This is a genomic window from Estrella lausannensis, from assembly GCF_900000175.1.
Classification (GTDB): Bacteria; Chlamydiota; Chlamydiia; order Chlamydiales; family Criblamydiaceae; genus Estrella; species Estrella lausannensis.
The window spans coordinates 1-55686 of sequence record NZ_CWGJ01000015.1 but is presented as its reverse complement, the minus strand read 5'-3'; the positions used below and the strand labels follow the sequence as shown (position 1 = coordinate 55686).

Here is a 55686-nt window from a genome sequence, read left to right as displayed (position 1 = left end):
TTCTAAAGGCTATCAAAGAGTTATAGAAGACATCGGTTTTGATATTTCAAATAAAAGAAATAGGGTTGGATTATGATTGGTTTTACATTTCTTCTTTTTTTAAATTTTTTTTCTCAAGAACCTGTTTATGAAACAATGTCAAAGGAGATAATAAAAAAATACTCTAAGGAAGTTTTGAAACCTAATGACTTGCCAATTTATGTGATGGGGGGAAGTTCTGATAAAGGAATTAATTCTATTACGCTTGGGGTTAACAAAAAAGGTCCCGGCACAATCAAAGAGGGGAGACGTCTGATAGTAAATTTGGTTAGTGAATTGATCGCGAGGTATAATAACAGCGAACAAATTCGTCCCTATCTTTTGAACTATCCTTTTGATGAAAATAATTTTGTATTTAAGGTCTCATACATCAATCCTCAAGGAGGGTTTTGGATCAAACAAGTGGACCGTAAGAATGATGAGCAGATCGCTTTAATTGGATTATATTATGGGACAATTCAATACTGCATCCACACAGGTGATGAGATTGCGCCTCTTCAAAAAGTACACCAAGAAACATTTGAAAATGCCGTTAGGATTGTCAAAGAGGATGACGAGCGAATCAAAAACAATTAACGGTTGCTTGGTTGTGTAATATAATCTATTAATTTTGAACTGGATACGGTGAAAATCTCGTTTTTGCGAAATGCCCTAGAAGGATTCTGCGACAAAACCTCGTAGGGCTATTCGATTGCAATTACCCTGTTTCTGCTCGGAGGAACGATGTGAAAATTTATCGTGTTATTAGCAGTGCAATTTATTGACCGATAGGCTGGTTAATGGTGAATTGCTTATCTCAAGTTTCCTGTTGTTCAAAGAGGAGGGAGGAGAGCGTTTATAAAGGATGTACGAGACAAAGATGGATTCGCCCGGGCCGAGGGGGCGCAAGCCCCTGTTAGTGAGAGCTAAACCAAGAGGAGGATAGGTCTTTATTTTGCGTCCTGTATTTTTCAGTTGAAAAAATGAAGTGTTATTGGCTAATATGTCACTTCATTTAACCAAAACGGGATATTAGCTCAGTTGGTTAGAGCGCCACGTTGACATCGTGGAGGTCAGCTGTTCGAGTCAGCTATATCCCAATTCAAATTAAGCCTTAGCGCTTTGCAGGTAATGCAAACCAACACCCCCGCAACCATCGCCTCCTTCCTTCTTGCTAAAGCAGTAAAAGATCTATTTCCCAAAATTCAAATGTCGGGGAGTTTTGCAGAAAATAACTGTTTTTCCCGCGATTTTTTAACTGAATTTGAGCTGGACGCTTCTGCTGTGCAGTTTGTCAACGATCGTATCCGCGACCTCATATCGGCCAATATCCCCCTGATTCATCACGAAATGCTTAGAGATGTAGCGGTTTCGATGTTCAAGTCCCATGGCGAATGGGAGATCATGCATGACCTGAAGCGGCTTGAGAAAAATGCTTTGGCGTCGCTGGTGCGGATCGACAATCTGGTGGTGCCCGGCGATCTTCGCGGTGAAGCGCGTTCCAAGGAGGCGGGCGCCGTCAAAATCCTGGCGGTTCATCAGGAAAAAACACTCATCGGGGGTAAGCCCTCATACCGCTGCCGCCTCTCAGGTGTGGCGGCCGAAGATCAGGCTTCTTTGAAATCTAAAGTAAAATCCCTCAAGAGCGCGGACGAAAAATCACATGAAAAGCTTGGGAAGGACCTGCAACTGTTTGAGTTCATCGGGAGTAGGCCAGTTTTTTTGACAAAAGGAGTCGCAGCTCTTCGGAAGTTAGAGGATTTAACAGCCAAAGCCTATGAAAGCGAGGGGATTAGCGTCATTCGAACTCCTGCAAACCCCTCTTCAGATCTTGAAAGTGAGAGGTTGTCTTGGCATGCCGAGTATTACCTTCAGTGTCAAAAGAGGGGAAGAGAGTATCGCGGTTCGGCGGAAATCGGTCTTAAAGTGCGCGCCCTAGATCCTCATCAGCGCCGAGGACTCTGGTATACCGACCAATTTTGGGCGGATACGGCCTATTTTTTTGTTCCGTCGCACTTAAGCGTTAAGACGGTTATTTCCTCCTTGCAATTCATCGAAAAAAACGCTAATATATCCGGAGTTGAGAGTCGCTGGCTTTCTCTCCATTCTGAGAATTTCGGTCTGGAGAAAAGCGATGTTTCTGCTGAGTGGGTGTCCTTAGAGGCATTGATCCAAAAAGAGACCCTCTCAACAAACCGCTCTCAAGGAAAAAAAACGGTTGCAAAGCGTTTTGCTCTGTTTTACCAGGACGCGCGCCAAGAGTTTTGGGAAGGTCCCTCGTTAGAGGTGGCATCAATCCCCGAACCGCTTTCGGTGAAGATTCGTAATGAATCCCACGAAAAAAGCGATATGGTCCTGGTTAAGGCAACGCTAAGTGGCTCGTTCGAAAGACTGATTGCATTCTGTCTTGAAAAGACAGGAGCACTTCCTCTGTCTCTTTAAAAGAAGCTGCAGAGCAGGTCAAACAGTTGACCCGCACAGCAGTAGAGAAAGAGTTTTGGTAGGAAGTTGCCGGCCACGGTCTTCGCCTGTCGATCGATGATGAGAGGCACGCTCAAGCGTCCGAAAGGATAGTGCATTAGGCAGTTCTTTTTATGGTCGCATCGATTGAAGAGGAAGAGAGAGGTTCTTTTTCTCTTAGATTGGGTTATGGTTAAAGAAAACCGGCCGATGGACAGGCAGGGTTTTTTGACGAGCTCGAAAATAAGATAGGTTATTCTATCCAAAGATCCTGCTTGAAACAGGGAGAGAAAAAAAAGTTTGAGAATTAACAATGAAATTCGCACGCCAAAAGTGCGGTTGATTGATGATAAAGGCGAACAAGTTGGAGTTGTCTTAATTCAAGAGGCAATCAGAATGGCCGAAGAGGTCGGACTGGATCTCGTAGAGATCGTCCCAACATCAACGCCTCCCGTATGCAAGATCATGAACTTCGGTAAGTTCCGATATGATCAGACTAAACGGGAAAAAGAAAACAAAAAAGCCCAACATCAGATCAAGGTTAAAGAAGTTAAATTCAAACCAAATATCGATGATCATGATTTGGAGACAAAGCTGAGGCAGGCAAAGGATTTTTTGCTTAAAGGCAATAAGGTCAAAATTACATTGGCCTTCAGAGGTAGGGAAATGATGCACCCTGAAGTCGGGAGAGCCCTGATGACCAAGGTGTGCGATGAACTTGCGGAAATCTCGATTGCTGAAGCTCCTCCTTCCATGATGGGCCGAATACTAAGTACTGTTTTGTCGCCGAAGGCTAAAAAGAAGTAGTCTTCAGGAATCAAAGTAGTAAAACGTTGGGCAGCAACGACTCAAGATGAAGAGAGGTTATCGTGCCAAAAATGAAGACTAAAAAGGCTGTTGCAGCCAGGTTCAGAGTGACCGGTACCGGGAAACTCAAAAGGGCGCGCCCAGGAAAGCGTCATATTTTAACAAAGAAGACGGCAAAGCGCAAAAGACAACTTCGCAGGCCAGGGCTAGTCAGTGACGCCCAGCTCAAGATGTATAAGCGCGCATTGTGCGTAAAATAAGAACGTAATGTATCAGTTAAAGATCATGGAGGAATGCGATGGTTAGAGTTACCAATGCTGTTGCAGCACATCGCCGAAAAAAACGCATTCTCAAGCAAGCAAAAGGATTTTGGGGAGACCGAAAAAACCACCTCAGGATCACAAAAGAAGCTGTAATGAGGGCTTTGGCCTACAGCTGGACGCATCGTAAGCAGAAGAAACGCAATTTCCGCAGCCTGTGGATCACGCGTCTTTCCGCTGCAGCGAAAATTCACGGCGTCTCCTACAGCAAGTTCATCCACGGCCTGAAAGTGGCAAAGTGCGAACTTGATAGGAAAGTGCTTGCTGACATGGCGATCCGCGATCCGGAAGGATTTGCCAAGGTTGTCGACATGTCGAAGAAAGCGCTTGCTTAAAGTGCGAATTTAATACTCTTTAGGGAGTCCCATCCGGACTCCCTTTTTTTTCATCTATATCCGCCCGTTTACAGGGAGTCTCAAGTGCTGGAATCGATCAAAGAGATAGAACTGAAATTTCACCAGGACATCAGCCACGCGGCAACTACTCAGGACCTGGAAGCTATCAAAGTTAAGTACCTGGGGAAGAAAGGACCGCTTCAAGATCTGATGAAAGAGCTGAAGGATGTCTCGCAAGAGCACAGGCCTGCCATGGGCAAGCTCATCAACGATCTCAAAGGTCAGCTTGAGAAAACTCTGAGCGAAGCTATAGACAATCTAATTGAGATTGAAGAGGATAGAGCGCTGAAGGCGGAAGCGATCGATGTCACGTTGCCCGGAAGGGCTAAAACACTCGGCAGACGCCACGTCATCTCGCATGCCCTTGAAGAAATTTTAGACATCTTGATCTCCATGGGATTTTCTGTCGAAGGCGGCCCGGAGATTGACACCGACTATTACAATTTTGAAGCTTTGAACTTTCCGCCGGAACATCCTGCGAGGGATCTGCAGGATACATTTTATATATCCTCCGACGTTCTCTTAAGAACCCACACGAGCAATATCCAGGCACGGGTCATGGAGAAGAGAAAGCCGCCCATCCGCATTATCGCGCCAGGGAAATGCTACCGCAACGAATCCGTCACCGCAAGGTCCCACGTCTTTTTCCATCAGGTTGAAGCGATTTACATCGACAAAAATGTCTCCTTCAGTGACCTGATCGCCACTTTAGAGCTTTTTATTCAGCGCCTCTTTCACAAAGAGATCAAAATGCGCTTCCGCCCAAGCTACTTCCCGTTTGTGGAACCAGGCTTGGAGCTCGATATTCACTGCCTTGCCTGCAATGGAGCGGGATGCCCCATCTGCAAGCACACCGGATGGCTTGAAATTGCAGGCGCCGGAATGGTACATCCCGAGGTGCTCATCAATGGGGGAATCGACCCTGAAGAGTACAGCGGTTTTGCCTGGGGTATGGGTATTGAGCGGCTTGTTATGCTGAAATACGGCATTCGCGATATCCGAATTTTTTCTGAAAACGACCAGCGCTTTTTAAACCAGTATTCGTCCCTTTGATGGAATCGTTGAAAGTGTCCGAGCAGCAGTTGCCCGCAACGCTGCAGAACTACTTGCAAAAGCACTTTCAGGGTGCTTTCAGCGTCCGTGAAATCAAAGCCGCCTTAGAGCTCAATCGCTGTACAGTCAATGGCGAAGTCGAGAGGTTTGGTTCGAGAAAGCTTGCCAGCGGGGACACCGTTACCATCATCCCTTTCAAAAAAGATGATGTCTCACCGATACGCCATCAGTTTGATTCTAACCGCGTCCTTTATGAAGACGCGCAGCTTATCGCCTATGATAAGCCGGCAGGCCTTTCTTCGATAGATCATGGTCTTTTTGAGCTGATCAAAGAGGTGAAGGGCGACCTCTACCCCCTGCATCGTCTGGATAAGGACACGACCGGAGTTTTACTCTTTGCCAAGACAAAAGCTGCTGAAGAGCTTCTATTGGATGCATTTCGTAAAAGACGCATCCGCAAGCGCTATCTGGCTCTTGTACGAGGCACTCTTAAGAAAGAGCGGGGGACAGTCTCCTCCAATCTCGGTAAAGTTAGCTCCTACCATGGGCAGACAATCATGGGATCTGTTTCAAAAGGAAAAGGCCAGCATGCCGAAACGGCCTGGCAGGTGCTTAAAGTGGGAAAAGGGGTCTCTTTGCTGCTGCTGGAGCCAAAAACGGGCAGGACCCACCAGATCAGAAGCCATATGGCCTCCCTTGGCCATCCGCTGATCGGAGACGTCCAGTATGGATGGAAAAGGCCGGAGGGGCTATGCCCTAAGCGCTTTTTGCTGCACGCCAGGTCTGTAAGTTTCCTGATGGAGGAAGGGGCCCCGCCAATCCATATCAAATCCCCAATCCCTCAAGATTTCGCAAATGCCCTCAATACATTTTTTGGAAAAGTATGGAAGGAAGAAAGAGGTATCTGATCGTCAAGACATCATCCCTCGGCGATATCGTCCAGGCGTTTGATGCAGCCTACTACCTCAAGGCAAGAGCCCCCGGTGCATCCATTCATTGGGTTGTGGAGGAGCGTTTTGCCGATGTGCTCCGCGCTTGTCCCATCATCGACCGGGTGATCGCTTTCGACTCCAAAAAGTGGCGCAAAAATATCTTTTGCCGGACAAACCGCGCCGAAGTCAGGGCTTTTTTAGAGCAGTTAACCCATGAGAGCTATGATGCCCTCTTCGATTTGCAGGGCAATATCAAGTCAGGCCTGATTACCTTCTTTTGCAAGACCAAATACAAAGTCGGGTTTGGCAAAAAGAGCGTTCCTGAGAGGGTGAATACTTTTTTTACCAATTTCCACACCGACCCGCCTCAGGGACAGAATGTGCGTGAGGATATGTTGTCGCTCATCAAAAGCTACTTTAATGACAAAAGACCCTTCTCCCTTCAGGGGTTGTCCCTCAAAGTGTCTAAAGCCGAGGTTGATAGGATCGAAGAGATGCTGAAGACGCTTCCCGCAGACGGCCCGCGCCTTTTAGTCTCTCCCTTTTCGAACTGGAAAAACAAGGAAGCCGATAGCAAAGAGTTGATCGCCTTCCTTCGTAAAATTCAGGGTCAATTTGCCTTTAATTTTCTTTTCCTTCAGGGCAACGAGGAGGAGCGCCTCAGAGCACTGGAGATGTCGTTTCAATTTCCTGGGGCATCAATCCTTGTGGATCGTTTAAGTCCGGAAGCGCTTCAATATCTATTCAGGAGAGTGGAGGCGGTGATCTCCATGGACTCGTTTCCTCTTCACCTTGCCGGAACGACGGAGACTCCCGTATTCTCGCTCTTCGGCCCGTCGCACGGGTTCAAATACGCCCCCCGCGGCGCCAATAAGACGTTTATTCAGGGCCCATGTCCTTATAATGAAAAGTTCGTCAAACGGTGTCCTAAGCTCAGAACTTGCAAGACCGGCGATTGCATCAAAAAATTGAAGGGAGACTTCCTGGCTTCCAAGTTCTCCAATTGGTGGCAGGGGATTCATTCCTGAAATAAATTATTTTAAGAAATTACCTTAGAACATAACCACGAACGTTTTATATCGAAAGCGGCTCAAAATTTTGAATTTTGAGCCGCTTTCGGTCTATGTAAGACATCTTAAGACATGTTCTGAGGAGCTGTTTATGCCCAAAATTCTGCTAAGTCTCTTAATTTCCGTCCTGTCGTTCGATCTCGCTGCAAAAGAGGTTGTTTTAGTTACCGGCGCCTCTAGAGGAATCGGGCATGCCATCGCCGAATATCTAGCTGAAGAGGGTTATAGGGTTTATGCGGGCGTGCGCAAAGCTTCGCCCACCCATTTGGCAGAAGCAGCCCTGCAAAAGCATTCGTCGAACTATTTCCCCATCGAACTTGACGTACAGGATGAAAATAGCGTCGCAAAGGCTATAGAACACGTTTTTATGAAAGAAGGTCGGCTCGACGTATTGGTTAACAATGCCGGGATTATGGTCTACGGTTCATTGGAGAACGTTACCGTCGAAGAGGTGGAAAAGGTCTTCGATGTTAATTTCTTGGGTCCTATCCGCATGGCGCAGGCAGTTCTCCCGATCATGCGAGGGCAGAAAAGTGGGAAAATCATCCAGATCAGCTCGCGTAGCGGTTTCCGCCCGCTCCCGTCACTGAGTGTCTACGCTGCTTCAAAATTTGCCTTAGAGGGTCTTTCAGAGACGATGGCGGCAACGCTGGCACCTTGGAATATTCATGTCTCTCTTGTAGAGCCGGGCCCGGTCAATACCGACTTGGACTTCCTCTCGCCCTACGGGTCGCGTCTTGCAAGGGACAACGATCCTTTTTACCCCATGTTTGAAGGGGCTGGGCTTTTAGATCCTGTTTCTCCCATCGTCCAGCAGCCAATGGAAATCGCACGTCTTGTGATGGAGATCATTGAGTCTGAAAAGCCGCACCTGCGCTATCAAACAACTCCTTTGATTGAAAGACAAGCCGCTTCAAGGTTTGTCGATCCCACTGGCGACAGCTCTTTGGCTGAATGGAAGAATGCGTTCAACTGGTAAGGGATTAAACCTATTATTGCTGCTCGGTGCTCTCTTAGGAATCGTTTTATGCGAGGCGGAAGAGTGGCAAAGGATCCCCTTTTTCGTTAGCGACTATTTTATCAGAAACGGGCTGAATAACTGGAATCTTAGCGAAGAGTCGCTTAGGACAAAACAAAGCGCCAGGCAGCTATCCAGGAAGAAGGAAGGCCTTCTCCTTCACCTCACACGGCGTGAGCTGGAAGGCATATTACAGCCCAGGGAAGGGCTCTCATTGGTTCCGAGTCAGGTCAATGTTTTGCTCGAGAATGGCAAGACAAGAGCGGCTCAGTCGGTCGATCTGCCTTCCAGACAAAGCCTCCAGGTGCGTACAGAGACTGCTGTAAGCAACATCATGAAGGTGTCTGCCAAGTACTCCCTGCGAAAGCATCAGGTTATGCAGGCAGTGCGGTTTATTGAAGAGGAGTTTTGTCTTTCCGTCTCTTCAGGCAATTATTATTGTCCTAAGGAAGTGACTGGACTGATGGGAGGTCTCGAGTATGATCCTGCTACAGGCTACTATTTTATTCATTTAGACTATCTCGTGGGGCAGGGGTGTTGTAAAATTGTCACTCTCTCCATCCTTTATGGTGTCAAATTTCCTGAGATGGTGGCAATGACTGTTCCAAGAGAAGGAATAGCGATGAATGAAGAGGTTGCGATCTTGAGACGCGTCCAGTCCGTCGACGGAGTATTGCGCCTGATTAGCGATCCAATGGGCGGCCGGCATAAAATGATCACGACTTTGTACGAAGGGGGGACCCTCGCGGAGGCGGGCAGAAAAATACATCTCTCCGCTAGGGAGATAGCGCTTTTTGCCAAGGACTTATTAGGGGTGCTTAAGGGGGTGCATCAAAGTGGAGTGGTGCATCTGGATATCCACCCCGGCAATCTGCTGCTAGAAAAAAGAGAGGGCGAGCAGCGGAGGCTCATCTTGATCGACTGGGGAATAGCTAGAGTGATTAACGAGAATAACTCCTACGACGTACAGTCAGATCTCTATTCAGCGGCAGTTGTGTTCTGTAGTCTTTTAAACCCTACGATACCCCTCGGAATTTTTCAGCAGAAGCTTGCCATGTTCAAGAAACTGGGCGAGCAAGTCGGTGAGGCTATGCCTTCAGGTAGCTTGCTTTTGGGAGAAATCTCCCATGAGCTGACTGAGAGAAAGTCTTGGCTGGATGAAGCTTATGCTCTCCGATCCCTCTCGTTTGAAGAGGGATTTGAAAGGATCCTTTTGCACATGCTCCATCCTGTGCAAGGAGAGTGCCATGACGCCTTGTATTGGAGCCTTGCGCTAGAGTCTCTTTGGGGAGATGTACCAGCACTGAAATAGCTTGCCTTCGTCTACACCGGCGACAAGCTGCGTCTGACCAGGCGCTCGATATCGACATGCTTCTCCACAAGGCCGATCACCTTTTCGATTTTTTCCTTATCTTCCAAGAGAAGTTTGGCGGTATAGGAAGTGATCAGTTGCATCGCATCGTAGCTGCAAAGAGGGGCGTAGAGAATGGGGATCGAGCATTTTTTTATTTCTTCAATGATGTGTTTGGAGGGTGCGTGTCTACCCGTCAGTATCATTCCGCCCTGGAAATCTGTTTTATGCTCTTTCAGTTCCGCCTTGTGGCGCATCAGAGTGATGGTGATGATGTCTTCCCTGCTTGCCGGAGTGATGATCAGCTCGTTTTCAATCATCTCTTCGCGGTAGGTGTCGGCGGAGCCTGCCATCAATCGCACGCTGGCGAAGTGGCGCATCCGGTGTTCTTGACCGGAGAGGAGAGTTGTCTTGAAGAGGGATTCAAAATCTTGAATCGTTGGCTTTGTCAGAAGCGGCTCGAAAGGAATGCAGCCTATCAAGGGGATATTGTGGCGCTTTAAAGCTTTCTCAAAGTAGTTTCTGATCTTCTCCATCTTCTCTTGGATGACCTTGTTGAGAATGACGCCATGGATGCGGAGGCCTGCCTCTTTGCAAAGAGCGATATTCAAGCTGAGTTCATCGAACGAAGAGCCAAGCCCTCCCGAGGCGATGATGACGATGTCGAGGTTGAGCTCTTTTGCAACCCGGGCGTTCGACAGTTCGATAATCGACCCAACGCCGATATGACCGGTCCCTTCAACCAAGGTGAATTCATGTTCTCCGGAGATGGTGTTGAAGCTTTTGATGATCGATTCCATCAGCTTTTTGTTGGAAATCTTACCATCGAGGTAGTCCTTGGTGAACCCTTGAGGGATGATAACAGGGCTCATATCTTTCCAATCGGAGCTCATGTGGAAAAGCTCCCGGAAAAGATAGACATCTTTGTCTACCGAAACCCCTTCCACAGGCACGTGTTGTTGCCCGACAGGCTTTATGAATCCGACGCTGTTGAAGCGCTTGCGGAGGGCAGCGTTCAGCCCCAGCGAGATAGTCGTTTTCCCTACATGCTGGCCTGTGGCTCCGATAAATAGTGCTTCGTGCTTCATCCAAGATCCTTTAATTACCGGAAATTTTATGAGGATAGATTTGAAAACATATATTTTTTAAATGCCCAAGATAACGGATAAATTGGACCAATCTCAACATGTTTTTTTTAACTTCGCAGGCAACCTCTTGCCGAAAATTTGCGTCGAAATGCGGTCAGGACAATCTCAAACCCGATGAAAAAAATTGCTGAGATAACTTCATTGACATTAACGAGTGCTATTGTAAATATTTAATGGTTTAATTTTTTAATGTTTTAATTTTTTTGATGTTTTTATGTCTTTTGCAATTTTTACTACACTACCTGGATCGGATGCCTATCCCGAATTTATTACTGTTGTCAATCCGGTCGGTTTAGGTGTAACTGTAGATACCCAACCAACGACATGGAACCGTCTGGGCTGGTGCCCTGTCATCAGCACTATCACCGGCATTGCCCGGGCCTTGCTCGGTATTGTCCACATGATCGCACACCTTGCCTGCGCCCTATTTAGCGCATCCTCGGCATACCATTTCACACAGGCGAGGCTGGCTGTATCAAATGTTTTTCGTGGAGTTGGAGAGGCATTGCCGCTGATTGGCAACTTGGCGTTCTTTGTAAAAGACATGATCACAGGGATTGACGAGAGTAAAAAAGGGCTAGAATATCTAGAAAGTCATCCTGAAGACAGAGGTAATGTCGTCTTGTTGGTGAGTGGGGAAGCCAAAGCAGTGAACACTAGAGAGGAATTTATCAATCAGCTGCTAACGGCGGGATTTTCTCCGGATAAACCACCCACTCTGTGGGATCACTTTACCCTTTTGCGGGCTTAAAAGTTCCCCTCTTTTTCATCTTGATCGGATAGGAAGGAAGGTCTATCGTGGATAAACCTGTCAAATACGATCCAAGGATCGACTACAAAAGGATAAATCATGAGCGAAGCAAGCAAAGGACCCCAGGCGGCCCTCTCTAGAGAGCAGACGGCCCATTTTAGAAACTATCTGAAAAGGCTCTTCGGATTGCCGGTTCAGAGAACAACCATCCGCGAGTTCCACTCCAACCTGGCCCGATTCGTCCAGGGCGATGAAAAGATGTTGAAAGCGATGATGGAAGCTTTCCTCTCGGGAACTCTTCCTGTCGACCTTCAGGCGAAAGAGCACTTACGCAATTTGGTCGAGGAATTCTCCCCGCAAGTGCGTCTTGCCAAAGATGTGCATGACCGCGGCGATTTCCTTAACTTCGTCACATCCGATCAGATCAGCTACGAAGACAGAATTGTGTTTAATCACTATATGCGCGCCGTCGACGGCACTGAGTCGCGCTTTGTAACGGATCTTCCGACACTGGTGCAGCTTATCCATCACCTTTCGCAAAGACTGTCCGATGCCTCTGATGCCGAGCTGTCACAAAAACCACTTGAGGATCTAAAGCCTCTGTTGAAGGACACGCTGGCAAAAATCACTCACACAATTGAGATGGCAAAAAAATAAGCCAAAAAAAAGGCCCGCTTTTCAGCGGGCCTTTTTCATTTAGTTGCTTTGTTTGTCTTTCGACATCACTCTTTGTACTATCCGGTCAAAATATTCAGTATCTTCAGCAGAGATGGGATCATCGTCTTGCTGAGTCTTTTTGTAACGGCTGAGTACCTTTTGGTGCTCTTGCTTGACCTTGTCAAGATTTTCTTTCACAGGAGCCTGCTGAGAAGGCGCTGTGGGTGTGACTTTTCCCGAGGCAGGTTGGCCTTCGGACGCCGGTGTTTGAGAGGATGCAGGGCTGGGGGCCTGATGATCGGGGTATGTGTCCTCATAGTAGGGCACGTCTTTCGAGTTGATAGGCTCTTGTCTCAGATATCTCGGTGTGGGCACATCTTCGATGCTTGTGTCCGGATAGGGAGAGCTGTTGCAAGAGGGCGCTGGGCAGCAAACCGGTTCCGGATTGCAAGCCGGCTCTTCGTAGCAGGTGGTTTCTTCGTAGCAGACAGGGTGGCATGACTTTTTCCAGAACGGTTTCCAGTTGCACGGATTGTAGCAGGATGAGGAGCTGCATGATGTCAAAAACAACGTTGAGGAAATAAGTGATAAGGCGGCGAGCTTATAGTTCTTCATATGGTTTTCCTTCAGTTTCATACAAGATCGGTCAATAACCGGACGATAGCTTAAGCTACAAGAAAATGCAAGTGCCTTAAAAAAGCTTTAGAAGAGAAGATGTTGCCGGCCTGTCTGAAACAAACACTTATACCGAAAGTGTCTCAAAAATTGGGATTTTGGCTTTGAGAGAAAGCCTCGGGATTGAAAGATTACAAGTCACCTAATATTAGAAATATGAGGTGACTTGTAATCTTTCAATCGCGAGAGCTTTCTCTTTGCCAAAAACCAATTTTTGAGACATTTTCGGTATATACCTAAAGCTTATCAAAATTTGACAGCCCGGCCATACGACCGGAGAGTCTCTTAAGTGGCAAGTAAAGTGGCGATCAGATTTTTGGCGATCGTTTTTGTTTCATTAAAAATCTCATTTTCAGGAATTTGATCTAGTTCATCTTCTGAGAACCAGCGGAGAGCGTCCGATTCTTGACGGTTGACGGTTAGCGTGCCGCCAATGGGTCTGGCAAGGAAGATGAAATCAATATGCTGATGCTGCGGCTCCTCGTGGTGGGCGGGGATCTCCTCGAGCAGAATATGCCGTGGTTTCGGCACTATCCGTGCGTTCCTTTCCCTGATCGAAAGATCATCGGAGATAATTTCGATCTCAATTCCTGTTTCTTCAAGAGTCTCTCGTTGCGCTCCCTCATGAGGCAGCTCGTTTTCATCAAGGTGGCCTCCGGGCGGCAGCCATTTTTTCAGCTTTTTATGCATTAAAAGGAGAACCTTTTGATTCTCGACGACGTAGGCACTGGCGACAAACTGGCGCTTCATACTGTGATCCCATTTTGATAAATTTTGAGACATTTTCGGCATAAAAGTTGCCATGTTAGCCAGTAAAAAGATTGAAGGTAACTAAAAAAAAAGGTACAATACTACCCATGAGTCGGGGACCTCATAAAACCGGGCGGTCCGAACTAGGTCAGGACAGGAATGTAGCAGCCTTAAGGTCAGAGCCCGGTGTTATGAGAACATCTCCGGCTCTTTTCTTTTTAAATCACTCCCAAATCTGCTTTTTAGTCTTGCGCTCAGGAAGTGGTGCTTTCCCTTGTAAATCAGGTACTAATGATTTTCTGATACCGCTCACGATGACGTGGGTGATGGCAGAGTCGCCTTTCAAAGATTTCGATATCCTCTCTAGCAGTTGAAGAATGGTGAGGCTATTGCCTGTCTTTGTTTGAAGCCACGAGGTGAGGGGGGCGATATAGCCGAATAGAGCGCCGGAAACTCTTTTGCTGCAGAGGCGAAACCAGGCTTTGCGCAGGCCGCTTCTCTCTTCCAGCATACGGGCTAACAAGACAGGATCGTGGCTTGCCCTGTGAAAGCGGGCGGGAGCTTTTAAAAAATCGGCAAGCTTGATGGAAAAATAGTGATAGCTTAATGCACATCCCGTCAGTTCGAGCTCTGTCTTAGCCAGGCTGAAAAAGAGATCCAGAGCATTTTCAGAGCGGAAGTCAATTGGGGTTGAAATGAGGGCTACACCCTCTTTTTTCAGGAGGCGGGCGACTTCCATGAAGAACAGGCGGTAGTCCTTCTCCGGCATCTCGGCGATTAGGTCGAGCGCTGCGACAATCTCATAGGAGCTGTCATCGAGGAGGGTAGCCGGCACAAAATCTTGAACAAGCCGAATGTTTTGATGAAGCGGTTTAATCTTCTGCAGGGCATTCATGGCAATATCGACCGCGTCAACTATTGCGCCCCTCTCTTCAAGCCAAAGAGAAAACAGGCCGGCGCCGGCACCGAGGTCACACGCTTTTTTTCCTGACGGATTGATGGAAAGCAGCATAAGTTCTCCACTTCTGCGGATGCGCTCCTTTTCCATGGCGACGTCTGTGCACTCCTCCTTTTGCATCCATCGTCTCTCGTGGATTGCCCGTGCCTTATCCCTGGGGTTCTCCCTCTCTCTGCCGGCCTTTTCCTTTGGTGCGGAGGTTTCGATTACGTTCAGCTTCATTTCGTCTCTCCGATAAGCTCTCGCAGCTCATGCTTGGAATTTTCCCTGTCCAGGGGATTGTTGATAAATAGCTGAAACCACACCTCCAGCACTAATAGAGCGTAGAGTTTTGGGAAATTTTGCTCTCGCGACAGAGGCGTGCTCAGTGTTTCGGCGAGCCACTCCTTGTCTATGATGCCATTTTCGATAAGAGCGCCATTTTCGAGTAAAAGGAACGCCCCGCCCATGGCAGAGGTGTTTGTGCACCCGGCCAAGAAGGATCTGCGCACTTTTTTGGGGCGGTTATAATAAGCCGGAGGCAGTGTCCCTTTCAGAAGCTGCTTTAAGAAAAAGGCGGCATCGGACTCTTTGAACTCTTCCGGTTCGGGTATCGACGCTGCAAACTCGACTAAAGACTGATCCAGGAACGGCGTTTCGAAGCGGACGCCCCTTTCTGTGAGCAGGTGCTCGTACTGCAGGATATAGCAGTCGGCAAGCCGTGTCTTGACGTCGAAGTACAGAAAGGAGGAGACCATCGATTTGATGCGGCCTAAATGATGGAATTTATGTAAAAAGACCTCCACGTCGAATAGTCCGGCGATACGGGGAGCGGCTTTTTTGAGTGCCTCTTCTCCGAAGAGGGCGTTTTGTTTCAGGTATTCATACTGCCAGGGATCGCTGCGCGACTCTTTGACAAGCCAAAGGGCCAGCGGGCGTGAGATGTTGGCGAGCGTTGGGGCCAAAGCTCTAGATACATAAGGAATAGGTGCATGAATGAAGCGTTTGAGGGCGCTTGGTTTGGATTTTTCTAAAGAATACCGCGTGTGTCCCGCAAAAAGTTCGTCGCTTCCCATCCCTGTAAAGAGAATGGAGGAGTATTTCGAAACAAGGAGAGCGAGGCGCTTTGTCGCGATCGCATTGGGATCGGCGATAGGCTCGTCAAGTTCCCAGATCAGCTCAGCGAACCCGTTTAGAATCTCATCTTTCGAGATCATCTCCACTTTGTGTTCGATTCCAAGTTCGTCAGCAGCCAGCTTTGCCGCTTGAATGTCCTCTTCATTTTCTCCGCTAAAGCCTACGCTGCACGAAATAAGGCGCTCTTTTGCCTCCTCTGATACGGCGACAGTGGTGAGAGCCGAACCAAATCCCCCCGCCAGATAGCAGGTGAGAGGGCTTTTGTCATCGGGTATTCTTTTGGCCACAGCCCTCTCAAGTTCACTCTTGATATCCTGAACAATCAGGTTCGGGTGTTTAGGTGTTGTTTTTTCAAAAAATGAGCTGTAGGACCAGTAAGAATCTATCGAGAGGGAGTTGTTAAAGTGGTAGACGAGGTAGTGGCTGGGCAGAAGTTTGGTGATTTCCTGGATGGGTGTTAAATCCTGCGGGAAATAGCCGAATTGCAGATAGGAAGCTATCGAGTCAAGGGCAGGTGTCAGAGGGATCAATCCCGTGGCGAGAAGGCTCTTTATTCTGGAGGCAAAAATAAAATGGCGGTTGCCATAATACCAGTAGAGCGACTTTTTCCCGATGCGGTCCCTTGCCAGAATCAGCTTCTTTTTTTCCAGGTCGAGGATGGAGAGCGCGAAATCTCCGTCGATTTTCTTTAAAAAGTCGATACCCCAAAGTTCATAGGCCTCAAGTAGGGCGGATCCCAAAGAGTAAGGGGAGGTAAAACCGTGATGCGCCAGTTCTTTGAACAGGTGCTTGGGGTTATAGAGGATGCCGTCAAGCGTCAGGTAGATCGTTCTTTTGGAGTTTGTGCAAGGAGGGTTGCCTAAACTTCCGAGCTGGATGTTGGAGAAGGTGAGGCTATGACAAGCCTTTTCCCTGCCCATGATTTCGAGCATCGGAACAATCAATTTCTCAGTCTGAAAAATATCAGGGTAGGCGATCCCGGCGATGCCGCTCATCTAAAACACGTTCTCCTTTGACACCATTGACTCCCCATTTATAATCGGAAAATGGAAAATTGCAAAGCAGGGGTTCACTGTGCCGGGCATTTTACGGATAAAAAATGGATATCTGCTGAAGGATAAGAAGTTTAGGAAAGAAGATCTCTATGTCGATCAAGGCAGAGGAGTCATTATTCCCAAGGCAGTAAGGGTAGAAGAGGAGATCGATGCCCGCGGGCTTTTCCTCTCTCCAGGGCTGATCGACCTGCAGCTCAATGGTGTGAGGGGGGTGGATTTTTCGGTGGATCCGGCCGGGTTATTGAAAGCCTCTGATTACCTGCCGCTTGAAGGGGTTACCGCGTTCATGCCGACCGTGATTACCTTGCCAATCGCGAAGTACCCCTCTTTGCTTTCCGATTACGATGAAGTGCTCAAGAACAGGAGATTTCTCGGTGCAGAGCCGCTTGGAATTCATCTGGAGGGCCCCTTTTTCAATCCCGGGAAAAGGGGAGCTCACGCCGAAGAAAACGTGATCACCTCCTTTGACAGGGAAAGAGGGCTTGAAGGATATTTTGGAAGCTTGTCTTCCATTAAGATGGCGACATTGGCTCCCGAAGTCGGTCATGGGATTGAGCTTGTGGAACTATTTACAAAGGCTAATGTCCGTGTCTTCTTGGGCCACACCGAATCGGCAGCTCATTTAGCGCTCGAGGCCAGAAAGAGGGGGGCGGTGGGCATCACCCACCTCTTCAACGCCATGCCTTCCTTCCATCACCGCGAAGGGGGGCTGATAGGGCTCTGTCTCCTTAAAAGACACTTCTACTACTCTTTGATTGCCGATGGCAAACATCTCTCTGAAGAAGCGCTCTCCTTGGCCTGGAGTTTAAATCCCGAGGGTCTTTTTTTAGTTTCGGATGCCTGTGCGCTTTTGGGTACGGATAGTGACGAGGCGACTCTCGGCGGGGAGCCGGTGCTGAGGAAAGGGGGAGTGCCGGCACGGCCCGATGGAAGACTCGCCAGTGGAGCCTTGGGGCTCTCGGGGGCTGTTCAAAGGCTGTGGGGAGCCAGCGGTTGCTCTCGCGAAGAGGCCTTGCTGGCAGCCACAGAAAAGCCAGCCCGAATCATCGGCGAATTCCCCAGAAGGGGCTCTCTTGAAGAGGGGGCCATTGCCGACATCGCTCTTTTCGATGACAACCTCGTGCTCAAAGGTTGCTTTGTCAAGGGTGCAATGAAGTTAGCAGTTCCATCGTGATTAACGCCGCCAGCTTGGCCGTCTTGTCATCGACATCGTATTGAGGGTTTAGCTCGGCGATATTGAACGTCTTGACTTTTCCGCTCCGCGCGATGCTCCTGAGCAGGCGCACAGCCTCCAATGGGGCAATTCCGAGAGGGGAAGGAGCGCTCACTCCCGGGGCGTATGCAGGCGAAAAGACATCAAGGCAGATCGTGAGGTAAATGAGATCACACTCACTCATGAACGCTGTCAGTCGTTGCTGGGCTTCCGGAAAGTTCCAGGTGATCTCTTCTGCCAATACAGCCTCGCCGCCAAACTCTTTGAGTCTCCTCCACAAATCGACGGTATTGCCGAAGCGTTGCGCTCCAAGGCAGAGGTAGTGAAACGGCAGTTTATTTTTGGTGCGCTCGTGGTAGATCTGATAAAAAGAGCTGCCTGACGTTGCGAGCTTGCCGTCGAGAGGCGCACGGATATCGAGATGGGCATCGAAATTGATGATGCCGATGGCGCTCTCTTTGTGGGTGTTGGCAAGAGCTCTATAGTGGGGCAGGGCAATTTCGTGGCCGCCGCCGACAGCGAAGGGAAAGCAGTCGTCTTTGAAAAGCTGTTCGCATTGCTTTTGAAAATAGGTCTGCGCCGCCTCCAGGTCTTGTTCCGGACAGGAGATATCCCCGCAATCGAGTAATGAAAACCCCTCTTTTAAAACCGGGAGATTGGCAAGAGCTTTTCTGAAGGCGGGAGGCCCTTTTGCCGCTCCTATTCTACCCTGATTGCGCCTAACGCCTTCATCGACGGCAAACCCCAAAAGAGCATAGGCTCCCGATGGGTTAAGCGGTGTTTCAGGATTTTGCGTTTCCGTGAACTGATGGACCCGAAGAGGCGCTCCGTCGTCGCGTCCGGTCCAGTCCTTTTTTTGAAAGAACGTGTGTTTCATAACTTTTTTTCCTTTATCTACCGAAAGTGTCTCAAAAATTGGTTTTTGGCAAAGAGAAAGCTCTCATGCCAATTTTTGAGATACTTTCGGTATAAGAGCCTGTCTTAAAACTCAAATCATACGGTTTCAGCTCTAAGACGCAGGCCTTGGTTGAGTCCCCTTAGTAAATAGACAATCAGAAGGCGGACGAGAAGGGGTCTGTGGACTAAGTCCACCACAGCTCTCCCCAATTCATCGGTGAAACTCTCAATCGAGGTAAGGGCCATGGCAATCGAAAAGGCAGGCCCTTCCGTCATCTCCTTGATTTTAGCCCGAATTAGAAGGCCAAGCTCCTCACGCAGTTTCTCCTCTTCAATCTTTTGCTCCTTTATCTCCTGCCTGAAGTAGTGCAGGCAAATGGGCTTCTCTTTGTCGAACAAGAGATGGTTTAAAACAAGGATGGGAAGAATCATCGCATCGCTGCTGTAAATAACACGGATCTTCAATTGAATCATGGCGGCGATCCGCTCTTTGAACGACATGGCGATTTTCTGGACGGCGCTTAAGCCTTTGGAGGCGTGTCCCAGCCTCATGATTTCGTTTGAAAAGTTTTCAATTTCGACGGCTAGCCGTTTATCGAACTCATCATTGCCTTTGCCGAACGCTTTTTCGTTTACACCCTCGAGTTCAGGATCAATCTGCAGGCTGTCGCCGGTTAAAAAGCGCTTGATCGCGAAAGTGAATACATCCTCGGAGAGAAAACGGTTCAAAACAGGAAGAAGGTGGCCGGCCGTCATGGAAATGATTAGGCGCAGGATGGCTGGATTGGAAGATTGCTTAGTCTCCTTTGGCAGGGACAAAAATAGGGTGTCTTCCAATAAAGTGCCGATCAGATGCATCAATCCTGTTTTGGACGACTCCAGTTTCTGAAACATCTCTTCTTTCAGTCGATTTTCTTTCAGCCAGTTGAGGAGGAGGAGCTCTTTTTCTTGAGGCATAGCTTTTTCAAATTCAGCACTTAAGCCCTGGTAATGGGAGAGGGCATCGTTGTAGTCGTGCAGAAAAAGGACCGCTTCCTTAAACAGGCCTATAACGATTGCCATCTCGTCTTTTCCGAAGGCTGCCGGCCACGAAAAGAAAAGGTGGGGGATCACTTCCGGAAACAGGCTTTCGAAATTCTTGAGAAGGTACTTGGAGAGATCGACACCCTGATCGTTGTCTCCTTTAGGGAAAAAATAGGGGTAGTATTCTTTGATAAACCGGGTGAAGAACCCCGAAATGACCGCCACGATTTTTCGTTTTCTTTCGATCGCTCTTGCTGTAATGGGATCTTGGGAAAGTGTGGATTTAATCAGGTCGAACTCCTGGTCGATCTTTTCAAAAAGAGCCTCTTCTTCATAGGTGGCAGCTTTTAGGGCGGCCTCCCGCATTTTGTCGTCGGAAGAGAGCGTTTTGATTGTCAGGGGTTCGTCGAATACTTTTCCGGGCAAACTCTTGCCATAGAGGCGTCCCACAAATATTTCAACCATTCTGTCATGCAGCTTTCTGGAAAGGGGGTTCTCAGTGATTCGGCTCATGAACTCCTGGTCCCGCGATTTTTCTTCGATGATGACTTTCATCTCAAACAGGATGAATTTTGCCTCATCGGGCAGGTGTGAAAAGCGCTGTACTGCCAATTCGCCGATCGTGAGTGCTTCTTCGATCTTTTCTTTATATTCGTTGGTTTGAATCAGGATGTGAACCGGGCCTTTGAGAACTTGCGTGGTGCGCACAATTTCCTTAAGGGCGGGGATCTTGTAGTCGTCGATGAAAATGATGGGGCTTTTTAAGGTGACCTGTGGATCCATCGGCTTTTCGCGCCTTCGTCTTTATGGATCGGAGAAGAGGTAGGGGACGCCGCCGATGACGGTAGCGGAGGGCTTGAGGGCGCCTTGCCGGTAGATGATGTCGCGGTGGTCATTTGCCTGATAGACAACAAAATCGGCCGCCCATGTAGGCTTCAGGATGCCTCTCTTGGCGACCTTGAGTGCTGAAGCTGCCCTGTAGGTGATGGCGGCTAAAGTTTCGGCCACGGTCAGTTTTTCAAAGACAGCCAAGATCGACGCCTGCGTTACAAGGTCGCCAGAAGGAGCGGAACCCGGGTTCCAGTCCGAGGCTATAACCAGAGGGAGATCCAGATCCAGCATTTTCCTTGCTCTCGCAAAGGGCATGCCGAGGCCAAGTGAGGCTCCGGGAAGAACGATGGGGTAAGTGCCGCTTCTCTTTAGAGCCAGCAAGTCTTCTTCTTCGCTTGCTTCCAAATGATCGGCGGAAAGGGCTCGCAGATTGGCAGCAACGAGGGCTCCCCCCCTTGAGAATTGGTCGGCGTGACAGGTGAGGGTAAACCCTTGAGCTTTTGCCTCAAAAAGAAAATAGGACGCTTCTTTAACGGTAAAGGCGCAGTCATCGCAAAAGATGTCCACCCTTTCGGTGAGGTTGCCGTCCTTGACCTTCGGGAAGAGCTCATCCACGATCCATTCAAGATAGGCTCCTCTTAAGTCGAATTCGGGCGGCAGCGTATGGGCGGCGAGAAGTGTGGGTATCAGCTTTATGGGTTGCAGCGATTTTGCCTCGTTGATGACAGAGAGCATTTTCAGCTCCGTTGCCTCGTCCAGTCCGTACCCGCTCTTGATCTCCGCTGTGCCGATGCCATCTCTCAGCTTTTGCTGAAGCCGCTCCAGCAGAAGTTTCATCAGTTCCTCTTTGGAAGCCTGACGCGTGGCTTTAACACTCCTCAGGATGCCTCCGCCTTCCCTGGCGATTTCAGAATAGGTTTTCCCCTGCAGACGCATCATAAAATCCTGAGACCTGCTGCCGGCAAAGCACATGTGGGTGTGGGCATCGATATAGGCGGGCAAGGCGACCGTTTTGCTCTTGAAAGAGTAGGAGGATGCCGCATGGAGTGCCAAGTCGCTGTAGAGCCCTGCTTTGACCACCTTTCCATTGCTGACGAGTAGACCGCCCTCTTTGATGATGGGAAGGTTGCTGTCTTTGATAGGGCCGGATGCGGGGAGCCCATCCATGGTGAGAAGCTCTTCAAACGGTCCAAAGAGAACGGGAGAATTTTGCTTGTTTGTCATGATGATATGATCAGCTTAGGTTGAGCCCGGAAGATTGAGCGATTTTTTGTGCCTCTTGATATCCGGCATCCGCATGGCGGATGACGCCAAGCGCCGGATCGGCATGCAGCACTCTTCTGAGGCAATTTTCTTGTCTTTCTGTACCGTCGGCCAAGACGACCATGCCTGCGTGCTGGGAGTAGCCCATGCCTACACCTCCGCCGTGGTGAAAAGAGACCCAGGTAGCGCCTCCTGCTGTATTTGCCATCAAATTAAGTAGGGGCCAATCCGATACGGCATCTGATCCGTCGAGCATTCCTTCCGTTTCCCGGTTAGGAGAGGCAACAGAGCCGGCATCAAGATGGTCGCGGCCTATCACGACGGGTGCTTTCAACTTGCCTTGCCTGACTAAATCGTTGAATAAAAGACCCGCTTTCACTCTTTCGCCGAGCCCAAGCCATAGGATGCGGGCTGGCAAGCCCTGAAAGGCGACCTTTTCTCTTGCTCCTCGAATCCAGGCGCTGATGTGTTGATTGCCTTCAAATGCCTGTAAAATGGCCTCTTCGCAGATGCGGATATCTTCCGGATCCCCGGAGAGGGCCGCCCAGCGGAAGGGGCCTTTGCCTTCGCAAAAGAGGGGGCGAATGTATTCAGGAACAAAGCCTGGTATGGAAAAGGCCTTCTTTTCGCCTCCTTCCTCAGCAAACGCGCGCAAGTTGTTGCCATAGTCGAAAACGTGAGTCCCTCGTCTCTTTAGCTCAAGGAGGAAGCCGACATGCGCGGCCATGCTTTGTATAGAACGTTCCCGGTAGAGGGCCGGGTTTTCTTTGCGAAGGCGCGATGCAGCCTCCAGAGTCAAACCGCGCGGAATATATCCATTCAGAGGGTCGTGCGCCGACGTCTGGTCGGTCGCGGCATCGGGAATCCAATGATCATTGGTGATTTTCTCCAGCAGCTCGCCGATATCCATCGTGATTCCAATGGAGAGGGGGCGTCTCTCCTCCTTTGCTTTGAAAGCAAGTGCTTTGGCCTCCTCATAGCTGCCGGCATGGATGTCGAGGTATCTGGTATTGATCCTCTTTTCAATCCTTTGGGGGTCTACATCCGCCGCGAGGATAACCCCTTGGTTCATGGTGACTGCCAGCGGCTGCGCGCCGCCCATGCCGCCAAGACCTGCGGTCACGACGATCTTACCGGCAAGGCTCCCGCCGAAATGCTTTCTTGCCAAAGAGGCGAAAGTTTCATAGGTTCCTTGCAGTATTCCTTGAGTCCCAATGTATATCCAGCTTCCCGCAGTCATCTGTCCATACATCATGAGCCCTTTTTCTTTCAGATGGAAGAAATGGTCCCAATTCGCCCATTTGGGAACTAAGTTGCTATTGGCAATCAAAACCCTGGGAGCTTCCGGATGCGTCTTAAGTCTTGCTACTGCTTTTCCCGACTGGATGAGGAGGCTTTCGTCTTCCCGTAGCGTCAGAAGGTTCGTGATGATGACTCTCAAGGCCTCCTCGCTTCGGGCTGCCTGTCCTAAGCCGCCATAGACAATCAGTTTGTCTGGATCTTCAGCGACATCGGCATCGAGATTATTCAGGAGCATGCGCAGGGGCGCTTCGGTCTGCCAGCTCAGGGCATTGAGTTTGCTGCCGGTGGGAGCACGGTATCGGGGGTGGCTGGCGTACTCACGCAAGAAGGCTTGGATGTGATTTGACATTGTGATCCTTATTGAGCTCAAAGTTGGATGCTATACCGAAAGTGTTTCAAAATTTAGTTTTTGGCAAAGAAAAGGCTCCCATGTCAAATTTTTGAAACACGTGCGTTATATTTCAACATCGAAGCTTCGATGCCGCTCCAATGGGATAAAACTTATCAAGCAGAGCACTAACTACCTTTGGAGGAGTTATCGAAGGCTTTGTCGTATTTGGCAGCTAAGATGAAGTCGCTTTCGGTGAGACCGTTGATTTTATGTGTCCACAGTGTGACGGCTACTTTTCCCCAAGATAAATAGATATCGGGATGGTGGCCTTCCCCTTCGGCAATTTCACTGATGCGGTCGACAAAACGCCAGGCTTCTTTAAAGTCGCGGAAATGCCACTCCTTGTGGAGATGCTGTTCTGTGTCCGCTTTCCATCCGGGGGAAAGCTCTTTGATCAGCTCGTGGACTCTATGTCCCTCCAGCGGTGGGACGCCGCCCTGGCAGGGAACGCATTTTTTTTCATGGAGCGGGCAGTGTTTTTCTTTCATACAAACTCCTTGGTCATCTCTTCGATGATGCAGTTGGATTCGTTAATATCAAGAGAAACGATACGGTCTTCATTTAGCGGGGGGACCTTTTGCCTGAGCCGCTTGTACGTTGCCGACGTTCCTTTGCCGAGCTTTTTCGAAATGCCGCGGAGATCTGCCGCTTGTGCTGCCGCGATTAGTTCCACTGCCAGAACCGCTTTGACATTTTTGACGATATTTTTCAGTTTCAGAGCTGCTGTCATTCCCATTGAGACGTGGTCTTCGATGCCGGCATTTCCGGGGATGGAGTCGACAGACGCTGGGTGTGCAAGTACTTTGTTTTCAGCAACTAAACTGGCTGCAAGATATTGAGCCGCCATATAGCCAGACTCAAGTCCGGGGTTTTTGGCCAAAAAGGCGTTAAGGCCGCTCATCTGAGGGTTCAAGAGCAGGTCCAGCCGCCTCTCGGAGATATTGGCGATTTCCGCGATGGCAAGGGCTGCCGTATCGAAAGCGAGGGCAAGGGGTTCACCGTGGAAATTCCCTCCGCTCAGCACTCTTTCCTCTTCGGCAAAGACAAGGGGGTTGTCCGTTGCTGCCGAGAGCTCTCTTTCAACGACCTTGAGAGCAAACGACAGAAAATCGAGGGAGGCGCCATGTACCTGGGGAGCGCAGCGGAGGGAGTAGGGGTCTTGGACAAAGCGATGTTTGATGGATTTGTCCATTAGATACGAGCCGCGCAACTCCTCAAGGATCGCTTGGGCGGCGCTGATTTGACCCGGCTGATTTCTTTCCTTGTGGATAAAAGGATGCAGCGCTTCGACGTTGCCTTCGAAACCCTCAAAAGTCAGCGCGGCAATTTTGCTTGCGACATGGGCAAGGGACTTAGCAAGAATTGCGGCCATTCCCCCGACCGCGATCATCACCTGCGTGCCGTTGATCAAACCCAGTCCCTCTTTTTCCTGTAAGACGACAGGCTTCAGCCCTGCTTTTTTAAGGGCTTCCCCGGCCGGAACAATCTTTCCCCTGTAATAGGCCTCGCCTTCCCCAATCAGCGGAAGGGCTAGGTGCGAGAGGGGCGCCAAGTCTCCGCTGGCTCCGACGGAGCCTCTCGATGGAATGCATGGAATCACATCCCTCTGAATCAGGGTGGCAAACGCTTGACAAAGAGAAGGGGTTGAGCCGGTGCGGCCTTTGAGCAGCACGTTTAGACGCAGGATCGCTGCAAGGCGACACTCTTGCCTGCTTAATGGCTCGCCAAATCCGGCGGCATGGCTGCGGATGATGTTCAGTTGCAATTTCTTTTGTTGGGAGGGAGGTATTGCTTCTTTGGCAAGCAGGCCAAAGCCGGTATTGACGCCGTAGCAGGGCTTTCCCTTTTTAGCGATTTTTTCAACGAGAACTCGGGCGGAATTGACTTTCTCCAAAGCCTGTTCGCAAAGGGAGAAAGGCGCCCCTTCAGCGAGAGGAATGAGGTCGTTAAGCGTTAAAGCGGAGCCTGAAAGAAGAATTGCTTTTTTTGGCATGCTGAAACCCGTTGATGGTTTTTCGAGCATGATAGGGGAGCGGGTGTAAAGTGCAAGAAAAAAAACGGGCTCCTCGCGGAACCCGTTTTTCAAGCTTAATGTCTCACAGATGCCTGTGATTAAGTCTTGTTAGATGGTTGCTGGACCTTGGATTGCGATAGTCGGGTGGACGACAACGCCAAGAGCCAGTTTAACGATATCCAGAGAAACGGAAAGAGGCAAGATGGCAGCGTGCGTGATGGAGGTCACAGAGCCATAGATGCTGTTTTTCAGGTTGTTCCAGTTCGCCTCAAGATTGAAAGGAAGCGTTGCAAGGGACTTGAAGATGTTGACAACGCTGTAGATGATGTTCAGAGCGATTTCTACGATTCTGAAAGGGAGAGTGATTGCGTATTCGGCAACGCGCACTAAAGTGACAGCTCTTCCGGAGAAGGAGAAGAAATTGTTCCAGTCTGGTTTAGTAGTTACCATGGGTTTCTGGATCAACTGCTCGAAATTTTCGCTGATGCTTCTGACTGCTTCAAAATTTTTTAATACGGGGGCATTAATAGTCATTTTGTGTTCTCCTTTTAGATATTAATGGTTAAATTTCTGTCGGCTCGAAGCGAATGCCTATCCATGGGTGGACAAGTATCGATCCAAGATAGCGTACAATCTCCAGCGCAAACGCGAAAGGCCTCAAGGCAAGCCCGAAGGCGGAGCCGAAGGTGTCTTTGATCCGGGAGATGAAGTTTGCCCGGACACGCTCGGAGAAGGCAAAATTCAAGATGTCGAGCGTCGTTTTGAAGACCTGCGCAATCAGGACGATGATATGTTTGACGAGGCGGAAGGGTTCGCGCATAACCGAGATTCCCAAATGGACGATCGAAACGCCTCTTCCCCTGAAACTGGTAAAAGAGCGCAATGCTTCATCATCTGTTCGGAGCGGCCTTGAGATAATTCTTGTTCCCTGGCTTAAGCTATCCCAGATGTCGAAGTCGAACCTGTCACTCTGTTCCTCTTTAGCTAACCACAAAGAGTTTTCTTGAATCATACTGTTCCTACATCTTATTAAATTAATATGTTATGGAGGTAAATACCTCTTTATCCCAATGCGGGCTTGGCTCCGATCGCGAGTGAGGGATTGATCGCAAAGCCGCCAAGGAGGCGCAGGCTGTCTAACGCGAATGCGAGCGGCCTGATTCCAAGGCCCAGCCCGATGCCGATAAGAGCGCTGACTTTAATAAAAAATTCTTCTCGTGCTTCTACAGAAAAAGCAAAATTGAGCGCGTCAAGCGCCGTCAATGCTGAGAGGTATACTAACGCAATGATGTTTTTTACGGTCTGAAAAACTTCAGAGATAATGGAAAAAGTCAGGTGATATAAGCAAACAAAGCGCCCTCTCCAGCTTGTAAAGGAGGCATCTTTGACCAGATCATCAGTGACGAGGGGCTTTGAAAACACCCTGTAGAATTGGCTGAAGCTGTCTTGGATGTCATGCTCGAATCCAGGACTCTTCTCCAGATCCGCATCCCAGTATTTTGTTTTCTCAATCATGTTGCTAGTTTATAGTTTTAATTAAGATGCAACATTTTACCAAAAAAGAGTTATGTGGTCAATTTAGTTTTCTCAGTCTCTCGGGTTCTCTCTAAAATAAAAGCGAGATATTCTAATTATAGCGAAAGTATCTCGAAATTTGGCATGCGGTCTTTCTCTTTGTTAAAAACAAATTGCTAGGAACCTTCGGTTAAAATTATTTGGGCGCCGAATCGAAGCGGATGGCAGCCGCCGGAATTAACAGACCGACAAAAAGTTTGATGATATCCAGAGCATACGTGAGGAGGCGAAGGGGGAGAGCCCCAATGCCCGAAAGCAGATTGCGCCCGGCTTTTTTGGCAGATTCAAAAGGATGTTCTTTAAACAGACATTCGATCGACCTGCGGATGAGAAGGATAATGCGTTCGGCGATAATAAATAGATTTTTTAAAAACCGATAGGGTTCCCGGATGAGGGTGTGGCAGAACTGGAGCAGAATTACACCCCTTCCTCTGAACGAGCCAAATTCGGCAAACTCTCCGTGCGTTGTCGCGAGTGGTCTTGAAGAGATGCGGCGCAGTTGTTCCTCGGAAAGACTATCTATCTCTGTCATTTTGGCGATAGGGTGGATGGCATTCATGAAGTCCTCTTCATATCCTGGTTTTTACTGGTGACATACCGACACTGTCTCGGAATTTGGGAAAATTTCGGTGTATAGGCAAATTCAGAAGCGAAGCGTACAGGGTTGAGTTTTAGTACGTGCTACTAGAGACTGTCTACCAGCCGAAACCGTATGATTTGTTTGCCAAATTATGAGACACTTTCGGTATCATCGCTGTGCAGTCCAGCCTGTGCCCAAATGCGGTGAAATGTAGATAGATTAAGCTTTATACCGAAATTGTCTCAAAATTTGTTTTTTGGCAAAGAGAAAGCTCTCGCGATTGAATGATCACAAGCCACCTAATATTAGAAATATAAGGTGGCTTGTGATCATTCAATCCCGAGGCTTTCTCAAAGTATACCGAAATTGTCTCAAAATCCCAAATTTTGAGACACTTTCGGTATAAGTTCAATAGTAAAAGAAAGATAAAGAAATTCTTTACTCCCTTTCCTTTTTGGCGAGTAAAGCGAGGAAAAGAGGGATTTCATCCCGTGCCTTATCTTCTGCTTTAGCCCGTCCGCCTTCGCTTTTTTTGTCCGAGCACCACTCCTCGATTTTTTCGATGATAAATCCATTTTTCAATAAAATGGACGAGAAGTAAGAGAGGGAGTGATGGAAGGTGAAGGTCACCGGGGATTTCTCTTTTTTGCTCGGATGTGTCTCGACCGGGATTTTCAAATCGCCCATATAGGCATCGATCCGGCGGTACTGGATTTTAGCCTTTTCGTCATAGCCCCAGGAGCTTTTTCTGGGCACACGAAAACAGGGGTGATTGAGCACTAAGAGCAGAAGACCGCCTTTGACTAGAGAGAGGGAGGCGTGCTTTAGCACCGATGCTTGATCTTCCATGTTCTGGATAGCCAAAACAGATGCGGCATGTGTGAAACTTTCCCGCGGGATGGGGTAAGGTTTGGTGGCGTCGTGGTGAATAAATTGGTGCTCTCTGTCTTTTGCCAGTTTTCTCGCTTCGCTGATCAGGCTTTTGGAAAGATCGAGGCCGCAGTAGCCCACAGAGTGGGGGATGGCGCGCGACAGGATGCCCTGACCGCAGCCGATATCCAGTAGCTTCGGGTTTTCAAATCGGGAAAAATCCAGCAGCGGAATCCCCTTGGGAAGGATGATATGACTGTGGTAGTAGTGGCCTTTTTCACCGACCGCTTTCTTGTACCAATCGCTTGAATTTTCCCAGGATGTATCCTTTTTAAGCATGATGAGTTCCATTTTTCCCATAATCATGCAAGGACTGGCGATAAAAGTCGAGGAGGAAGGCCGGGTTGACAGATTATCAAGCTAGGCTCTATACCGAAATTGTCTCAAAATCCCAAATTTTGAGACACTTTCGGTATAATTAACCCCAAAGGGACAATACCCCATGACAAGCATCCCTAAAAATCCGCTTGAATCCGGCATGATGGCAGCCCTGAAAGAGGTGAATAATTTTTCAAAACGCCACGAAGAGATCCGTTCCCATAAGGGAATTTTCAAAAGCGATGAGGAAACGGAAAAAAAATTCGATAGCCTGCTTAATAATCTGATGGAGCTTCGAAATGCCCTGCAAGACAGCAAGGCGATTAAGGGAAAGGCATCCCGAGTGATCGATGAAGAGATGAGAGAAAAAATCGCAAGCGCCCTCTCCTTTTTCGAGAGCCCTTCCAAGATTAAAAGGCGGGAGGAGAAGATGCGCGTGTTACAGGGAACCCTTTTTTGGGAGAAGCTTTTTGGCTTTCAGACGCTGCTTGAAAATTTGCAGGACGAACGCCTGAAAAGGGGGAGACGCGTGGAGCGGATCGATAATTCGGGTTCGGGAAAGCAGGGGGGATAAGAGTGAGACTGGAAAGCTCTGCCTTTAATGGCGGCCAGCCGATTCCTGAGCGCTACACTTGCGATGGGGAGGATGTGTCGCCACCCCTGCAGATCAGCGATGTGCCGAAGGGGTGTAAAAGCCTGGCTATGTTTGTTGACGATCCGGATGCTCCTGTCGGGACGTTCGATCACTGGATCGTATGGAATCTGCATCCGAAGACTAATGATTTGGCCGAAGGAGTGTCCCTTCCTCACGAAGGGGAGAACGGATTTGGAACCGTAGGCTGGCGGGGGCCTTGTCCACCGCGCGGTTCACCTCATCGGTATTTCTTTCGCCTCTACGCCCTTGATACGATGCTGCCTCTTAGAGAGGGAAGCAATAGAGAGGAGGTAGAAGAGGCTATGGAAGGGCATATTCTTGAGAAGGCGGAGCTGATGGGAACTTACAGGCGCAAGTAGAAGGCCTGATAGAAAAGAAGAGCATTGATGCTCTTTCCGTCTTTGATCTCTCCGGTTCTTACCATCTCGAGTGCTTTTTGAAGGGGATGGATCTCCACTTCGATCTCCTCCGACTCATCCAGCTTTTGCGCTGTTTTGATTAGACCTTGCGCCAGATAGGCATCCATATTTTCGTTTGTGATGCCGGGACTTGTGAAAAAGGAGGTTAGCAGCGTGAGCTTTTTTGCGGTGTAGCCCGTCTCTTCTTCCAACTCTCTTGCAGCCGTCGTAGCCGCCTCCTCGCCCTTCTCTTTAGTTCCCGCCGGAAGTTCCAGAAGTCTTTGACCGACGGCAAAGCGCTGGTTGCGGATCAGAAGGACATCGCCGTTATCAAATAGAGGAAGAATCACCACCGCGCCGGGATGGGCGATATACTGCTTTTTGAATGTTTTGCCGCTGGCAGTCTCGACATCGAGAGCGCGGACATCAAAACGGAGGCCGTGAAAAACAGTCTTTGAATTTTCTAGAGGATCGTGCAGCATGAAGAAATCGTAACAGAAAAGAGAATGATGATGAATAAATTTTTTCAGATCGAAGGTGTCCTTTTCGCCTTGGCTTCGGTGATTCTGGGGGCATCGTTCGCTCATCGCCACAGCACTACAGATCCCAAAGACTACGAAGCGCTGCAGACAGGTTTGCGTTATCTGATGGTGCATTCCGTCGCTATTTTTTTTGGGGCGTCCGAACCCGCCCTGCAGGGATGGATCGGCCTTGCCGGCTTAAGCTTGATATCACTTGGGATTTTTCTTTTTTCAGGGAGCCTTTTTATCGTCACAAGGATTAGGGGAACCGCCTTGCGCTACGTAACTCCCGTTGGAGGCTCCATCTTGATCTTGGGATGGATCTTTATCCTCTGGGCGGTTATGATTTCTTGAAAAATAATACCGAAAGTATCTCAAAAATTGGCATGAGAGCATTCTCTTTGCCAAGAACCAATTTTTTTGAGGCGCTTTCGGTATACACCCCCTTAAGTTGAAATGACAGTTGTTTTAAAACCGGGCCGTGAAAGGCCGATCTTAATGCGCCATCAATGGATTTTTTCCGGTGCTATTGAATCGATAGATCTCGACGAGGAGGGAGGCATCGCCAAAGTCTTGGACAGCCACGGCGCCCTCTTAGGTCACGCCTACTTCAACACCCGCTCCGATATCACGGGCAGGATGGTCTCTTTTAAAGATGCCGATCCGCTCGAAGCTATCATGAAAAAGGTGCGAGAAGCGGCGGATTTACGCAAGACACTCTTCGATACCAAGCAGACGAATGCTTTCCGTGTCATCAACGGGGAAGGCGACGGACTTCCCGGCTTTGTAGCCGATCTCTACGGCTCGATTTTGGTTGTCCAGGTGGGAACGCTTGGCATGGAAAAGTTGAAAGACAGCCTCATTGAACAGTTAAAAGAGATATTTCCCATCACCTGCGTTTTTGAGAAATCGACAGCGCCGGCCAGGAAAAAAGAGGGCTTGACACCCAAGGAAGAGGCTCTTTTCGGAGAGCTCCCCAAGGAGTGTGAAATTCTCGAAAACGGCCTCTCTTACATCGTCAATATCAGGGAGGGGCAGAAGACAGGATTTTTCCTCGACCACCGGGAGATGCGGCTTAAGGTGCGCTCGCTCAGCAAAAACCGCCGCGTGTTGAACTGTTTTTCCTATACAGGCGGGTTTACGGTGTCTGCCCTTGCAGGGGGAGCCTGTCTTGCCGACTCTGTCGACGCCTCGAAAATGGCTGTCGCGACAGCTGAGCGCAATGTGAACCTGAATGGATTGAAGGCGGAGGGGTCGCGTTTTCTTAAAGCCGACGCTTTTGATTTTCTCAAGTTGGATCCGCTTGACTACGATCTTGTCATCTTAGATCCACCCGCGTTTGCCAAGAGCCGCGGCGAGGTCAAAGGAGCTCTCCGGGGCTATCGTGAGATTAACAGGGAAGCGATGCGCAAAATGCCGGACGGGTCGCTCTTGCTCACTGCCAGCTGTTCGTACTATGTCAACGCCCCGCTGTTCGAGCAGACAGTGCTGCAGGCGGCGCTGGATGCCGGACGTGATGTCCGTATTGTCGGTCGGCATATTCAGGCACCTGACCATCCGGTTAATCTTTACCACGAAGAGAGCGACTACCTGAAGAGCCTGCTTCTCGTGCTGCATTGATAATCAGGGAAAGTAAAAACCATACCGAAAGTGTCCCGAATTTTGAGACACTTTCGGTATACTTAAGAATTTTCGTTCTCACTCGCGCCTTGCCTCTCGGCAATGGTCGCTCGCTCTGAACAAAAATTCTTAAGGCCCTCCTGGCCAAATTTCCAATTCTTCAAGTTGTTTCGGTATAGGTGATTGTTTATTGACGAGTCACCTAGTTGATTTCACCGCGGCCTACTACTCAAAAGAGGCCAGGTCTTCGATGGCCGTGGGGTCTGCCAGCGTGCTGATGTCGCCTATCGAATCGAGCTCCTTTCTTATAATTTTCCGAAGGATGCGGCGCATGATTTTACCGGATCTTGTTTTAGGAAGTTTTGAAGTAAAGTGAATTTTGTCAGGAATGGCGATGGGTCCGATCTCCCGGCGGATGTGTTCTTTGAGTTCGCCCTCCAATTCTTTGCTCGGTTTCGCGTCCGCCACCAAGGTCACAAATGCGCATAGCGCCTCTCCCTTGATATCGTGAGGATAGGAAACCACGGCCGCTTCAGCGACGGCTTCATGGCTCACCATGGCCGATTCCACTTCAGCAGTGCCTATGCGATGACCCGAGACGTTAACGACATCATCTATACGTCCGAGAAGCCAAAAATCCCCGTCCCCATCTTTCCGACATCCGTCGCCTGTAAAATAGGCCCCCTTCACCTGCTTGAAGTACGTATCGATAAAGCGTTGATGATCGCCCCAGGTTGTGCGCATGATTCCTGGCCATGGCCTCATGATGCAAAGATTGCCTCCTTCGTCGATTCGGCACTCCTCTCCGCTGTCGTCGATGATTTTAGGTTCAACACCTAAGAATGGCTTGCTGGCGCTGCCGGGTTTTAGAGTGCTGATACCAGGAATAGGTGAAAGCATAATCGACCCAGTCTCTGTTTGCCACCAGGTGTCCACCACGGGGCATTTACCTTTTCCGATGACTTGGTGGTACCACATCCAGGCCTCGGGATTAATGGGTTCACCGACAGATCCCAACACCCTGAGAGAGTCAAGACGGCAGGAGTTTGGCCACTTCTCACCCTCTCGCATCAGGGCACGAATCGCTGTGGGAGCTGTGTAGAAAATGGAGACACGCCATTTATCGATGACTTCGAAAAACCGGGCAGGGGAGGGGTAGGTGGGGATGCCTTCAAACATTACCGAAGTGGCCCCGTTGGAGAGAGGACCGTAAACGACATAGCTGTGTCCTGTAATCCATCCCAGGTCAGCCGTGCACCAGTAGATGTCATCCTCCTTTAAATCAAACACAAGCTTGTGGGTCATGGAAGCTTGCAGGAGGTACCCTGCCTGCGTGTGGACGACTCCTTTGGGCTTTCCTGTTGAACCTGATGTGTACAGAATGAAAAGAGGGTCTTCGCTGCGAAGTGCTTCCGCCGGAGCGCCTTCTTTGATGGAACGGAGTTCGTCATCTAAAAAGTGGTCTCTACCCTCTTTCATAGGGCATCGATCATTCGTCCTTCTGTGGACGATTACCCTTTCAATCGTCTCTGTTTTCAACAGGGCTTCATCTAAAATTTCTTTCAGGTGAATTGTTTTCCCGCCGCGGAGGGCGACATTCGATGTGACGGCAAGCTTGCAACCGGCATCCTGAATGCGATGAGAGAGTGATTCAGCACTGAATCCGCCGAAAATTACGGAGTGAACAGCGCCGATCCTTGCCGCTGCAAGCATGCCGATGGCAAGTTCAGGAACGCAAGGCATGTAAAACGCGACACGGTCGCTTTTTTCGATTCCGCGGGATTTCAAAAGGGCTGCAAAGCGCTCGACTTCGAGCAAAAGCTCCTTATAGGTGAAGGTGCGAAACTCCTCTTCTTTCTCTCCTTGCCATATGAGGGCCAGCTTGTTCTCTCTTTCTGTTCCCATATGCCTGTCAAGGCAGTTGAATGAGACGTTGATTAGCCCATCATCAAAAAAGCGGTGCCACACATTATTTTTATCGGGATCCCATGCGTATTCCATCCCTTTCGTGGGTTTTTGAAACCAAGCGAGCGACTCTGCCTGGCTAAGCCAAAAGGTATTTTGATTCTCGATGGAAGCCTGATAGAGTTTTTCAAACTCCTGAGCGGATGAGATGCCGTCTCCTTTTTTATAGGAAGAATTGGGCGGAAAGACGCGAGTTTCGGTCATGAGATGGGATACTGTGGTACTCTCTTCTTTCATTCTGTAAGCCTATCTTGTTGTGTGTTTGGCCTAACCCTTTTACCGTTAACGCTCTCTGAAAGTCTGTGCTATGCCGGGAGCATCTCAAGCATCAGGGCTTTGGTTTAGAGAAGCTTTCGGTATATACCGAAAGCAAACCCATAATCTCAAATTTTTGAGTTCACTGCTTTATAAAAAAATTAATGACCAAAGAAATAAAACCTCTCCTGACACTATTTTATGCAGGTTTTGCAGCTTGGTGAGCGGCTGCCAGTCCGTGGGGAAAATTTCAGCGAGATGCGCTATTAGGGAAGATCTCAGTCGGGAAAAAAGACTTGTGAATTTTTTCCCGTAACTGTATACGATTTGGCAATCATTATCTGTTTGTAAAAAAAATGGCAAAAAAGGTTTGGTTTTTGTCCATTTTAGGTTTCTTTGGAACAAACGTTTTGATTCCTCTTTTGGGGTCGATAGCAGCCCGCGTATATTGACTCCAAAAAATGAATTAAAAATTGGTTGAAATAATCCTCAAAATCCAAATTCGTTAACAGCTCTCTTAGAGCCCGTCTTAAAATTCAAAGCATACTGATTTGAGTGCGTGGGCAGTCTCTAAGGAGTTCAATAATATTAATTTAAAAAATAAGGATTTGCGTATGCAGTGTCCAGAATGTGGTTCAGAAGCGTTCAAAAAGAACGGTTATACTAGGCATGGAAAGCAGAACCACAGGTGCCTTGACTGCGGCCGGCAGTTTTCCTGCGATGAAACGGAGGATACTCATCCAGAGGTGAATTCGGATCTTGGCAACGAACAAAAGAATAGAGAAATTCAACTCATTTCATAAACTCGCAAGATAAGTCCCTCTAATAAAAAAAGCTAATCGCTGGCACTCATAAGTCGCTGGCGATTAGCTTTTTTTTTACCTTTCATCGATCGATGGCAGATCTCGGCGCGACGGCATTTGCTGCGACAGCTTTCTCTTTGCCAAAAACCAAATTTTTAGGCACTTTCGGTACATCAACAGGAGGCCAATTCGTTAACAGTCTCTAAACAGCGACCCCTCACACAACTTATGTTTTCAAGCATGCGAATCGCCTTCGTCAGGCAGATATGGAAAGGGCCTTTTCATCACGCCTTTCCAGATTTGATCTACTTCCAGGGGAGATATTTTGTCTCACTGCGCCAAGCTGAGACGCACTTCAGTGCCAAGAGTAAAATCCTCATCCTCACCTCCACCGATCTCGTCCAATGGGCTCAGGCTGCCGAAATGGCTCTCCCTGGGCATGATCTTAGGGATCCCAAGCTTTCCATCGTGCCGGACGGCAGGTTGATGCTCAATATGGGCTCTTTGGACATCAATTCGAAAGGAGCCCTGGGTTCGTTTGTCTCCTTCAGCAAAACGGGCTTTACATGGACATCACCCCATTCGATCCTTGAAACGGGAATGTGGCTGTGGCGTATCACATGGCACCAGGGAAAGGGTTACGGAGTCAGTTACCGTTTTTTTGATCCGTTGAAAAAAGAGTTGGAGTGGATCGTTGATCTTCATCAAACGGACGATGGTGTCTCCTTTCATAAGATCGCTTCCCTGAATGTGAAGGGGCATCCCAATGAAGCTACTGTTCGTTTCGACGATGAAGGTAGTATGTGGATTTTGATTAGAAGAGATAAAAATTGGAAGAGCAAGGCGGTGCTTTTAAGAGGAAGACCGCCCTACCGGGAATTTCACCATCTCCCGCTAAACAGCTATCTGGGGGGGCCTAATTTCTTGGAAGTGAAGGGGCAGTGGATTGTCGCCGGCCGGTTTGTCAGCATCAATCCTTATGGCATTTTTGAGAGGATGGGCATTTCTTTACTTTCACATGGCAAAGTTGGGGTGCCGCTCTTTCTTCCCGGAACGGGCGATCTTGGCTATCCAGGCATGGTGTGGAATGAGGAAAGACTGCTTGTCTGTTATTACGCCTCAGAGGAAAACCTCTCTTCGATCTATCTCGCAGGAATCGAACCTGTGTAGGTGCTCCAAGCATCTTAAAATCTGTGGTTTAGACTTGAGTGCTCTCTTTGATAAATTCTAAGTTGTCCAATCCATAAGGTTTTTGTAAGAGGGATCTTTGAAATGAAAAGACCTCCGGAATTTCAGTGGATGAGTTCCGGAGGTCGGTTGAGAGCGCTTTAGACTTACTCTCCTGAAGCTTCTTTGGAATCTTCAAGAAGAAGCTGTATTTTTTCTTCAGCTTCTTTGATGGCGCTGTCTTTATCTTGCAGGTCTTGGTTCAGCTGATCAATTTTGGAAGAGAGCTGCTCATTATTCTTTCTCTCCTCTTCAAGTTGCTGGGTGAGGGCATCAAGGCGCTCCTGCAACTTTTCTTTTTCCATTACCGAATGGTCGAGATCCTTTCTCATCTCATCCATGTTGGCTTTGATCTGCTCGGAATCGGCAACAAGAGACTCTTTTCCCTGTTTGATCTGTTCTTGGGCTTGAATAGCTTCCTCAAGAAGGGCTGACAGAGTTTCTGTTTTTGCTTTCTCTTGCTGATGCAGAGCTTTCGTTTTTGTCAGCTCCTCGACAAGCTCATCTGCCCTGGCTCTTTCTTTTTCCTGCTCTTGATAAGACTCCTTAATTCTAAGGTGGAGCTCTTCTGCTCTTCCCCGCTCGGAATCTTGCTCAGTCAGCGCAGCCTGCAGCTCTTCTACTGCCTGTCTTGCTTTGGCTTGCTGCTCTTGTTGCTGGGCCAACGCTTCTCTTAGCTCAACGCTAAGAGCCGCCTCTCGCTGCGACAGCTCTTCTTTGGCATCTGTGAGACGACCGAGCATCTCTTCAAGGGAGTCTTTAATTTTGGTCTCGGCGTCGAGCATCGATTGGGCTTCGGCGAGCTTCTCCTGGATCTGGGCGTGTTCCTTCTCCAGCGATTCGGCTTTTTTCTCTGCTTCTTTCAGGCGCTCTTCCAGATCCTTGGACTGCCCTTTCTCTATTTCTTGATTATGAAGGGCTCTGTCAAGTTGGTCTTCAAGAGCGTTTGCCTTTTGTTCTTGGGCCTCGCGGTCCGCCTTAACCTCTTCCAATGTCTGCTTCAGAGACTCTTTCTCTTCAGTTTCATCGGCAAGCTGCTTTGACAGGGCTTCTATTCTTTCGTGGAGCCTAGACTCTTGGTCCATTGCGATTTTGCTTTGGTGCTCGCTTAGGTCATCCTTATGCGCAAGATAGGTATAGAGGCTGACGACACCCTCTTCCGCCTCCTTCAGTTTTTGCTGGAGGATGCTTGTGCTTTCCTGATACTGGTTTAGGGCTTCTGTTTTTTCTTTCGACGAATCAATCTCATCCGATAACTCTTTTGACAGTCTCTCGATTTCCGCTCTTGCTTTTTGCAGGGCGTCTTGGTGATCGTTCAGCTCTTCCAGCAAAGCGGCGCGCTCTTCGGAGGTACGCGAGTGGTTTTCTTTCAGGCGTTCCTCATAATCGGCCGCTTCTCTTTCCGCTTCAGCAATTCTCGCTGCAAGTTCATGGATTTTGCTGTCTTTATCTTCGACGGTTGCAGCGAAATGAGAAGGCGCTATCAGCTCTTTTTTCAATATTTCCAGTTCGGCTACGCGCTGTTTTGCTTCCTTCAGCTCATCCTGAAGCTCGTTGATCGACGCCTGATAGCTTGCGATTTTTTCCGGGTTGATTTCTTGTACTTTGGTCTGAAGTTCTTGCAGCTTTTGATCTTTTTCATCATGCAGTTCGCGTGCTTGTGTTAGCGTGAACTCCTGCTCTTCAATTTTCTCTTTGAGTCGCGATGCGTTCAGTTCTTCTTGGTAGAGGCGTACGCTCATATCAAACAGAGCACTTTCCAATAGGGTGCTCTTGTCTTTTTTCTGGGAAGAGAGATTCTCCAGCGTATTAACGAGGTCTGCAGCGTAGTTGTTTTCTAGCTTGAGCCTTTCTTTGAGATGCTCGATCGTTCGCAGCAGCTCTTCTCTTTCCTGAGCGTATTGGGCCGCTTCATCTGTAAGTTGCTCTTTTGCACTCGCTTCTGTGAGTAATTTTTCCTGGGCTTCTTTCAGGGCGTCTTCGAGGCTGCCAATTTTAACAGATGCATCTCTCAAATCCTCTTCCACTTTTCCGAGGCGTCTTAAGTTGCTCTCTTTTTGTTCGAGAGCGCTTTTAAGCGAGGAAGCCTCTTCTGCCAGTGCTCTCGATCTCGACTCCTCTCGGTGCAGGAGTTCATTTTTCGCTTCGATCTCTTCGCTTTGCCTTCTCAGGTTGTCGAGAAATACCGAGGTCGCATTTTCAAGTTCTTTTCTTTTTGAGCTTAAGGCTTCGTCTTTCATCTCGAGCTCTTGACTGAGAGCCTTAACTTCCAGCTGCGCGTTTTCGAGTGCCGTCTCCAGGGAGGCTACTTTCTGTTTCAAGACTCGTTCGCTAGAGTAGCCACGCACCATCAAATCGGCTTTCAGTTGTTCGAGCCTGTCACGTGTCGATTTCAGTTCTGCCTTCAGGATCTGGATTTTTTTTGCCTGCTCAATTCTCTCCTTCTTCAGGAGAGTGACTAAAGATGCCTCATCTTCATCTTCGTCACTATTGTTCAGGGAAGCGACATCTGTGCTGTGCAGTATTGTCAAACTTTTTTCCTGCGTTTCCATTGAAAAGAGGTTTGGCTTGAAGAAGGGGGAAAGAGTGAGTGCTGCGATCATGGATGCTGCAAGTGTGGTTATGATCCTTATCGAGCTTTTGCAGCTTGCTTTGAGAACATTGATGCGTTTTTGGGAAAATATGTTCCTGAAAATTGCGCGCGGAGATTGCTTGTGACTATCCATGAACTCTGAACCTTCCTCTAGATTGTTTCTGTCTCATACGAGAACGTTTTCACAGGTGACTTAAAATTGGTCTTCAGGACTTCCGCAGCATTTTTCTACTGCTTCCTTTATACCGAAAGTATCTCAAAACTTGGGATTTTGGCTTTGAGAAAGCCTCGGGATTGAATGATCGTAAGCCACCTTATATTTCTAATATTAGGTGGCTTGCGATCATTCAATCGCGAGAGCTTTCTCTTTGCCAAAAACCAAATTTTGAGACACTTTCGGTATAGTTATGTCGAAAGTGTCTCGAAATTTGGCAGATGGGGTCTTGAGAATGCTTCGGGATTGAAAGAGTGTAAGTCATCTATCATTGGAAATATGAGATGACTTGCAATCCTTCAATTTTGAGAGTTTTCTCTTTGCCAAAAACTAAATTTCGAGACATTTTCGGTATACCTACTCCTGAAGGCGAATTTTAAATTCCAGTAAGCTGCCGATTAAGCTTTCTTTATCAATGAGTGCTTAATTCAAATTAAGGTTCTTTGTTATCAACCATTTTTATTGCGCCGTTTAAAGCTAAGGCGTTGACAATACGCACTTCTGATCCGATTTAGCCACAACTTTGCGGATGTACAACTCATGAAGTTGACCCACAGACAGTCTTTAACCGGCTGCAATAGCTAAAATGATGACGCGCAACATTTAAGTTTGGATACATAACTTTTTTTTACATAAAAAAACAAGTATAAACTCAATAAAGTTTTCGAGGGTTTGGCAGGGGGCCGCAAGCCTTAACGCCGGTTCGTCGCTGAATTGAATCGCAGGGATCGAAAAATTCCGAAGGCTCATCATACGGTTTCGTTTGGGGGCAGTCTCTGTATACCGAAAGTATCTCAAACTGTTTTGAATTTTTGGTGCGGCAGGTGCAAGTTGCTTGCTTAAAAAGCCGGCTCTTAGGCAGATTTTGAATTCAATTCTATATATACCTTAAGTGTCTCAAAAGTTGGTTTTGACAAAGAGAAAGCCTAACTTTTGAGATACTTGCGGTATTAGAGCCTGTCCAAGAATTGAAATCGTATGATTTGGTTGCAGTAATTGGCTCTATCGAGCAGCCTGATGAATAACAATGCATAGCTTTCAGAGCCTGTCCGCAAACTGAAATCATATGATTTGTTTGTGGACTGTCTCTCAGGCAAAGGCGACTTGTTACACATTTGTTATAGACAAAACTCCATTCGTTTAAAACCGGTCCTTTATGCCCAGTGACAAGACAAAACCGAACAGACTCATCAACGAGAAATCGACCTATTTGCAGCAGCATGCCTATAACCCGGTTGAGTGGTTTCCCTGGGGGCAAGAGGCTTTTGATCTCTCAAAGCGGCTTGATCGCCCGATCTTCCTCTCTATCGGTTACGCCACCTGCCACTGGTGCCACGTCATGGAGAAGGAGTCATTCGAAGACCCGGAAGTTGCTAAAGTCTTAAATGAAATTTTTGTGTGCGTCAAGGTTGACCGGGAAGAGTTGCCCGACATTGATTCCATGTATATGGAGTTTGCGCAGAGCATGATGTCCGGAAGTGCCGGTTGGCCTCTTAATCTGGTTCTCACCCCCGACCTCCACCCGTTTTTTGCGACGACGTATATGCCGCCCATCGCAAGGCACGGGATGCTTGGTGTTATCGAAATGGCAAAAAGGATCCAGACAATTTGGGAAGGCGAAGAACGGGAGGGTGTTACCCAAAAAGCGGAGAGAATAGTCGAGGTTTTCAGACAGAATGTCCATGTGAAAGGCGATGAGATTCCCGATGAGAATGTGATAGAAAATACCGTAGAGATGATCTACAAGCTCGCAGACCCCATCTGGGGAGGGATGCGCGGCAGCCCCAAGTTCCCGATAGGCTACCAGTATAACTTCATGACACGCCATGCGTGTCTCTCAAACGATAGCAGGCCTCTATTTTTCGTGCAGAGAACCCTCGAGATGATGCATCGCGGAGGTATCTTTGACCATCTTGGCGGAGGTTTTGCCAGATACAGCGTCGATGAGAGGTGGCAGATTCCGCATTTTGAAAAGATGCTCTATGACAATTCCCTGCTGCTCTCTTCCTATACGGAAGGGTACATGGCGACTAAGAATGAAGAGTTTAAAGAGGTCGCCCTCGAGACTGCAGACTACCTCTTGCGCGATATGTGGAACGACAAAGGTGGATTTTCTTCGGCGGAAGATGCTGACTCGGAGGGGAAGGAAGGGTATTTCTACACTTTTGACTACGAAGAGGTCATGCAGGCAATTGGCCAGGAGGAGGGCGCTCTTTTCGCGGAATATTTCGGCATTACGAAAAATGGCAACTTCGAAGGACGCAACGTTTTGCATGTTCAGATCCCGTTCAACGAATTTGCCAGCCATAAAGGAATAGAACCCGGTCTTTTGAAGGAGCTATTCAGCCTCCAGAGAAAGACGTTGTTTGAAATCCGCGACGCAAGAGTTCATCCGATCAAGGACGACAAAGTGTTGTCTTCATGGAATGGGCTGGCGATAGCTTCGCTCTCTGATTTGGGGCGAGTCTGCCAAAGAAAAGATTGCATTGAGTTCGCTGCCAAGGCGGCATCCTTCATCCTCGAGAATATGGTTCGAGACGACTCGCTTTACAGGCGATGGAAAGATGGGGAACTTAAGTGGCCGGGTGGCCTTGATGAGTATGCTTATTTTATCAAGGGACTTCTCTCTCTCTTTGAGGCGACGCAGAACACCCGTTGGCTGGTATCCGCCATTAATTTTGCCGAAGTGGTGAAGGAGAGGTTCAAGGAAGAGGGGGGAGCATTTTTTCAGACGGAGGAAGAGACCAGTGTTCTCATCAGAAAGTGCCAGTTCGCCGATGGCGCAGAACCTTCCGGCAACGGTGTCCATGCAGAAAACCTGCTCCGTCTCTATCAGCTAACCCAAAACGCCGACTATCTCCACCAGGCCGAAGATATATTTAAGGCGGCAGCCAAATTCCTCGAGGCTTATTCTCCAGGGTATTGCTACCACGTCATGGCGCTTCTGCGATATTATGATCACGATGCCCCTACGATCATCGTTGCCTTGAATGAGAGTGAAGATTTTTATTTTCAGCTTAAAAAGACCATTTCAACCCTTTATATCCCCCACGCCCTAGTCTTGTTTATCAATGAGGATGACTCGCTCGGAGAGTGGTTGCCGATGATCCGGGGAAAGGAAGCTTTGCAGGGGAGGACAACACTCTACATCTGCCGTGAAGGGGTTTGTGAAAAACCCATCACAGACTTTGATGAAATGCTGCTGAGTCTGCATCGTCTTTAGCGCTGGCACTTACGTGCAGAGTGAAGTCAGCTCCTGAATCAATTTTCCGGATGGTCTTAAATTGGCTTCTTGAGTCAAAGGGTTGAAACTGAATAGGCCGAAGCGCTTTTTCCATCCCATGTTCCACTCGAAATTATCCTGCAGCGTCCACACATGAACCCGTGTGACATCGATGCCCCGGCTTTTGGCGAACGATGCCGCTCTTAGCGCTTTTTCGATAAATTCTTTTTGATCGTCATCTTTGGCCGCTGCCCCTGTTTCTGTAATCCATATAGGCTTTCCAAGCGCGTGGCACTCTTCGAGCGCTGTGGCAAGACCTTGAGGGAAAAAGCGGTAGGGCATATCGGTCATTTTTTCGTGGGGATAGCAGGTGCTGTCCATGATTTTAGAGGAGGGCTCCATCCTGATCAGGGGATCGGTATAATATTGCACGCCAAAAAAATCGAATTTGTCTTTGATGGAGTGCTCTTGAAAGAAGAGGTTGGCAGCTAAGGGAATCTGGAATTGGAACTGCCCGGTCCTGAAGAAGTCCATGACAGACCGGTGAGTAATCATCGTCAGATAATGGCAGGCAAGCTTCTCTAGCGGATTGTATGGACTGTAGGGCTTGAAGCGCAGGAAGTTGTGCGCAATGCCAATTTTGCCGGCACCATCAAGCGGCTTCAGTCTGTCGTATGTTTGACAATGCGCTTGCAGAAGATGTTTCAGAACAGAGCCGGTACGGTACGCGTCTTTAACTCCCGGGGGGTATTCTCCTCTGAAATACCCTTGAAAGGCGTATATCGCAGGCTCATTGAATGTTACCCACTCCTTGACCCAAGGTGAGAGCGCTTTATGTACCGTTTCAGCAAAGCCGGTGAAAAGGCCGATGTTATGCTCTTTTTCAAAACCGCCCTCCCTAAGAAACCAGGTCGGGTCGCTGAAGTGGTGCAAAGTGACGAAGGGCTCGATTCCTGCTTCTTTAAGTGCTTCGCAGAGGCTTTTATAGCGCTGAAGGGCTTCTTGGTCGATCAACCCTTTCTCAGGTTCGACCGCACTCCATTCTACCGAGAAGCGGTAGCGCTTTAAATTGAGCAGGCGGAGTTTGTCGATCAGATCTTGCGGCTTGCGCCAAAAATCTAACGAGCGTCCGGAGCGATCCTCGTCCTCTATACAGGGAGCGCCGCTCGGATGCCTGCTCTTTTCCCACTGGGCCCAAGAAGAATTGGGGAAGTTGTCCGCACCATTGACTTGATACTCGGACGTGGTGACACCGATCTCGATTTCATTGTCGATAGGCTGATTCCAGTCGGGATTTTTTTCAAAGGCGGCAAAAACGGTTTCATGATTGTTGCCCAAAAGTAGGCCGATGGCCTTTGCAACGAGCGCTAAAGGGAGTGAGAGAGCCAGAAGGAAGGCAAGCGGTAGGGTCTTTGTGAAAAATTGTAACGAGTAGAGGATCACTTTGCCTGCCGTATTCGCACCGCCGGCGGGGCCTTCCGAGGGGGCAAGGGAGGAGGCTAAGGCACGTAAATTCCAGCTGAAAAAGGAGACCAGGGTGTTCACGACTTTCTGCATAAACCGAAAGTATCGTAAAATTTGGTTTTTGGCAAAGAGAACGCTCTCTAAGATTGAGAGGTTGTAAGTCGCCTAATATTATAGAGATAACCTGGTTTCAGATGTTGTGGTTTGGGATTTTTATCAAATTATTTTTATGTTGATCATCCCTCGCTATCCCTGAAGCTTTAGGCTACAAAATCAGCATCGCATCCCCGTAGGAGTAAAAGCGCATTCTCTCTTCAATCGCCTTGGAATAGGCTTCCTTGATAAGCTCAGGGCCGGCAAATGCAGAGACAAGCATTAGCAGGGAGGATTCGGGCAGATGAAAATTAGTGAGCAGGGCATTTGTCCTTTTAAATCGGTAGCCTGGATAGATGAAAATATCAGTCTCGTGGCAGCCGGAGGAGAGCTGCCCTCTCTCATCGGCAAAAGACTCCAGTGTGCGGCAGCTGGTTGTGCCGACGGCGATCTCCCGGCCTCGACAGGCCTGGTTCAATGCTGACGCCGTTTCACTTGTAATCTCGCACCATTCGCTGTGCATTTTATGCTCACGGATGTCTTCGACCTGGACGGGGCGAAATGTTCCAAGCCCCACATGCAGCGTCACTTCAAAAAAGGCATTTCCCTTGTTTTTCAGGGCGCTCACCAGCTCGTCGGTAAAGTGCAGTCCCGCTGTCGGGGCGGCATTGGCTCCAACCCGGGAGGCAAAGGAGGTTTGGTAGTCTTTCTCATCCTGGGGGTCGTCGGCATCCCTCTGGATGTAATGGGGGAGGGGAATGTGACCCAAAAGAGAGGTTTGCTGCAGCACGTCGACCTCTTGCGGAAACTGCACAATTCTTGATCCGTCAGGCAGAGTGTCTAAGATTTGGCAATAGAAATGAGGTGAAAACTCGACGACGGTACCATGAGGCATTTTCTTTCCGGGGCGGACCAGAGCCTGCCATCTGCCTTTCGAGATCTCCTTGAGCAGGAACACTTCACATTTGCCGCCGGTGCCGGGCTTCATCCCAAGCAGACGTGCTTTGAATACTTTGGTGTTGTTGACAACAAAACGGTCATGGGGGCCCACAAGGGATAGAAGATCCCGGAAGATGCCGATGCGAATTGTCCCGCTGGATCTTTCGATCACCATCAATCGGGAGCTGTCTCTAGGAGAGGCCGGCTTTTTAGCGATGAGTTCTTCGGGCAGATGATAGGAGTAGCTTTTTAGTAATGTGGGGTCCATGGCAGATTTTTCATTAAATTTTTCGGAATCATCATAGCGGAACCTGTATGAAACATCAACGAAGAAAATATTTCGTTTAAAACTCTGTATTAGATGGTTGTGGTGAATGGAATCTCTTGCGAACCTAATTTTTGAGACATTTTCGTCCAGTCTGGCCTTAGCTAACTTTTGGAGACCTTCCACAAACTTAAATCGTATGATTTGTTTGCCGCATCTGGTATACCCTCCTAAAATTTGGGTCTTCTCCAAGCTAAAAAGCTCAAATTTAAGAGGCGTTCGATACAGTTTGGTCTTTCATGGACAAATGAACAAGGAGTGGTTGCATGTCAACTTATATCAAAACACTGGGCGGTAGTGTCTATGCTAAATTTAAGGAGGCCTCAAGCGAAGAGGAGGCAGGTACGATCAAGAAGAAAGGGCGAACTAAAACGAAAATAGATGGCATGGGCAACGACAATACGCACTTAGTGGGTATGGAAAGGTTTCAGCAAGAGAGTTTCCTTGTCGGCTCATCGTCATCCCCGTCAGACAGGTGGCCCGTAAAAAGTGTCTCTTCAAAGCAGGAAAGCCGCTGGCAGCGCCGGATTCCGCCTCTTGGCATCCACGATACGGTCATCGGTATCGGGTATGGGATGGTGAGCCTGCATGGATCGCCCAATTTTATGAGAGATGATGAGATCGTCAAGGTAGGAGCTATTAGCGGAAATAAAACCATCGATCCCGAGATCACAATACACCATTTGGAAAGCGGTAAGGCGATTCTTCAGCAGCAATCCATGAAAGGGGCTTCAGCGGCATCGGTTGCCATGTTGTTCTTAGACCACGGGCACCGCCCCGATTTACAAAAGCTGCGGCGGGCCAATTCGGGCGTCATTAAACTGCAGCAAGAGCAGGCTAAGCTCTTCGGTCTTAAGTTGGAGACAACTTTTGTTGGCAGGGAGCACGCCGTTTCCTCCCTCTCTTTACTTCTAAGGCAGGCCGGATCGGGGGTTGTCCGCCTCGAAGATCCATTGCTTGGGATTCATTACGTCGTTGTCGATGAGATTGCTGACAATTGGAGCTGGGTGCGGCTGCGCGATCCCTACCACGCGCTGGAGATGACGGTGACGGGCCTCGCTTTTTCGGAGCGTTTCAAGGGTGGAGAGGTTTTGCAGGTCATCTCAAGAGATGTAAGGGAAACTTAAGGATTGGAAAGGAAAAGAGCCTCTCTTGGGCAAGAGAGGCTCTTTTAAGTTAACGACCGGATCCCGGTGAGTAGCGGGTCATGGAGATTTCGGCGTCGGGGAACGAGTGGTGTAGAATTTCCGCGGCATCTTTTCCGTTGGCAGCCAGTTTTTTGGCATCGGCAAACGAGATGCGGGAGGGCACTTTACCGGCGTTTAGCAATTTTGCTTCTTGCGAGCGGGCAAAGTCACCTGAGAAGGGGGTTGAGACGCCTTCAAACGATCCTTTGGCTCCCAAAATCATGTAGCGGGTGTTGCGCACCGCTTCATGAACTTTTGTAAGATCGGTATTGGGGGGCAAACCACGGTAGCCCACCTGGTCGGCAGAGACGGCCCAGAAGGGATTGGCGGGATTTTCGGCGAGCGCATAGGCGTTTGTGCGCGCAACGATGGCGGCTGCGGCAATCAGCTCAAGCGGTTCATTTTCGCCTACCTCATCTGCCAGTACAGCGGTGAGCAGTTCTTCAAATCCGATGTTGTTGATCACAGAGAGCATACCCTCGACTTCATAGATAGTGATGCTTCCCTGATACTCTTTGCCATCGACTTTGATTGTGGTGGTGATGGTGTCGGGTACGATCATCAGCTGGTGTAAACCCGGGAAACCCTCGCTCCAGCGGAGGCCGTCCCCTTGATGGGTAACTTCGGCTTTTCTGCCCAGTTGTCTTGTCGCGATATGATCGCGGGTTCTTGGATCGTATATACGGTATTTGCCGTCGATGGCCATTTGGACAGAGGGTTTTTCTTTGACGATCATGATTCTGATCTCAGGCCTCTCGTCCGTTCTTTTTGAAAAATAGCTTTTCATCGTGTCCCAAAGTGGCGCTGCTTCGGCCTGTTGGCCTGCCAGCAGAGCGATAGCTGCTAGCGCAATCATCCTTTTGATCATATGAATTCTCCTTGCTTATACATATTTCATACTGAAATGAGCTCTATACTGAAAGTGTCTCAAAAATTGGCCTGAGGGCTTTGAGAAAGTCCTCGTGCCAAATTTTTAGATACTTTCGGTATCATTTCAGCTTATCCGTTCATTTTTGCATCTGTCGCTGGATAGACTCCAAATGCTGATAAGCTTTTAGAGTGGCCACCCGGCCTTTCGGTGTTCTTTTTATCAATCCCTGCATGATGAGGTAGGGCTCGAACACATCTTCTATGGTGCCGCTGTCCTCTCCGACAGCAACGGAAATCGTGTTCAGGCCAACCGGTCCTCCTTCAAAATCTTCAATGAGCAGAGTCAGTATTTTTCTATCCATCTCGTCAAGGCCCAGGAAGTCTATCTCAAGCATGTCCAAAGCATCCCTGACAGTTTCTTTGGGCAGCTTGCCGGCCGTACGCATCAGAGAGTAGTCGCGCACCCATTTGAGTAGGTTGTTGGCAATCCTCGGGGTTCCGCGCGCGCGGGCAGCGATTTCTCGTGCGCCCTCTTCGTTAAGGTCTGTGTTCAGAATGCGTGCCGACCGCAGAATAATCGGAACTAAGGCTTCAGGATTGTAGTAATCGAGCCTCAGCGAGAGTTGGAAACGTGAGCGGAGCGGGGCTGTTAAAAGGCCTTGCCGGGTGGTCGCCGCAGCCAGTGTAAAGCGGTTCAGCTTCACCTGGACGGATCTCGCCGCAGGCCCCGAATCGATCATGATGTCTAATGAAAAGTCCTCCATGGCCGAGTAAAGATACTCTTCGACCGATTTCGGCACACGGTGTATCTCGTCAACAAAAAGGATGTCTCCCTCTTGCAGGCTGGTCAGCACTCCGGCCAGGTCGCCTGGTTTCTCGATAGCAGGCCCTGATGTGGTGACCAGGTTGGTTCCCATTTCTTTGGAAAGAAGAGTGGCAAGCGTTGTCTTGCCAAGTCCCGGCGGTCCGGACAAAAGACAGTGGCCGAGCGCTTCGTTTCTTTTCCTAGCGGCTCCGCACATGACCATCAGGCGCTCTTTGACGCCATCCTGTCCCGTGAAGTCGCGGAAGGACTGCGGTCTTAGGGGCAGTTCAAAAACCACATCTTTTTTTGTGAACGTCGACTCGACGAAAGCGCCGCTCATGTCTGATCCTTGTCTTAAGCTGTACGGGAGTGACAGATTGATTCTAAGAGATTGAATACGGTGACTAATGTAGCCTTTTTTTAGCTCCTTGGCAAGAGGTCTCTTGCCAAGGAGCTAAAAAGAGGAGGCCCTGCGCTAACCGAAAATACCTAAAGCATTAAGAAATACAAAGATAATAAAGAGGGGGGCGACATAGCGGAAGCAAACAGAGAGGTAAACGCCGATCCATTTGTTTCTCTTGATCAGTCCGCCGTCTCCGGTCTCGATTTCCTCGAGCGCGCCTTTGACGCCCCAGAGGTAGGCGACGCTTCCCACCGCCAGAAGACCGCCGAGCGGTATCAGGATGTTCCCGCAGAGAAACTCCATGAACTCAAGGAAGGGTTTGCCAAAAAATGTCGTGTCTTTAAGTAAACTGTAGGAGAGGGCTGAGGGGATGCCGAGGAGGAGTGCTCCGGCGGCGACAACGACGGTTGCCAGGTGGCGCGACCATCCGAACTCGTCTCTGAGATACGCGATGCTAGGTTCCATTGCGGAGATTTCTGAGGTGAGCGCTGCCAGGAACACCAGCAGAAAAAAGATCAGCGCAATCAGATAGCCACCGGTCAGCTGACTGAAAACCCAGGGCAACGTGTGAAACACCAGGCTCGGTCCGGAGTCGGGCTCGATCCCTACTGAAAAGGCGATGGTGAAGACGGCGATTGCAGAGAGGATGGAGACGGCAAAGTCCATGCTTACCACAGGAATGCACGTTGTGAGGATATTCTCCTTTTTCTGGAGGTAGCTTCCATAGGTGACCATGGTGCCTTGCCCAAGACTTAAGGTAAAGAACGCCTGACCGAGGGCCGCGAGAATTCCCTCTCCTGTTAGAATCGACCAATCTGGCGAGAGTAAAAAAGCGATCGCTTCTTTAGCGTTGGGCATAAAAAGCCCCCTGACGACAAGAAAAATGAGGGTCAAAAACAGGACGGGCATCAAGATTTTGTTTCCCCTTTCAATCCCTTGTTGCACGCCGAGATAGAGCACGCTTGTGCAGAGGACGAGAAACAGGGAAAGGAAGAGGACTGTCCACCAGGGGGTGGATATCAGGGTTGTAAAGTGGGCGAGTGACGATTCGTTCGAGGTGAAGTGGTTCATCTGTCCGAAGAGCGCTTCCACCAAATAGCCGAGAACCCACCCGGCGACGACGCTGTAGAAGCTTGCGACTAAGAATCCGGTTAAGATGGTGAGTTTGCCGGCGTAGGCCCACCCTTTTCCACCTATCATCTTAAAGGCGCCGCTCGGGCTGGATTGTGCCCTTCTACCGAGGGTGATTTCGCTGATCAGAACGGGAAATCCGATTAGAAACAGGAATAGAATATAGACCATGATAAAGGCTGCCCCGCCGAATTTGCCTACCAGATAGGGGAAGCGCCAGATATTTGCCAGGCCGATCGCGGACCCGGCGACCGCCATGATAAAGCCAAGTTTTGAGCCCCAGGATTCTCTTTGCATTCACAGTCCGTTGGTTAAGTTGAAAATGTACCGAAACTTACGGAATATCCGCCCGGCAGCCGGCGTCCCGGCAACGAACAGCTAGAAAATTTCGAAAGTTGGATCGGAATGGGTATGATGCTACTGATTTTGCTCAATGATTTGCAAATGAAATTTGGCGGTTTTATATGTTTTATTTGATTTAATTTAATGTTTGTTTTAAACTTTAATATATTTTTAATTTCTTTTGTTTGATATCACAGAAAAGTTTATTTCGTTAACAAAAAATTAACATAAATTAAACAGTGTGTTAACGTAACTGTGGTTAAATAGAAGCTTCGGCTTGGAGAACGTTCCTCGCTAAAATTTATTTCCTCACCGGTAAGGAGGCACTACATGACTGAATCTGTCAACAACACCCAGATAATTCAGAAGAGCGAAGGCGCAGGCGGCGGCGATTACAACGACTGGACGCTCGAGAAACTTCTCTTTTTAGTTCATACCGAAAGATTGAAGCACTTGGAAGATAAGTCAGCCACCACTCTCGATTCCCTAACGGAAAGCCAGGATCAAGTCTCCAAACTCCACGACCTGATTGCCAAAATCAACGAGATTACCGACAAAGACGGCAAGATTAATGTCGAAAAAGGCTCCGAAGTGGAAAAGCTTCTGAAGGAAGCTGAGGAAATGGGGGTGAAAATCGCCAAGACAGACGGCGAGTTCACAGATAAGGAAAAGGAACGTCTTGTTGAAAACATCCGTCTCCAAATTGAGAATTTAAATGTCAAAAACGACATGATGCTGCAGGAAGTGACGCGCATCACCAACGAGCGCTATGAAATGTATCAGCTGACCCGTATGGCCCATAAGGTTCTTGATGAAGACAAGAAGAACAAAGCCCGGGCAATAAGGGGAGGCTAATGATGACGGCCGCTGCTGGTAGTCTTGCAAGCGTTGACGTGATCAAGAGAGAGCTGTTGCAGGCAATCGATCAAGAGTCGCTTGAAACAATCCGTCTCGCGAGCAAAGAGTTCAGCGAAGGGGCCTATGCCTACGCGTGGCACCACTATGAGGCGGGCCGCTACCAAGAAGCTTATGACCTGTTCGTTTTACTTGCCGCTTTACGAAATGGCGAGAAGAAGATCTGGATGGGGCTTGGGGCGACCGCGCAGATGCTCAAGAGGTATAAAGAGGCGACTGAAGCCTATAGCGTCGCCGCCCATCTTGACGAAGAGTTGAATGATCCCTATCCTCATTTTCATGCGGCGGAGTGTTTTTACACTATGGGCGATGTCAAGAACGCCTGGCGCGCACTCGAGGGAGCGCGAAAAGTAGCCGACAGATTAGAGGGAGAAGATCTTCTGAAGAGCAGAATCCAAATGCTCAGGAAGAGCTGGTATCCGCAGGCGAAGGCTCTGGCAAAAAAAATAAAGTAGCAGATTCTATCAAGAGGTTCCTATGTCAGCTCCTATAGATCAAATGAGAATACCGACCCTTTCCGTCCGCGACAGCAAGGGGCACGTCGAAGAGGACGCAAGGCGTGTTGCCGTCAATCCGCAGGCAGCGTCCTTCGCGTCAGATCTTGGCAAGACGCTCGACACTGTGAACACGCAGGCAAGCGCCGCCCTTGAGACTGTCAAGAGTGAGACAAAAACTGTTCTGTCAACGGTCGTAGAAGCCTCGAAAACATTTTACAGGCAGCTTTTCCCTGAAAAGAGCGTTCAGGCGAATGCAATTCCCAGGGGCCTGTCCAAACCCGACGTGCTGCCAACGATTCGTCAGAAGCCATCGATTGAGAGGCCAAGCCCGGTGGCGGAATATTCCATGTCCCAGCTGGTGAAGGCATCGGCGGAGTCTCCGATAGATAATGAGGTGATTGCCTCTGCCGGCCTGATCACAAGAGGTGAAGGCGGCGGCGCTCCTACGGAAGCACTTCTGATGAAGGCTATTTTCGCTGCCATGGGCAGACAGTCGAAGCTGCGCGAAGAAAATACAAAGACCAATCAGATCCTCATTCAGGACAAAGGCGATAAGCAGAAAAAGCTGATTGAAGAGTATATGGCGTTCAAAGATCGGGCCGAAAGCAAACAGGAGACAGCCGATATTTTAGGCTGGACAAGCTTTGGAGCCGGTCTTCTCGGAGGCGTTCTTGCGCTCGGCGGCATCATCGCCACGGTCGCCACGGGGGGAGCTGCCCTTCCTGTAGTTTTTGGAGTGGGTGCGGGCATTGCCGGCGCTGCGAGCGGTGGCTCGCAGATCGCGAGCAGCGTCTTGAATTACCAGAGTGAAAAAGATCAGGCTCAGGCCTTTGAAGTAAAGCAAGAGAAGGACCTGATCGCAAACAGCATGTCGGTTATGCTCCAGGATATGGAGTCGAACGACAACAGCATTGCCGCTGTTTGGGCCAAGATCGCGCAGGTGCTGCGCAACAAGCCGGATTTTTTTAGATAGAAGCAAATTTTGACCTAGCCCATTAAAAAGTTTCAGTCGATTTTTGGGGTAGGTTCTTATTAGACAAACGTACGGAGACAAATTCCCATGTCTATTACACAATTTAGTCATATTGGCAAAGCCCAGGATAGAGAGCAGGTCGTTCAGCAGTCGGCTGTCCAGCTGCCTGAATATCCTACACTGAAAGCGGTCGAAGACAGTTATCGCTCTCAGGCTGATGTCGCCTCCGGTAAGAGCGCGGCAGAGCTTGGATTCGATATGCTGAGCGCTGCCGGCGCCAAGCGAGAGGTCGGTGAAAAACCCAATCTCATCGATTCGGAGATCCAGCGCGTCAGCTTCGAAATCAGGGAAGAGAGTAAAAAAGAGAAGGCTAACTGGACAAAAATTGACTATCTCATCCGTCAGTTGGCTGTTCTTCTCCTCCGCAAAGCGGGAAAGAGCGACATGGAAATGACCCAGGCGGAAGTGGAGAGAATGCGTGAAGAGATCCAGAATGTTAAAGGCACTTACAATAACTTCTGGTCGCTTTTGACAGGCATTGGCTGTGGAACTATCAGCATTATCGGCGGCATGGTCGGCGCCGGCGCCAACATTGCCGGTCTTGGACAGCTGGCGAACGGGGCAGCCAAAGTCTCGCAATCGATCAGCCAGGTGAGCCAGTTCAGTCAGTCTGCAGGCGCTATCTCGCAGGGGATCCAGGGAGCTGTCGGACAGCCGCTGCAGAGCTACTATGAATCCAAGCGACAAGCGCATCAGTTTGACTTGCAGCTTACGACCAACAGACGCGATGTGGCCCAGTCGTCAGCCGGTCAGAACCGCAACATGCAGGGGAGCGCTCTCTCCAATTTGGATCGTATGAACGAAAACCTGCACAACGCTGCGATGCGTATTCTCTCAGCTTCGGCTTAAAAACGAGAGCTTTCAGCTACGGATATTAAGAAAACCTCATTCCGGTTTACCCGGAATGGGGTTTTTTTATTTCTTTTTGATTTGGAGATAGGCGTCTGTCTCGCCCCAGGGAAATGTGACGGGGAAACGCTTCATGACTTCAAAGGATCCCGGTTTTGTGTAGTCGGTGAGGGGGAAGCTGATGGTCACGAACCGGGTGCCCTTCGGCAGCTCTTCGAAACGTTTCGCCATTTTACCTAAGAACTCCTCTTCGAGCGCACTGCCAAAAAGATAGTAGACGGTTCCGCCGTTCAGGGGAGCTGTCAAAAAATCCCCCAAGACGAAGTGGACTCCTTCCATGCCCAGCTTGTGCCGGATCTTTTCGGCACGTTCGATAAAGGCCGGCACGTTGTCGATGCCGGTGACTTTCGCACCGAGAACGGTATTTAACCAAAAACAGACCCTGCCTCTTCCTGATCCGAGCTCAAACACATGATCTGCGCTGCTGATACCGCACTCACGCACGATTTTTTCCATCGTATCAAGCGGTGTCTCGCCATAGGCGTAGATGTTTTTGTCGCCCTGCTCCTCTAAAAATCTTTTGGAGATGCTGTAAGGGCTGTTAAAGAGATACATCCCCATAAGCGAGAGATCGGATTTCATGAACTTGGTGTTGCCGTAGTAGAGAAAGGCGGTCTTGAAAAACTCTTTGATACCGATCAGCCGCGTCTTGATTTTCAGAGCAACTAGACCGAGCAGTGAGCCAAGGCGGTCTGGCGCCAAAGTGTTTTCGATAAGGCTGCCGACTTTGAGGGGTTTGGACACAAATCACCTGTAAATTAAACGGATCATCTCGTTCTGATTTTTTTTAAAAGACCTCTTCAAGTCAAGAAAAAGAAGAGAGAGCGGGCCACTAAAAAGAATATCTGGGAAGAGAGGACGTCGTTGAAGGCAGTGACGATCGGGCCTGAAGCGACAGCAGGATCGATGTTGTAGCGGTCGAACAGGAACGGTGAGATGGTTCCTAAAACGGTGGCCGTGACGCAGGCGGCAAAAAGTCCTGTGGCGACAGTGATGCCGATTCTCAGTTCGTCCTCTCCTGAAGGTTGTAGCCCTGTCTGGTAGAGGGTAAAAACGACCAGTCCGGAGAGAAGGCCGAACGCTGTTCCCGTCAGAAGACCGATGCTGATCTCACGGACCATAGCTTCTTTTTTGGACTTGTAGGAGAGCTCTCCGAGTGACATGCTACGGACGAGCGTTGTCGAGCACTGAATGCCGACGTTGCCGCTCATCCCTGCGATCAGGGGCACGAAGAATGACATGTAGCGGAACCAAGGAGCTGCTTCAAAGTGCATCATCGATGTCGTGGTGACTAGCCCGGCGCATAAGGTCACGACGAGCCAGGGAGCGCGCCAAAGCATTCTCTTCCAGGCGGGGTCATGCTCGGTGACGTCTTCTGCTGTACCGCCGATGCTGGCAATCGTGTCATCGGCAAGGTCTTCCATCGCCTCGACGACATCTTCGTAGGTGATTACGCCGACCATTTTGTCGTTTTCATCGACAACCGGCAGGGCGGCAATCTTGTAGCGCTCGACAATATCGATCACCTCTTCCCTTGAAGCGTCTTCACGGACCTTATGGTGGATGGGACGCATTACCTGGCGCAAAGGGATATAGGGCGGAGTGATGATCAGGCTTCTCGCGGAGGCGTAGCCAACGGCCTCTTCTTTCTGATTGTAGACAAACACCCTTCGTGTGAGCTCAATCCCCGGGTTGTCACGGATGGTTTGCGCGACCTGGCCCACGGTGGCGTTCATGTTGAAGGAGAAATATTCGTTGGTCATCAGACGGCCGGCGCTGTTGCGATCGTGCTTTTGCAGGTCTTGGATGCGTTGGCGCTTTTTGGCATCGAGCAGCTCTAAAACCCTCTTCATCCTTCTGTCGGACATGTCGTCTAGCATCCAGACAGCTTCGTCAGGAGGCATCTTCTCTAGCAGGTCTTTGATTTCGCTGTCGGAGATCTGTCGGAAAATTGTTGTTCTGGTAGAGCCGGTGGTGTTGATGATGAAAATGATCTTGGCGTCCAGATCGGGTAGGTTGTCGTAAACAACCACGCGGGAGTGGTGGGGGAGTCTTGTGACGATGTGGGCCAAGTCGACCGGATCGTTTTCTCTTGCGATGCGGGAAACGTCGTGCAAGATGACCTGGGCGGTGTCTTGATGGAACGCTGTCTCCAGCTGTTCTTCGAGCTCGTCATCAAGATGGGCAGTGGACAGCTCCATCTCCTCTTCGGCATCGCCTAGATCTTCTTTGTCTTTAGGATCTTGTTCTAAATGTTGAGGAGCCACTGATTTCCCCTGCAGCTTGGCTTTAAGAAGCTTAAACCAAGGCATTGATAATTTGTAAAAATGTATCCGCTAATCGCTCCACATAATATCACTATATTTGAAAACTTAAAAGGGAAAATCACTTCAAATTAAGAGGTCGTCTTATACCGAAAGTATCTCAA

General features: G+C 49.1%; 51 protein-coding genes, 1 tRNA gene, 1 other RNA gene and 1 pseudogene. 27 read left to right on the top strand and 27 right to left on the bottom strand.

Annotated elements, in window-relative coordinates:
- Positions 1–72 precede the first annotated feature (72 nt).
- From ELAC_RS06905 to ELAC_RS06895, 3 genes are all read left to right on the top strand, one after another.
- Positions 73–615, top strand: coding sequence for a hypothetical protein (locus ELAC_RS06905; RefSeq protein ID WP_098038554.1), 543 nt, complete (start codon positions 73–75; stop codon positions 613–615).
- A gap of 429 nt (positions 616–1044) precedes the next feature.
- Positions 1045–1118, top strand: a tRNA-Val gene (locus ELAC_RS06900).
- Positions 1119–1149: 31 nt separating this feature from the next.
- Positions 1150–2460 carry a hypothetical protein gene (locus ELAC_RS06895; protein WP_098038553.1) on the top strand — a complete coding sequence of 437 codons (1311 nt, stop codon included), beginning with the start codon at positions 1150–1152 and terminating at the stop codon, positions 2458–2460.
- On the opposite strand, the gene ELAC_RS06890 is transcribed toward ELAC_RS06895, so the two are convergent.
- A complete protein-coding gene (locus tag ELAC_RS06890) occupies positions 2457–2744 on the bottom strand; it encodes a hypothetical protein (protein ID WP_098038552.1) in 288 nt (95 codons plus the stop codon). The two genes, ELAC_RS06895 and ELAC_RS06890, sit on opposite strands and share 4 nt — an antisense overlap.
- A gap of 34 nt (positions 2745–2778) precedes the next feature.
- Here ELAC_RS06890 and infC point away from each other — a divergent pair, with 34 nt between their 5' ends.
- The 8 genes from infC to ELAC_RS06850 all read left to right on the top strand — a co-directional run bounded on the left by infC (position 2779) and on the right by ELAC_RS06850 (position 9385).
- Positions 2779–3285, top strand: coding sequence for a translation initiation factor IF-3 (gene infC / locus ELAC_RS06885; RefSeq protein WP_098038551.1), 507 nt, complete (start codon positions 2779–2781; stop codon positions 3283–3285).
- 62 nt (positions 3286–3347) lie between these two features.
- Positions 3348–3545, top strand: coding sequence for a 50S ribosomal protein L35 (gene rpmI, locus ELAC_RS06880; RefSeq protein ID WP_098038550.1), 198 nt, complete (start codon positions 3348–3350; stop codon positions 3543–3545).
- Positions 3546–3583: 38 nt separating this feature from the next.
- Positions 3584–3940, top strand: a complete 357-nt coding sequence (gene rplT / locus ELAC_RS06875; protein ID WP_098038549.1) for a 50S ribosomal protein L20 — start codon at positions 3584–3586, stop codon at positions 3938–3940.
- Between the two features lie 84 nt (positions 3941–4024).
- Entirely contained in the window at positions 4025–5053 is a 1029-nt protein-coding gene (pheS, locus tag ELAC_RS06870) for a phenylalanine--tRNA ligase subunit alpha (RefSeq protein WP_098038548.1), read from the top strand.
- Entirely contained in the window at positions 5053–5961 is a 909-nt protein-coding gene (locus ELAC_RS06865; protein WP_098038547.1) for an RluA family pseudouridine synthase, read from the top strand. The genes pheS and ELAC_RS06865 overlap by 1 nt, the downstream gene beginning before the upstream one ends.
- Complete coding sequence (locus tag ELAC_RS06860) at positions 5937–7013, top strand: glycosyltransferase family 9 protein (RefSeq protein ID WP_098038546.1); 1077 nt, start codon at positions 5937–5939, stop codon at positions 7011–7013. Before ELAC_RS06865 ends, ELAC_RS06860 begins: the two co-directional genes overlap by 25 nt.
- Before the next feature lie 133 nt (positions 7014–7146).
- Positions 7147–8034, top strand: coding sequence for an SDR family oxidoreductase (locus ELAC_RS06855; RefSeq protein ID WP_098038545.1), 888 nt, complete (start codon positions 7147–7149; stop codon positions 8032–8034).
- On the top strand, positions 8018–9385 hold the full coding sequence (locus ELAC_RS06850; RefSeq protein WP_098038544.1) for a protein kinase domain-containing protein: 1368 nt from the start codon (positions 8018–8020) through the stop codon (positions 9383–9385). The genes ELAC_RS06855 and ELAC_RS06850 overlap by 17 nt, the downstream gene beginning before the upstream one ends.
- An 11-nt stretch (positions 9386–9396) precedes the next feature.
- On the opposite strand, the gene ELAC_RS06845 is transcribed toward ELAC_RS06850, so the two are convergent.
- Positions 9397–10512 (bottom strand): phosphotransacetylase family protein, encoded by a 1116-nt coding sequence (locus ELAC_RS06845; RefSeq protein ID WP_098038543.1) that lies wholly within the window; start codon positions 10510–10512, stop codon positions 9397–9399.
- A 274-nt stretch (positions 10513–10786) separates the two neighbouring features.
- On the opposite strand from ELAC_RS06845, the gene ELAC_RS06840 reads away from it, so the two are divergent.
- Both ELAC_RS06840 and ELAC_RS06835 read left to right on the top strand, forming a co-directional pair.
- Positions 10787–11323: a hypothetical protein gene (locus ELAC_RS06840; protein ID WP_098038542.1), complete on the top strand. Its 537-nt coding sequence runs from the start codon at positions 10787–10789 to the stop codon at positions 11321–11323.
- Positions 11324–11422: 99 nt separating this feature from the next.
- Positions 11423–11980: a CT584 family type III secretion system tip protein gene (locus ELAC_RS06835; RefSeq protein WP_098038541.1), complete on the top strand. Its 558-nt coding sequence runs from the start codon at positions 11423–11425 to the stop codon at positions 11978–11980.
- Between the two features lie 39 nt (positions 11981–12019).
- Here ELAC_RS06835 and ELAC_RS06830 read toward each other — a convergent pair whose 3' ends face one another.
- Together ELAC_RS06830 and ELAC_RS06825 are read right to left on the bottom strand one after the other, a co-directional pair.
- Positions 12020–12595: a hypothetical protein gene (locus ELAC_RS06830; RefSeq protein WP_098038540.1), complete on the bottom strand. Its 576-nt coding sequence runs from the start codon at positions 12593–12595 to the stop codon at positions 12020–12022.
- Positions 12596–12940: 345 nt separating this feature from the next.
- Positions 12941–13405 carry an NUDIX domain-containing protein gene (locus tag ELAC_RS06825; RefSeq protein ID WP_098038539.1) on the bottom strand — a complete coding sequence of 155 codons (465 nt, stop codon included), beginning with the start codon at positions 13403–13405 and terminating at the stop codon, positions 12941–12943.
- A 111-nt stretch (positions 13406–13516) separates the two neighbouring features.
- Here ELAC_RS06825 and ffs point away from each other — a divergent pair.
- An RNA gene (gene ffs, locus ELAC_RS06820) (signal recognition particle sRNA small type) lies at positions 13517–13616 on the top strand.
- A gap of 12 nt (positions 13617–13628) precedes the next feature.
- Here ffs and ELAC_RS06815 read toward each other — a convergent pair.
- Entirely contained in the window at positions 13629–14585 is a 957-nt protein-coding gene (locus ELAC_RS06815) for a class I SAM-dependent methyltransferase (RefSeq protein ID WP_098038538.1), read from the bottom strand.
- Positions 14582–16474: an asparagine synthetase B family protein gene (locus ELAC_RS06810; RefSeq protein ID WP_098038537.1), complete on the bottom strand. Its 1893-nt coding sequence runs from the start codon at positions 16472–16474 to the stop codon at positions 14582–14584. Before ELAC_RS06810 ends, ELAC_RS06815 begins: the two co-directional genes overlap by 4 nt.
- A 79-nt stretch (positions 16475–16553) precedes the next feature.
- On the opposite strand from ELAC_RS06810, the gene ELAC_RS06805 reads away from it, so the two are divergent.
- Positions 16554–17708, top strand: coding sequence for an N-acetylglucosamine-6-phosphate deacetylase (locus ELAC_RS06805; RefSeq protein ID WP_098038536.1), 1155 nt, complete (start codon positions 16554–16556; stop codon positions 17706–17708).
- On the opposite strand, the gene hutG is transcribed toward ELAC_RS06805, so the two are convergent.
- From hutG to ELAC_RS06750, 11 genes are all read right to left on the bottom strand, one after another.
- Positions 17674–18624 carry a formimidoylglutamase gene (hutG, locus tag ELAC_RS06800; RefSeq protein ID WP_098038535.1) on the bottom strand — a complete coding sequence of 317 codons (951 nt, stop codon included), beginning with the start codon at positions 18622–18624 and terminating at the stop codon, positions 17674–17676. The two genes, ELAC_RS06805 and hutG, sit on opposite strands and share 35 nt — an antisense overlap.
- 116 nt (positions 18625–18740) lie before the next feature.
- Entirely contained in the window at positions 18741–20450 is a 1710-nt protein-coding gene (locus tag ELAC_RS06795; protein WP_098038534.1) for a hypothetical protein, read from the bottom strand.
- Positions 20451–20471: 21 nt separating this feature from the next.
- The gene (gene hutI / locus ELAC_RS06790) at positions 20472–21722 is read right to left on the bottom strand and encodes an imidazolonepropionase (protein ID WP_098038533.1); all 1251 of its coding nucleotides are present in this window, start codon (positions 21720–21722) and stop codon (positions 20472–20474) included.
- A 10-nt stretch (positions 21723–21732) separates the two neighbouring features.
- Positions 21733–23412 carry a urocanate hydratase gene (hutU, locus tag ELAC_RS06785; RefSeq protein ID WP_098038532.1) on the bottom strand — a complete coding sequence of 560 codons (1680 nt, stop codon included), beginning with the start codon at positions 23410–23412 and terminating at the stop codon, positions 21733–21735.
- Between the two features lie 167 nt (positions 23413–23579).
- Positions 23580–23942 (bottom strand): 4a-hydroxytetrahydrobiopterin dehydratase, encoded by a 363-nt coding sequence (locus tag ELAC_RS06780; protein WP_098038531.1) that lies wholly within the window; start codon positions 23940–23942, stop codon positions 23580–23582.
- On the bottom strand, positions 23939–25447 hold the full coding sequence (hutH, locus tag ELAC_RS06775) for a histidine ammonia-lyase (RefSeq protein WP_098038559.1): 1509 nt from the start codon (positions 25445–25447) through the stop codon (positions 23939–23941). The genes ELAC_RS06780 and hutH overlap by 4 nt, the downstream gene beginning before the upstream one ends.
- 129 nt (positions 25448–25576) lie before the next feature.
- Positions 25577–26002, bottom strand: a complete 426-nt coding sequence (locus ELAC_RS06770) for a hypothetical protein (protein ID WP_098038530.1) — start codon at positions 26000–26002, stop codon at positions 25577–25579.
- Between the two features lie 28 nt (positions 26003–26030).
- Positions 26031–26480 carry a hypothetical protein gene (locus ELAC_RS06765; RefSeq protein WP_098038529.1) on the bottom strand — a complete coding sequence of 150 codons (450 nt, stop codon included), beginning with the start codon at positions 26478–26480 and terminating at the stop codon, positions 26031–26033.
- 50 nt (positions 26481–26530) lie between these two features.
- A complete protein-coding gene (locus tag ELAC_RS06760) occupies positions 26531–26983 on the bottom strand; it encodes a hypothetical protein (protein WP_098038528.1) in 453 nt (150 codons plus the stop codon).
- A 196-nt stretch (positions 26984–27179) separates the two neighbouring features.
- Complete coding sequence (locus ELAC_RS06755; protein ID WP_098038527.1) at positions 27180–27602, bottom strand: hypothetical protein; 423 nt, start codon at positions 27600–27602, stop codon at positions 27180–27182.
- A gap of 459 nt (positions 27603–28061) precedes the next feature.
- Positions 28062–28832, bottom strand: coding sequence for a class I SAM-dependent methyltransferase (locus ELAC_RS06750; protein WP_204250543.1), 771 nt, complete (start codon positions 28830–28832; stop codon positions 28062–28064).
- Between the two features lie 163 nt (positions 28833–28995).
- Between ELAC_RS06750 and ELAC_RS06745 the strand changes: the two genes are divergently transcribed.
- Entirely contained in the window at positions 28996–29445 is a 450-nt protein-coding gene (locus tag ELAC_RS06745; protein WP_098038525.1) for a hypothetical protein, read from the top strand.
- A 2-nt stretch (positions 29446–29447) separates the two neighbouring features.
- Positions 29448–29885 carry a YbhB/YbcL family Raf kinase inhibitor-like protein gene (locus ELAC_RS06740; RefSeq protein WP_098038524.1) on the top strand — a complete coding sequence of 146 codons (438 nt, stop codon included), beginning with the start codon at positions 29448–29450 and terminating at the stop codon, positions 29883–29885.
- Here ELAC_RS06740 and ELAC_RS06735 read toward each other — a convergent pair.
- Positions 29870–30406, bottom strand: coding sequence for an NUDIX hydrolase (locus ELAC_RS06735; RefSeq protein ID WP_158227829.1), 537 nt, complete (start codon positions 30404–30406; stop codon positions 29870–29872). The two genes, ELAC_RS06740 and ELAC_RS06735, sit on opposite strands and share 16 nt — an antisense overlap.
- 30 nt (positions 30407–30436) lie before the next feature.
- On the opposite strand from ELAC_RS06735, the gene ELAC_RS06730 reads away from it, so the two are divergent.
- Together ELAC_RS06730 and ELAC_RS06725 are read left to right on the top strand one after the other, a co-directional pair.
- A complete protein-coding gene (locus tag ELAC_RS06730) occupies positions 30437–30799 on the top strand; it encodes a DUF423 domain-containing protein (RefSeq protein WP_158227828.1) in 363 nt (120 codons plus the stop codon).
- Positions 30800–30901: 102 nt separating this feature from the next.
- Positions 30902–32065, top strand: coding sequence for a class I SAM-dependent rRNA methyltransferase (locus ELAC_RS06725; RefSeq protein ID WP_098038522.1), 1164 nt, complete (start codon positions 30902–30904; stop codon positions 32063–32065).
- Between the two features lie 225 nt (positions 32066–32290).
- On the opposite strand, the gene acs is transcribed toward ELAC_RS06725, so the two are convergent.
- On the bottom strand, positions 32291–34267 hold the full coding sequence (gene acs / locus ELAC_RS06720; protein ID WP_204250542.1) for an acetate--CoA ligase: 1977 nt from the start codon (positions 34265–34267) through the stop codon (positions 32291–32293).
- A gap of 632 nt (positions 34268–34899) precedes the next feature.
- Here acs and ELAC_RS11915 point away from each other — a divergent pair.
- Both ELAC_RS11915 and ELAC_RS06705 read left to right on the top strand, forming a co-directional pair.
- Positions 34900–34998, top strand: a pseudogene (locus ELAC_RS11915) (transposase-like zinc-binding domain-containing protein); the annotation flags it as partial.
- Positions 34999–35328: 330 nt separating this feature from the next.
- Positions 35329–36258: a hypothetical protein gene (locus tag ELAC_RS06705; protein WP_143406467.1), complete on the top strand. Its 930-nt coding sequence runs from the start codon at positions 35329–35331 to the stop codon at positions 36256–36258.
- Positions 36259–36422: 164 nt separating this feature from the next.
- Here ELAC_RS06705 and ELAC_RS06700 read toward each other — a convergent pair whose 3' ends face one another.
- Positions 36423–39041, bottom strand: a complete 2619-nt coding sequence (locus tag ELAC_RS06700; RefSeq protein ID WP_143406466.1) for a coiled-coil domain-containing protein — start codon at positions 39039–39041, stop codon at positions 36423–36425.
- A 1237-nt stretch (positions 39042–40278) separates the two neighbouring features.
- Between ELAC_RS06700 and ELAC_RS06695 the strand changes: the two genes are divergently transcribed.
- Complete coding sequence (locus tag ELAC_RS06695; RefSeq protein WP_098038518.1) at positions 40279–42345, top strand: thioredoxin domain-containing protein; 2067 nt, start codon at positions 40279–40281, stop codon at positions 42343–42345.
- A 9-nt stretch (positions 42346–42354) separates the two neighbouring features.
- Here the strand turns inward: ELAC_RS06695 and ELAC_RS06690 are convergent, their stop codons facing one another.
- Positions 42355–43902 carry a family 1 glycosylhydrolase gene (locus ELAC_RS06690; protein ID WP_098038517.1) on the bottom strand — a complete coding sequence of 516 codons (1548 nt, stop codon included), beginning with the start codon at positions 43900–43902 and terminating at the stop codon, positions 42355–42357.
- A gap of 172 nt (positions 43903–44074) precedes the next feature.
- On the bottom strand, positions 44075–45109 hold the full coding sequence (gene queA / locus ELAC_RS06685) for a tRNA preQ1(34) S-adenosylmethionine ribosyltransferase-isomerase QueA (RefSeq protein ID WP_098038556.1): 1035 nt from the start codon (positions 45107–45109) through the stop codon (positions 44075–44077).
- A 323-nt stretch (positions 45110–45432) separates the two neighbouring features.
- Between queA and ELAC_RS06680 the strand changes: the two genes are divergently transcribed.
- Positions 45433–46293, top strand: a complete 861-nt coding sequence (locus tag ELAC_RS06680; protein ID WP_098038516.1) for a hypothetical protein — start codon at positions 45433–45435, stop codon at positions 46291–46293.
- 49 nt (positions 46294–46342) lie between these two features.
- On the opposite strand, the gene ELAC_RS06675 is transcribed toward ELAC_RS06680, so the two are convergent.
- The 3 genes from ELAC_RS06675 to ELAC_RS06665 form a co-directional block, all read right to left on the bottom strand.
- On the bottom strand, positions 46343–47221 hold the full coding sequence (locus tag ELAC_RS06675) for a SpoIID/LytB domain-containing protein (protein ID WP_098038515.1): 879 nt from the start codon (positions 47219–47221) through the stop codon (positions 46343–46345).
- A gap of 139 nt (positions 47222–47360) precedes the next feature.
- Complete coding sequence (gene ruvB / locus ELAC_RS06670; RefSeq protein WP_098038514.1) at positions 47361–48368, bottom strand: Holliday junction branch migration DNA helicase RuvB; 1008 nt, start codon at positions 48366–48368, stop codon at positions 47361–47363.
- 135 nt (positions 48369–48503) lie between these two features.
- A complete protein-coding gene (locus tag ELAC_RS06665; protein ID WP_098038513.1) occupies positions 48504–49859 on the bottom strand; it encodes a sodium-dependent transporter in 1356 nt (451 codons plus the stop codon).
- Between the two features lie 375 nt (positions 49860–50234).
- Here ELAC_RS06665 and ELAC_RS06660 point away from each other — a divergent pair, with 375 nt between their 5' ends.
- From ELAC_RS06660 to ELAC_RS06645, 4 genes are all read left to right on the top strand, one after another.
- Positions 50235–50759, top strand: coding sequence for a hypothetical protein (locus ELAC_RS06660; RefSeq protein WP_098038512.1), 525 nt, complete (start codon positions 50235–50237; stop codon positions 50757–50759).
- Positions 50759–51274: a SycD/LcrH family type III secretion system chaperone gene (locus tag ELAC_RS06655; protein WP_098038511.1), complete on the top strand. Its 516-nt coding sequence runs from the start codon at positions 50759–50761 to the stop codon at positions 51272–51274. Before ELAC_RS06660 ends, ELAC_RS06655 begins: the two co-directional genes overlap by 1 nt.
- A 22-nt stretch (positions 51275–51296) precedes the next feature.
- Positions 51297–52289: a hypothetical protein gene (locus ELAC_RS06650; protein ID WP_098038510.1), complete on the top strand. Its 993-nt coding sequence runs from the start codon at positions 51297–51299 to the stop codon at positions 52287–52289.
- An 87-nt stretch (positions 52290–52376) separates the two neighbouring features.
- Entirely contained in the window at positions 52377–53198 is an 822-nt protein-coding gene (locus ELAC_RS06645; RefSeq protein WP_098038509.1) for a hypothetical protein, read from the top strand.
- Positions 53199–53264: 66 nt separating this feature from the next.
- Here ELAC_RS06645 and ELAC_RS06640 read toward each other — a convergent pair whose 3' ends face one another.
- Both ELAC_RS06640 and mgtE read right to left on the bottom strand, forming a co-directional pair.
- Positions 53265–54002, bottom strand: coding sequence for an SAM-dependent methyltransferase (locus tag ELAC_RS06640; RefSeq protein ID WP_098038508.1), 738 nt, complete (start codon positions 54000–54002; stop codon positions 53265–53267).
- A gap of 56 nt (positions 54003–54058) precedes the next feature.
- Positions 54059–55459, bottom strand: a complete 1401-nt coding sequence (gene mgtE, locus ELAC_RS06635; RefSeq protein WP_098038555.1) for a magnesium transporter — start codon at positions 55457–55459, stop codon at positions 54059–54061.
- Between the last annotated feature and the right edge of the window lie 227 nt (positions 55460–55686).

What these genes read in the sequence shown, in the direction of transcription:
- ELAC_RS06830 (WP_098038540.1), bottom strand. Translation starts at nt 12,595, where the DNA reads ATGAAGAACTATAAGCTCGCCGCCTTATCACTTATTTCCTCAACGTTG.
- rplT (WP_098038549.1), top strand. Translation starts at nt 3,584, where the DNA reads ATGGTTAGAGTTACCAATGCTGTTGCAGCACATCGCCGAAAAAAACGC.
- ruvB (WP_098038514.1), bottom strand. Translation starts at nt 48,368, where the DNA reads ATGAGCGGCGCTTTCGTCGAGTCGACGTTCACAAAAAAAGATGTGGTT.
- ELAC_RS06895 (WP_098038553.1), top strand. Translation starts at nt 1,150, where the DNA reads ATGCAAACCAACACCCCCGCAACCATCGCCTCCTTCCTTCTTGCTAAA.
- ELAC_RS06680 (WP_098038516.1), top strand. Translation starts at nt 45,433, where the DNA reads ATGTCAACTTATATCAAAACACTGGGCGGTAGTGTCTATGCTAAATTT.
- ELAC_RS06745 (WP_098038525.1), top strand. Translation starts at nt 28,996, where the DNA reads ATGACAAGCATCCCTAAAAATCCGCTTGAATCCGGCATGATGGCAGCC.
- hutI (WP_098038533.1), bottom strand. Translation starts at nt 21,722, where the DNA reads ATGACAAACAAGCAAAATTCTCCCGTTCTCTTTGGACCGTTTGAAGAG.
- hutG (WP_098038535.1), bottom strand. Translation starts at nt 18,624, where the DNA reads ATGAAACACACGTTCTTTCAAAAAAAGGACTGGACCGGACGCGACGAC.
- ELAC_RS06690 (WP_098038517.1), bottom strand. Translation starts at nt 43,902, where the DNA reads ATGCAGAAAGTCGTGAACACCCTGGTCTCCTTTTTCAGCTGGAATTTA.
- hutU (WP_098038532.1), bottom strand. Translation starts at nt 23,412, where the DNA reads ATGTCAAATCACATCCAAGCCTTCTTGCGTGAGTACGCCAGCCACCCC.
- ELAC_RS06655 (WP_098038511.1), top strand. Translation starts at nt 50,759, where the DNA reads ATGATGACGGCCGCTGCTGGTAGTCTTGCAAGCGTTGACGTGATCAAG.
- ELAC_RS06645 (WP_098038509.1), top strand. Translation starts at nt 52,377, where the DNA reads ATGTCTATTACACAATTTAGTCATATTGGCAAAGCCCAGGATAGAGAG.
- hutH (WP_098038559.1), bottom strand. Translation starts at nt 25,447, where the DNA reads ATGCCAAAAAAAGCAATTCTTCTTTCAGGCTCCGCTTTAACGCTTAAC.
- ELAC_RS06855 (WP_098038545.1), top strand. Translation starts at nt 7,147, where the DNA reads ATGCCCAAAATTCTGCTAAGTCTCTTAATTTCCGTCCTGTCGTTCGAT.
- ELAC_RS06825 (WP_098038539.1), bottom strand. Translation starts at nt 13,405, where the DNA reads ATGAAGCGCCAGTTTGTCGCCAGTGCCTACGTCGTCGAGAATCAAAAG.
- ELAC_RS06675 (WP_098038515.1), bottom strand. Translation starts at nt 47,221, where the DNA reads ATGATCAAAAGGATGATTGCGCTAGCAGCTATCGCTCTGCTGGCAGGC.
- ELAC_RS06755 (WP_098038527.1), bottom strand. Translation starts at nt 27,602, where the DNA reads ATGAATGCCATCCACCCTATCGCCAAAATGACAGAGATAGATAGTCTT.
- ELAC_RS06905 (WP_098038554.1), top strand. Translation starts at nt 73, where the DNA reads ATGATTGGTTTTACATTTCTTCTTTTTTTAAATTTTTTTTCTCAAGAA.
- ELAC_RS06730 (WP_158227828.1), top strand. Translation starts at nt 30,437, where the DNA reads ATGAATAAATTTTTTCAGATCGAAGGTGTCCTTTTCGCCTTGGCTTCG.
- ELAC_RS06850 (WP_098038544.1), top strand. Translation starts at nt 8,018, where the DNA reads ATGCGTTCAACTGGTAAGGGATTAAACCTATTATTGCTGCTCGGTGCT.
- ELAC_RS06660 (WP_098038512.1), top strand. Translation starts at nt 50,235, where the DNA reads ATGACTGAATCTGTCAACAACACCCAGATAATTCAGAAGAGCGAAGGC.
- ELAC_RS06665 (WP_098038513.1), bottom strand. Translation starts at nt 49,859, where the DNA reads ATGCAAAGAGAATCCTGGGGCTCAAAACTTGGCTTTATCATGGCGGTC.
- ELAC_RS06695 (WP_098038518.1), top strand. Translation starts at nt 40,279, where the DNA reads ATGCCCAGTGACAAGACAAAACCGAACAGACTCATCAACGAGAAATCG.
- ELAC_RS06780 (WP_098038531.1), bottom strand. Translation starts at nt 23,942, where the DNA reads ATGAAAGAAAAACACTGCCCGCTCCATGAAAAAAAATGCGTTCCCTGC.
- ELAC_RS06760 (WP_098038528.1), bottom strand. Translation starts at nt 26,983, where the DNA reads ATGATTGAGAAAACAAAATACTGGGATGCGGATCTGGAGAAGAGTCCT.
- acs (WP_204250542.1), bottom strand. Translation starts at nt 34,267, where the DNA reads ATGAAAGAAGAGAGTACCACAGTATCCCATCTCATGACCGAAACTCGC.
- ELAC_RS06750 (WP_204250543.1), bottom strand. Translation starts at nt 28,832, where the DNA reads ATGCTTAAAAAGGATACATCCTGGGAAAATTCAAGCGATTGGTACAAG.
- ELAC_RS06865 (WP_098038547.1), top strand. Translation starts at nt 5,053, where the DNA reads ATGGAATCGTTGAAAGTGTCCGAGCAGCAGTTGCCCGCAACGCTGCAG.
- ELAC_RS06705 (WP_143406467.1), top strand. Translation starts at nt 35,329, where the DNA reads ATGCGAATCGCCTTCGTCAGGCAGATATGGAAAGGGCCTTTTCATCAC.
- ELAC_RS06860 (WP_098038546.1), top strand. Translation starts at nt 5,937, where the DNA reads ATGGAAGGAAGAAAGAGGTATCTGATCGTCAAGACATCATCCCTCGGC.
- ELAC_RS06770 (WP_098038530.1), bottom strand. Translation starts at nt 26,002, where the DNA reads ATGACTATTAATGCCCCCGTATTAAAAAATTTTGAAGCAGTCAGAAGC.
- ELAC_RS06765 (WP_098038529.1), bottom strand. Translation starts at nt 26,480, where the DNA reads ATGATTCAAGAAAACTCTTTGTGGTTAGCTAAAGAGGAACAGAGTGAC.
- ELAC_RS06735 (WP_158227829.1), bottom strand. Translation starts at nt 30,406, where the DNA reads ATGCTGCACGATCCTCTAGAAAATTCAAAGACTGTTTTTCACGGCCTC.
- ELAC_RS06840 (WP_098038542.1), top strand. Translation starts at nt 10,787, where the DNA reads ATGTCTTTTGCAATTTTTACTACACTACCTGGATCGGATGCCTATCCC.
- ELAC_RS06810 (WP_098038537.1), bottom strand. Translation starts at nt 16,474, where the DNA reads ATGAGCGGCATCGCCGGGATCGCCTACCCTGATATTTTTCAGACTGAG.
- ELAC_RS06700 (WP_143406466.1), bottom strand. Translation starts at nt 39,041, where the DNA reads ATGGATAGTCACAAGCAATCTCCGCGCGCAATTTTCAGGAACATATTT.
- ELAC_RS06845 (WP_098038543.1), bottom strand. Translation starts at nt 10,512, where the DNA reads ATGAAGCACGAAGCACTATTTATCGGAGCCACAGGCCAGCATGTAGGG.
- ELAC_RS06795 (WP_098038534.1), bottom strand. Translation starts at nt 20,450, where the DNA reads ATGGATCCACAGGTCACCTTAAAAAGCCCCATCATTTTCATCGACGAC.
- ELAC_RS06650 (WP_098038510.1), top strand. Translation starts at nt 51,297, where the DNA reads ATGTCAGCTCCTATAGATCAAATGAGAATACCGACCCTTTCCGTCCGC.
- mgtE (WP_098038555.1), bottom strand. Translation starts at nt 55,459, where the DNA reads ATGGAGCTGTCCACTGCCCATCTTGATGACGAGCTCGAAGAACAGCTG.
- ELAC_RS06725 (WP_098038522.1), top strand. Translation starts at nt 30,902, where the DNA reads ATGACAGTTGTTTTAAAACCGGGCCGTGAAAGGCCGATCTTAATGCGC.
- ELAC_RS06835 (WP_098038541.1), top strand. Translation starts at nt 11,423, where the DNA reads ATGAGCGAAGCAAGCAAAGGACCCCAGGCGGCCCTCTCTAGAGAGCAG.
- ELAC_RS06815 (WP_098038538.1), bottom strand. Translation starts at nt 14,585, where the DNA reads ATGAAGCTGAACGTAATCGAAACCTCCGCACCAAAGGAAAAGGCCGGC.
- queA (WP_098038556.1), bottom strand. Translation starts at nt 45,109, where the DNA reads ATGGACCCCACATTACTAAAAAGCTACTCCTATCATCTGCCCGAAGAA.